The organism is Capnocytophaga sputigena, from assembly GCF_900446695.1.
GTDB classification, from domain to species: Bacteria; Bacteroidota; Bacteroidia; order Flavobacteriales; family Flavobacteriaceae; genus Capnocytophaga; species Capnocytophaga sputigena.
The window spans coordinates 285,446-343,116 of the sequence record NZ_UAVP01000008.1; the positions used below are offsets into that span (position 1 = coordinate 285,446).

Consider the following 57,671-nt stretch of genomic DNA (forward strand, 5'->3'; position numbering starts at 1 on the left):
TCGGTGTATTTTAGTGCTTTCAAACAGCCTAATCTGTACAAATTCAACTTTGATACACTTGCGTTCTCAGCCGTACCTACTGATAAAAAAATACGTATATTTGATTGTAAAGTAGCTTGCGACAACAAAGGTTACTACTATTTAGGCAGTAATATCTTGCAGTAATATCTTAGTGTATATGAACAATGAGGACGAGGAAGTTTGGCGCATCAATTTTAAAGAAAAAGAAAAACTTAGTGGCAAAACACTCTTTTCAATATGTCTTTCTGATAATCCTGATTACATAGCGGTCTATTTGTTAGATGGCAATTGGTTGTTCATCGTCAATCGCAATGATTTTTCATATAAGAAATATAAATTAGGAAGAGTAGGGTTTAGTGAGTTTTTCAACAATTCATTGCTATTTATATATAAAAATGACAACTTTAGCACACTCAATTTAGAAACATTAGAAGAGAAGCCTTTTTTACCCACCGTTGGCGCGAGCATATAACTTGTACCAAACAAATTAATCACCATTGCATCACTCCAAGTTCCTCAAAAAAGTTTAAACACGTTTTGATAACAATAATAATGATCATACAAAAATTCCTTTATAGATATGTTATATACCTAGTTTCAGTATTTTTTATATCTTGCAATAGCCAAAATAAGAATACTCACACAAATAATCAAAATAATTCTTTACAAAAGCTGAAAGATACTATCATATTAGATGGCTCAACAGAAGGAGAACAAATCTATTTATATATCAATAAAATCACTCTTGATTCTATTATAGAGAGTGAAATTTTAGGTGAAACAGGAAAGGAGAGGTATTCATTTACCTTCAACAATCAACTAAAAAAAGCTAATCATATTCTTTATTCTTATGAAAAACCTATATATCTTTCAAAGAATATAAAACTTAAGGTGAGTAAAGAAGAAGATTTATATTCTTCTAAAGAAGTAAAACAAAATTTAAATAAAAAATTTATGTTATATCATAATATCCTTTTCCGAAAAAAGATAGATTGTAAATGGTTTGGAAAATACACTTTAACACTCAATCAAAATAATGATGATTGGAGAGAAATTTATGATATTAAGATTGATATCTCAAAAGATTCTATAGTTTATGAAGCAAAAGGATACCAATTATATCAGAGATTTCTATTATCTGGAATCTCGAAAAAAGATACTTTATTTTTGTATATTAGCAATATAGAGGACAATATAGGAGGTGTTAATTTTGACGAAGAATCCAAAATTATAATGAAAGGAGAACAATTCTTTATAAAAAATGCGTATATTAATTCCTTATCAAAAAAAACTAATTCATCTTATAAATTAGAAAAAGAGAGACATAAGTAATTCACTGCTGACGCGAACTTGTAGCTCGTGCCTAACAAATTAATAAATCAGTAAATTAAAAAACACAATGAAAAAAATCCATTTTTTATTAAAATTAACCTTGCTGTTGTGTGGCTTTACGGGGTTGGCACAACCTAAATACTTTATCTTTGAAGAAAAGGGTAAGTTAGGATTGGTAGATTTGCAGGGAAAAACAGTGTTAGCCCCTACTTTTAATTCTATAGAAGAAAAACAACCATACTTCTTTGCTTGTAGTAAAACAAAAGGCTGTTCGGTGTATAACGAAAATTTACAACTCGTTCTTAAAGGGGGTTATAACTCTATAGAACTTGGCTGTGAAGGTCAATTTATTGTTAAGAAGAATGGAAAGTATGGGGTGGTTTCTGAAAAAGGTGCCGTAATCTTGCCCTTAAAATACAACAAAATAAACTCTAATAAAAATGGCTATACCGTAAAACTTAATGAAAAAGCAGGTCTTTTTAACTCTGAAGGAAAAGAAATTATCCCTATAAGCTATCACTGGGTTTACACCAGTAAGATAGATGACAATATTCCTATTGTAGCAGAATTGAACGACAACAACGCAGGATATATCAATACTAAAAATGAATGGGTGATACCTCCTACTTATCAATATGCATTTGATTTTCAACAAGGTGTAGCTAGAGTAAAAAAAGGTAGAAATTATATGTATATCAACCTTAAAGGAGAACCTGTTATTCAAGATTTTGATAATTATGTGATTCAAAATTATGTGATTGAACCTTCTGACAACACTTACATAGTAGGTGTGCGTAAGGAATGTAAGTATATGGTCTATGATTTGAATGGTAATTTATTAGACACCTATGATGGTTTTATAAACAATTGGAGTGGTAATGCTATTTTTGGGGTTAAAAAAGGGGGTAAATGGGGCTATATAGATGGCTATGGCAAGGTAATAGTTCCCTTTGAATATGAAGAAGTTAATAATTTTAGCGAAGGTTTGGCTTCGGTACGCAAAGATGGTAAATGGGGGTATATCAATCCAAAAAATGAGGTAGTGATTCCGATTGAGTTTACTAATAAGGAGGTCGGCTCCTTTAAAAATGGGGGGGCTGAATACTATACTGATAGAGGTGTAGGACTTATCAATCTGAAAGGAGAAATAATAGCTGAACCTAAATATGATAGTATAGAATACGTAAATGGAAATATTGCTATAGTATCTTTTAATGGTTATAACTATCTATATGATTTTGTAAAAGAAAAGAAACTCAAACGCCTTAGAAAGGTGAAAATACATAAAGGCTTTATAGCTGTTGAACCAATATGTAACTAATTGACAAATGACAAGAAAACTTCACCTCATATTTTCCCTGATAGCAGGGGTATTCATATTGCTGGGGGCTCTCACGGGGGCTATCTTAGCAGGTGAATCGGTGTATAACCAAACGTTACCTTACAAAAGTGCAGCGTTTGAAAGCACTACCCTTGCCCAAACCATTGCTGTTTTAAAGGAAAAGAATATAGATGCGCTCAAACTCACTATCGACCGCAATCACTTTGTGCAGGTGGAGACGACTGAGGGCGAAAAACTCTTTATCCATCCGCAATCGGGGGAGGTAATCCAAGGGGATTATAAGCCCTAGAAGTTTATACAGTTCGTCAAAACGCTACACCGCTCGCTCTATATGGGCAAAACGGGACGGGTGATTATGGGAGTTACAGCTTTGTGTTTGTGTGTAGTAGCCTTGTCGGGTATATGGCTCATCGCTCGCAAACAGCAACGTTGGAGCAGGTTCTTCCACAAACTTCCGCAAGAAAAATTCTACAATCATTACCACAGTGCGCTGGGGCGCTGGGCGCTCGTGCCTATCTTTATCATTGCCCTCACGGGGGTGTATATGACGCTCGAAACAGTGGGAGTGTTTCCTAAGTTCAAAGCCGAACACAATTACGATGTTAGCACACTACAAGAAACACCCGCAAAACCCGCTAAAGACTTCCCCGTTTTCCAAGTGCCTCTCGCCGAAGTGCGCCAAGTGGAATTTCCTGCTTTTGAAGATGTAGAAGAGGTTTATAAAGTAGATTTCATCGATAAAAATATAGTAGTCAATCAGTTTACGGGCGAGGTAATTAGCACTTCCACCTCTCCTTACAAAGGTTTGGCGTATTTGGTGCGCACCCTGCACATCGGCAAAGGGCATTATCTCTGGGCGACTGTCTTGTTGCTCTCGTGTGTAGCGCTGTTGTTCTTCCTCTACTCTGGCTTTGCGATGACCCTCAGAAAACGAAAGAAAGGCATCAATAATCCGTTTGATAAAAGCGAATGTGAATATATCGTGTTAGTAGGCACTGAAGGAGGTACTACCCGCAAATTTGCCGTTCTTTTCCATAACGAACTCCTCCGTTTGGGCAAGCGTTCCTACCTCACCGATATGAATGCCTACACTCGTTTTGCTAAAGCAGAGCAACTCATTGTGTTTACTTGCACTTATGGCGATGGCGAGGCGCCTATCAATGCGACTCACTTTGCGCATTTATGGGCAAAATATCCCCCCTCACAACCTTTGGCGTATAGCGTACTCGGCTTTGGCTCTGACACTTACCCCGATTTCTGCAAATATGCCAAAGAAGTAGACCAAATACTATCGGCTACTGCACAAGCTGAATGTGCGCTGCCTTTGCATACCGTAAACGACCAAGATTTCAGTCAGTTTAAAGCGTGGGCAACGGCTTGGGGTATGGCGCAAAAGCTCTCTTTGGCTTTGCCTGATGATTTCAGCGTACAACCTCAGCACAAACCGCTCACTTTCACCGTAACAGAGAAAACCCCCGTAATGGACGACGATATTTTCCTAATAGCGCTACGCCCTTCCAAAAAAAGTAGTTTTGTCTCCGGCGACCTCTTGGGCATTACTCCTGAAGATGGGCGCGAACGACTCTATTCGGTTGCCAAATACCAAGGAGATGTGTGGTTGAGCGTAAAGCTACATTCACAAGGGGTGGTGTCTAACCTGCTGAACAATTTGCAAATAGGCGATACATTGCAAGCTGCTTTGGTAGCCAACAAACACTTCCATTTTCCTAAAAAAGCATCTCAAGTGGTGTGTATTGCCAATGGTTCGGGGATGGCGCCCTTTATAGGAATGATAGCCGAAAACACTAAAAAGAAACCTATCACCCTGATATGGGGTTGCCGTCGTGAAGCCTCTTTGGAAATCTACCGCCCTTATATAGAACAATTTACTCGAGAAGGAAAGATAGCCAACTATTGGCAAGCCCTCTCGCGTGAAGGGGACAAATTCTATGTGCAGGACATCTTGCGAAGAGAAGCTCCTTTCTTTGCAGAACTCCTTAAAAACAAAGGAATTATAATGATATGCGGGTCGGTTGCAATGGAGAAAGCAGTTACTGAAGTTTTGGAAGCTATTAGTAGAGAACATTTAGAAAAACCGCTGAGTTACTACCAAAACAAAGGACAAATCAAAACGGATTGTTATTGATTAGATAAGAGATAAGAGGTAAGAATATGACAACACATTTTTTATATATAGACCCCAATACTTCGATAGAGGAAGTGAATTTGCTTTTTGAAGCCCACTCGCTTTCGGCTTTGCCCGTGTGCGAAAACAATTCTTTTATAGGGGTACTCCGCAAAGAAGCCGTGGAAGAAGCTGCTAAAGAGGCGTTAGTAAGTGATTATGAGTATGCGCTTGAACACTATTTTATACCTTCAACGGCTACGTGGGATGCTGTGGTAGAGGCTTTTGCGCTCTATCAAACCGATATGTTACCGGTAATCAATGAGGGAGGAGATTTTATAGGCTACTATCATTTAGATGAGTTTGTATTACAATTCATCGAAACTCCTTTTATACAAGAAGCTGGCTATGTGCTTATCTTGCAGAAAGATACTCTTAACTATTCACTTGCTGAAGTTAGCAAAATCGTAGAGGAAAATGGAGGAAAACTTTTAGGGCTTTATCTCTCTAATCGCACAGAAAACAACGTGCTTATCACCCTAAAAATCACCACCAACCGACTCTCGGAAATACTACAACACTTCCGCCGTTATGGTTATGGTATCCTCACCGAAAAAGAAGATGACCACTACCGGAAAGAACTGAAAGACATCGCTGATTACTTTGAAAAATACTTAGACTTAGGTAACAGATAAGAGATAAGAATAATTTTTAACTAAATATATAGTATGAAACGTTTTTTAATTACCGTTGCTTTTTTGAGTGTTACTACATTCAGTTTTGCGCAAACCGCAATAGGGGTGAAAGTAAATACACCATTACATACTTTTAATTTTTTCAACGATCTCACCTCTAACGAAAGTTATGATATTGAGATTTATCCGCGAATTGCTGCTTTTAATTCAGGTGTATTTGCGCATTTCCAACTCGCCAAACGTTGGGCATTACAAACAGAAGTGCTTTATCGCCGAGAAACATTGTCATTCCGTCCTAAAAATAGCACTTGGGATACCGAAGAACGCCCTTATTATGAGTTTGACTACTTAGAAATCCCTCTTATGATGCAGTTTGAGGGCAAAAAATCCGTTAGAGGATTTACACAGTTAGGTTTTTCACCCAAAATCAGTACAAGAGCTGCTTTTAGAGATAAAGGAAGTAAAGAAGAGGTGCAAGATATGAAATACTATTTTGGCACAGGACAACTACACATCAATTTCAATATAGGAGGAGGGTTGATCGTAGAACGCCCCAGATGGTTGTTGTTCGCCGAAGCACGTTATTCAGTTAATCTCACCAAAATGGCAACGAATAGCAGTTCGCCTTATTTAAATTTCATAGAAGCGAGAAATCATACCTTTACATTTTCGTTAGGCGCAGGCTATAAATTCTCTAAAAAGAAAAACGATACTCCTCCTACTGAAGAAATCGTAACTCCTACTGAAGAAGTAAACCAAGAACCCATAACCGAATAATCTTTCACTAAATATATTATGAAACGCTTTTTAACTACAATTTTATGGTTTTGCACTGCTTACTTTGGCTTTGCGCAAACTGCGATAGGGGTAAAAGTAACTGACCCACTATCGGCTGTTAGCTTAGCAGCTCCTCTATATACAGCAACCAATGTTGATCTAAAAAACTACAATGCCTTTGTTAGCCTTGGAGGCTTTGTTCGTATTCCTCTAAAAGAACATTGGGTTTTACAAAGTGAATTGCTTTTTAAGCACGAAGCTGTGCGTTTTAGAATAGAGAATAGCAGCAAAGATTCTTATTATAGGTTTGAATATTTGGACGTGCCTTTCTTAGTACAATACGAAGGCAAGAAAGCTATTAGAGGCTTTGGTTTTGTAGGTTTTTCACCTAAAATTCTCATCACTTCTTCTTTTTATGATGACTCTAAGAGTGTTACTTACGGAGGGAGTTCGCAATTCAACACAGTGATGATGATGGGACATATAGGAGGAGGTGTGCTATTTGAGCGCCCTAAATGGATTTACACAGTTGATGCTCGTTTTTCTACCAGCATAACAAACTTAGCTTCGGGAAGCCGTACAGAATATATCAATTTTGATAAAGCGAGAACATTTGTGTTTGGCATTTCGTTAGGTGCAGGCTATAAATTCTCTAAAAAGAAAAACAATACTCCTCCTACTGAAGAAATCGTAGCTCCTACTGAAGAGGTAGTAACTCCTACTGAAGAAGTAGTAACTCCTACTGAAGAAGTAAATAAGGAACCTATAACCGAATAATCTCTAACTAAATATATTATGAAACGCTTTTTAACTACAATTTTATGGCTTTGCGCTGCTTATTTGGGCTTTGCGCAAACCGCGATAGGGGTGAAAATCAATAGCCCTGCAAGTACTTTTACGATTATTACTCCTATACAATCAATGGAGGGGTATAATGTGGAGTATTTTGGAAAGACAGGCGTAGTGAACTCTGGGTTATTTTTGCGAATGCCTATCAAAACTCACTTTGCTTCACAAATAGAATTGATGTACAAGCGCGAGGCAATTCCGTATCGCCCTGAAGGCTCTGATTTAAAATTGCAAGACCGCCGTCACATTCGTTTTGATTACCTAGAAATGCCTTTCTTATTGCAATTTGAGGGTAAGAAATGGTTTAGAGGATTTGGACAAATAGGATTAGCTCCTAAAGTTTTGCTTTTGGCATCGTATTCTGAAAAACAAAACAGTGAAAAGTTCAATATGACACAATATTTCAATAAAATATTGTTTACTTTTCACGTAGGTGGAGGAGTGATGTGGGAGATACCTAAATGGATATTCACTGTTGATGCTCGTTTTTCTACGAACCTTACCCCTATCACCGATCAAGAACACGTTCCTCATCTCTATTTTAAAGATGCTAAAAGTTACTACTTCGCTATTTCTATAGGCGCAGGCTTAAAACTTCCTAAAAACAAAAATGAAGAACCAGCTATTCAAGAGCCGGTATATCCTTCAAATGAAGAGCCCGTATACCAAGAAGTGAAAGAAGAGCCTATACCTCAAGAAGCGAAAGAAGAGGCTGCTCCTCAAGAAGTAAAAGAGGCTGAATAACACTTATTATCTTCCTAAAATCAGGATTTCATCATCATCTAAAAGGGTATCATTGCGGAATCGCAGAAGAATTTGCGCAACCGTAATGGTATCTTTTTCGCAATAAGTAGCTATACGCTCAATATCACCTTCGTTGTAGAAGACATTGCGCACTTCGCTGCCATCAATATCGTCTTTAGGGGAAGGAATGCCCAAAATATGAGCTAAGAGTTTCAGTGAAGTATAGTGTTTGTAATCGCCGAACTTCCACATTTCCATCGTATCGAGATGAGGGATTTCCCAAGGCTTTTTGCCAAAGAGTTGTAGTTTTTGCGGAATTTCTATCCCGTTGATAATCATACGGCGGGAGATATATGGAAAATCGAATTCCTTGCCGTTATGAGCGCAAAACAATTTATTAGGGCGTGAAAAATGTTCGTTTACTAATCTGCCGAAATCTTCTAACAGATTCTTTTCTTCTCCTGTGAACGAGGTAACCCTAAAGGTGCGTTGCTGATGCCGGAATGAAAAATACCCTACTGATATGCACACAATTTTTCCAAACTCAGCCCAAATACCTGCGCGGTCGTAGAACTCTTCGGCAGAGAACTCTTCCTTGCGTTGGTAACGCGTTTTTTCTTCCCAAAGCATTTGAGTTTCAGCCGACAATTCGCTGTACTGCTGGTGTAACGGTACAGTTTCTATATCCAAAAAAAGTATGTCGTCTAAGTTGAGTTTGTGGAGCATTACTGTTTTTTTATCTGAAAACGAATATAGGTAATGGGTTTACCTTGTTCTAAATAGAACTGTTCATAGAAGGTTTTAATTTCGGTTACTTCTGTAGGCACGCCATCGCTGTTGTAGATATTGTGATTCGCATAGAGCACTTTATGTCCTGCTCCATGTAACAAGCCTAAGGTATAACCGTGCATAAACTCGCTATCGGTTTTGAGGTGCACATAGCCATCAGGGGCGAGGATATGCTCGTAACGCGCGAGAAAATCGGCGTTTGTGAGGCGGTGTTTGGTGCGTTTGTATTTTATTTGCGGATCGGGGAAAGTAATCCATATCTCACTCACTTCACCAGTGGCAAAGCATTTTTCGATGAGTTCTATTTGAGTGCGGAGGAAAGCTACATTGGCAATATTTTCTTCTATAGCAGTTTTAGCTCCTCGCCAAAAGCGCGCTCCTTTGATGTCTATTCCTATGAAATTCTTCTCAGGATGGCGTTTGGCTAACCCTACTGAATACTCGCCTTTGCCACAGCCCAATTCTAAAACTATAGGGTGATTGTTCTTGAAATAGAGTTCATTCCAACGTCCTTTATAAGGAAAAGCATCGGTGAGGACTTCCTCACGTGAGGGCTGAATTACATTGGCAAAGGTTTTATTTTCTTCGAATCGTTTGAGTTTATTTTTGCTTCCCATAGGTAAGTGAAAAGTGAATAGTGTTAGGGCGGCAAAGATAGCAATATTTTTTTAATTACAGTTTTCTTCTTTGCAATGGCAATTTTCGGTATCTATTTCAAAGGTGCTGTGGGTAATACCTTCGTGAGAAAGGGTGTGTTTCAGTTCTGCTTTGATGGTCATAAATTCTTTTAGCGTAATGCATTCTTTGAGTACCAAATGTGCTGTTAAAGCATTTTGCGCACTACTGAGCGCCCATATATGCAGGTGATGTACGCTCTCCACCATAGGGTGTTGTTCTATCAATTGCTGAATGTGAGCTTGGTTTATATTCTGAGGAACACCGTCTAAAATGAGTTTTACACTTTCCTTTAAAAGTCCCCAAGTAGAGAAGAGAATGACAATTCCCACCATAAAACTACTGATAGGATCGGCGATATACCAACCTGTGAAGTACATAATTGCTCCTGAGACAATCACCCCTACTGACACTAAAGCATCGAGTAGCAGGTGCAGAAAAGCCCCTTTAATATTGATATCGGTTTGCTGACCTTTATAGAAAAGAAAAGCCGATACCCCATTGATAATCACCCCTATGAAAGCTGTAATCATAATAGCAGTTCCTGCCATTTCGGGTGGATTGGAGAGACGTTCAAAAGCTTCGATAAAGATTTTTATCACAATGTATATCAACAGTACTGCATTGATAAGTGAGGCGAGGATGGAAGCCTTTTTGTAACCATAAGTGTATAGCTGGGTAGCAGCACGGTGAGTGAGCTTCAGTCCAATGAGAGAAATCACCAAACTGGCGACATCGCTTAAATTATGACTGGCATCAGAAATAAGTGCCAGCGAATCAACTCTAAAACCTACTATAAATTCGATAAGGGTATAGAGCAAATTCAAGCCTATACCTATATAGAAGGCGCGATTCAACGCACTTAAATCGGTTATTGTATGATGGTGGTGGTGATCGTGATGATGATCGTGATCGTGGTGATGATCGTGATCGTGGTTGTGTGAATGTTCCATAATAGTAATTTTAGGTAAGAGATAAGAGGTAAGAATTGGGGCAAAGTTACAAAATTATTTAGAAACAATCTCTGTTTAGAGGTGTTTTTTCATAGCCTAACCTCCGCTGGAGATGTTTTGGAGAATCTCAGAGAATCTTAGAGAATCTCAGAGAATCTTGGAAAATCTCGGAGGTGGGAAGGGTGGTGTAAATAGTTTTTTGTGTGTAGGTATGGGCGTTTGCAAAACGCCCATACAATGTAACTAAAAATGATTGATTATTTAGGTAATCAACTGATGATTTAGGAGTTTTTGGAGAATCTCAGAGAATCTTGGATAATCTCGGAGGTGGGAGGGGGGTGTAAATAGTTTTTTCTATTTCTTTAGAATATATTTTTTGTATTGGTAATAGGCGATAGCTACTAAAATAAGTGCGATTAGCCAATAAGTTTTTGGGGTTAGCCCGAAATTGTGTTCTTTTTGTTTGAGTGATTGATGTTGGTGGAAATTCAGTACTTTTTGACGAGCTTGGTGCATTTCTTTCTGTTGCAGGCTGTCGGTGCGCTCACGCAAGTGTTTTACGTGGGTAGTGCTGTGGAGTTGCACTTGGGTATGCCCTGTGCTGTCCTTAAACGCCTCAAGTGTGAGATGTACTTCTTGTAGGCCACTGAGCCATTCTACGGTGTGCAAGACTGCTGTTTGTTGGCGGTAGAGACTATCTATTTGCTCACGTATTTGGAGGGTTTCAGTTTGTTTTAGCTTATGTGTTTTGCAGGAGAATAGTAATAAAAAAGGCAATAAAAAGAGAATTTGTTTCATTTTGAGAGTTGTTTTATGATTTTTTTGAGTTGGGTTGCATAATCGGGGGCAGTGGCGTAGCCTGCACGAGCAATGGCTTCGGCGAATAAGTATGGGTCGGTTTTGACTTTTAGAGCCTCGGCATAGCGTTTGTTGTTCAAGAACAAAAGAGCGTGATCGGTAAAGCAGGCTTCGGGAGTGGAGTATTTTTTGAACCAATCCTTTACCTTATATGTATATTTGCCATCAGTGCGCTTGGTAACGCTTAGCACTTCGGGGAATTTTTGTAATGCAGGGGTGCGCTGATAAGTTTCCCAATCACAAGAGAGCACTTCAGTAGTTACCAATAATTGTCGGTCAGAAGCGGGGATATTGGGTTTAGCTTTTACGCCAAAGAACATATTACCAGGGGCGCGTGTTCCCCAAGCACTTTCCAAGGCTGCTTGTGCCAAAATAAAGAGGTGTGAGATACCTGTTTTGCGTTCAGTTTCGATTGCATAGGGCTTGTAGGTAGCTACAAAAAGTGCGATTTGTTGTTCGTTGTTTGTCATTTTCTAAGTTGTTTTAAAAGGTTTTCGATAGAAGTTTCGAGTTCTTTGATACGTAGGTTAGCCTCTTTAAGGTCGGCAATGGCTTTGGCGTATTTTTCGCCTAAGTCATCAATCATTTCGCGATAGATGTGTATCGCTTTATCTACATTGTCTAATTCGCTGGCTTGTAGTTCCACGCGTTGTTTAGGGCGACCGAAGAGCCAGCCTGCCCATCCTGAGAGCAAAAGCCCTACAAAAGTGATGAATTGTTCTTTGAGAAGTTCCATTTTCTTTTTGATTTATGATGCAAAATTGAGGAGTTTTGAAGAAGTGCACAAATAGTTGTAACGAGTGGTTACAAGATTGTAACAAGGGAGAAGTAGGGAATAAAAAAGCGCGAGCTATGAGCTCGCGCCTTTAATCATTAGGTATTCTTTAATGAGTTATCCTTTCTTAATCGTTGTAATTCCGCCACTTAGAGCAAATTCCATCGCTTTTTGGGCAGTAAAGCCTTCGGCGGGTTTTACATTCTCGGCAGAAGTAACAATCACCCAACCCGAAATAGCATACGAATGGGGCAAATATACGCTCACCATTCCCTCGAGATTGACAAAATCCATTGATGGCTGGGTAAGAAAACCTATGCGCCATACTTCGGGGGTTTCGTTTACACGTACCCACACTGGATTGGAGAACTTGCGTTTATCGCCTACAAATGACGCTAAGACATCTTTGATAGATGAATAGATGATTTTTACCCCAGGGATATGTGCCACCAAATAATCTAACAAACCTACCAATAGTTTCCCTAAAATGAGTCGGCTACCTATAAATCCGATGATGGCTGTGCCTAATAGGACTAATGCGAACACTAACCCTGGGTAATCTTTAGAGAGGTCGGGGACGAGGTTATCAACACTTTTGAATATCGACCAAATAATCCAAATAGTAGCACTGAGAGGTCCTATGATAAGTATCCCTTGAAAAAAGTATTTGATAAAAGTACTAAAATAGTGTTTTTTCATTGTTGTAATTTGCTGATTTTGCTAATTTAATCATTGGCTGTAATGCAAAAATAGCACTATTTTCCTAAATAGGAAAATTTTTCTTGCAAGGGAGAGTTTTTGGAGTTCTCGGAGTTTTCAGAGGTCTCTGGAGCGATTGAAGTTTTTGTAGTTGCATAAAATTAGATTGTGGATAGAATAGATTAAATTGTTTTATACAAAAAAAGCTGCTAAGTGGGGTACTTAACAGCTTTTATTATTTATCCAGAATAGGTATGTACACTCATTTGTGCCGTTGGCAAGTAGTTTACACCAAACCAGCAAACAAGGAGTAGTATAAAGGCAATTCCTACGATAAGGAAACTCTGAAAAGGTTTCTTTTCTTTGTGATTGTACTTATGGTGGAGATATACCAAATAACCAAGCCAAGTGATAAATGCCCAAGTTTCTTTAGGGTCCCACGTCCAATAGTGCCCCCACGCTTCTTTTGCCCAAAGGGCTCCAAAGAGCAATCCAAAAGTGAGAAATACATAACCTATTTTTACAAGTTGGTCGATGACAGTAAAGATTGATTGTACTTCTTGTCCTTTTTTATAGCGATAAATGCCATAGAAAGCGGTGAGTGAAGCCATCCCTAACATTGCATAAGCAAAGATATACACGATTACGTGTGGAATGAACCACACGCTCTGCAAGGCAGGCATTAAGGCTTTGTTCATTGTATCGGGGTGGGTATAGGTAAGTACTATAAATACAATCCCCATTACAGCTGAATAGCTGAGCATCCACTTTTGGCGATAGAGCCAATAGATGGCACAGCCTATGAGTCCCATAAAGAATGCGTACCAAATACGTGTTTCGGCAAGGGTGCGCAAGGGCGGACGATCTAAGTTTTGCCACAAGGCAACAATAAAGACTCCAATGGTTAGGGTAGCTACTAAATGAGCTGTAATACTGAGGTTTCTAAGAGCTTTACTTTTACTATAGATAAGCGTTCCGGAAAGTAACCATAGGGCTACTGAAATATATGTTATAAGATTGAAATAATGCCACATAGTTTAGAAAATAGGAATTAGGAGTTAGGAATTAGATGTTTGTTTTTTAGTTTTTACTTCAAAGAGGAGGGCAATACCTCCGGCAAGTAGTAAGAAAATTCCTACATAAACGACAGGTAACCAAGGGTCGGAGATGAGTTCGACGACACTGAGTTCTGACCAGCGCCCCATACGTTCATCGTAACTCAATTGGTAAATGCGCCAACCACCTACGCTGATAGGGTGGTTTACTTCTATTTTTTCTTCGAGTACTTCGTTTATATGATCTTTTTGATATATCAATACATCGGATTGGAATTTGCGTGCTTCGGCAGGTGCCATTACCAAGGTATGTTCATCATCTAAATGAATGGCACGAGGTGAGAATTGGAAGTTACCGGCTGAAATCCAATCGGTTTTCTTTTTGTGAGTACGAAGGTCTTCTACGGTTACTTTGGCTGCATTGGTCGCACCCCACATCGTGTGATTGACATAAGTACTATCGGTATCGGGGATTGCCTTTTCGAGGTATTGGTGAAGAGTAATTTTCCAATTCAGCAGGGTCATACTCTCACCTTGTTTTTCGAGCATAAAGCCTATAGGTTTTTCGTGAGGCAGTGCCGAGCCTGTACTATCGATAACAAATAGTTTATTAGGATAAATATCTATACTAAACTCTTTGAGTTCCATAGCGATAGGCAGTTGTACTACGCGATTATCATCGGTAGTTGCACGCCATTCGAGTTTATCCTTATAAAGGTTCATTTTCAAGCGAATGATGTCGCCTTGCCCTAATACCCCAGCAAACATTGTAAGCCATAAGCCAAAGTGATTGAGGAGGAAAGGAATGTTTTTGCGTTGATAAACCATTGAGCGTTTGAGGATAGAAAACCAGAGGTTCATCAGTGCTAATACGAAAACGATACCAAAGTACCAAGTTTTGGTAAGGTCGTCTAATCCTAATTTGCCTAGAAAGCTATTTGCTACTTCTTGAGGATTCACATTGATACTCCCCAAGCCGATGGTGAGTATTCCAAGAGTTGCAACTGTAACAATTGCAAAAGGCGCCGAAGAAAAGCGCACGATGAAGTTTGTTTTTCTAAAGATAAAATATACAGCTGTAGTGATTACTACGAAGGCAAAGCCTTCTATCACATTGTAAGGAAAACTAAACCAACTTTTGCTGATACTTCCTAAGGTAAGTTGCAGTATCAACCCTATGATAAGGGACACACACGCAACCAAAATAGCGAAAGGATATTGTTTCATTAGTTAGGTAAGAGATAAGAGGTAAGAAATAGGGGCGAATTGCCATTCGCCCCTACATCGTTATTTATTATTGGTGATTTGTTATTATTTTTGGGTTACTAAGCGTCCTTTTTCTTTGGCTTCTTTAATCCATTTAGGAACGATAGTTTCTAAGAATTTTTTCTTAGCAGCTTCTTCTTTAGGGATATCTAGACCAATTTCTTTTTGAGCTTTAGCTTTAGTGCTGATATCAGGCATTACGAAAGCTGTTTTGATGTTTAGTTTTTCTTTAAGCACATCTAAATTATTTTCAGCTTGATAAGCATAGATAAGACCATCGCTAAGGAGGCGTTCAGATTCGATAGGAGCGTGGAAAGCGGCACCGTGTGAAGAGTGTACCATATCCCAACGCCATTGTGATTTGCGGATAAGTGCCAAAGTAGGTTTCATTTGTTCTTCAGTAGCACCGTTATCCCACAAGAATTTAGCTTTGAAGTGTACTTTAGCCAATTGTTTTTCGAGTTTCATACGCATACCATATACAGCATCTTGGCGATCATATACGTTTTTCACCAATTCTTCTTCACTTTGGCGGTGACAAGTTTGGCAACTTGCAGACACGTTACGCAATGGACTGCTGATTTGGTGATCAGAGAATTTTACAGCACCATCAGTTTTGTAAGGCATGTGGCAATCGGCACAAGAAACGCCACGTTGTCCGTGGATACCGAGTTGAGAAAGTTCATAATCAGGGTGTTGTGCTTTGAGGATAGGAGTACGGCTAAGAGAGTGAACATAGTCAGTCCAACCTTCTTTATCGTAATATTCTTCCATTTTTTCAACAGTCATTCCTTCATCCCAAGGGAAAGTAAGATATTTTTTATCACCTTTGAAGTAGTACTCTACGTGGCATTGAGCACACACGAGAGAGCGCATTTCTTGGTGAGTAGCTTTATTGATGTCACGACCTTGACGTTTGAAAGCTTCTTGTAAAGCCAATTGTTTTACTTGTAATTTCATAGTTTTGGTATCGTGGCAAGTAGCACAACCGATAGGGTTTACGATTTGGCTACCCCATTGATCCCAAGGAGCACTATAGTAAGTTTCAGCACCTACTTCTTTCATAAGGCGAGGCACATCAGGGCTTTTACAAGTCCAGCAAGTACCTGGTTGAGGAGAGTGGGTAGAATCGGTAGGCGCACCAGTACGGAGAATTTTGGTAACATCCTCAATAGCGTGCATGTGTCCGCGAGGAGCGTTGTATTCCTTAGAGAAAGCATAACCAGCCCAAAGGATTACCATTTCGGGGCGCAAAGCGAGCAAATCATCATCTTGACTGCTCATATACCTAGAGCGGAATGTAGTGTCGGCAGTTGCTGCCCACGAAGCGTATTCACGAGGATAGAACGGTTCAAAGAGCTCGTTTTTGCATTCCTGATCGGGGAGGTTATTACCGCCTCTTGCGATAAACTGAGCTTCTGTAGATCTATTCATTATTGAATTAGCCAATAGTCCTAATAAAAAGGTAACTACTGCTAATAAACCTGCAATTAACCAATGTTTCTTTTTCATCGCTGTATAAATTATATTTCGTTTTTTAATTTGTTGATTTTTCTTTATTTTTAACCATATTATCAAGCCATTCAGGGGTATTGTTTGGCATATTACTAATAATAGGTACGGGTGAATGAGGAGCTGCATTAAGTCCGCGTACACGGCTGTGAGGTACTTCGCGGTGGCAGTCCCAGCAGAGTCGCCCGTTATCGGCGTGAGCCATTTCGGCAGTTACCTTTCCTGCTTGTACTTCACTTACCAAAGTACTATGGCAGCGGATACAGTTTTCTTGTACTACCTTTTGCCCTGGAGAGTGCATTTTAATCACTTGAGGTTCCAAGCGGAAAGTGAACATCGTGGCGTGGCGTAGACCGTCGTTCGCTTTGAAATAGTATTTGCGAAAAACGTTGTCGTGAGGCACGTGGCAATCGTTACACACGGTATTGCGACCGTGAGAGGAGTGCATCCACGTAGCGTACTCAGGCTCCATAATATGGCAGTTCACACACGCCTTGGGGTCGTCAGACAGATAGGAGTGCGCTTTGGATATATAAAATATGTATCCGCCAAGCCCTATCAATATCCCTACTAACGACGGAATCAAGAATCGAAACCATCGTCCTTTTTTAGTAGATTGGGTGTTGTTATTTGTTGTCGCCATTATATAAAAAATAAATTTTCGTTGTTTTTCGTTGCAAATATAAAATAGTTTCCTTACATTTGCAAATGAAAACGAAAGAATCTATATACTTTATTGTAAGTCTAAATAAGGGAAGTTTGTTTTTTATTCATTTTCAATATATTAACATCTTTTAAATGTAAATAATTCAAAAAAATATACCGATGAAAAAACATTTATTATCAATTTTTGCTTTAGGTACAGCTTTCGTTTTGTACCCTACTTTGGCAACTGCTCAAGAAGAGTTACCACCACCTCCACCAATGGAAGAAATGGCTCCACCACCACCTCCAAACGAATTTACACTATCAGCACAATTGCGTCCGCGTTTTGAGTACCGCAACGGAGCTTACAAACCTATCCAAGATGGTGAAGCACCTGCCATCCTTACTAACAATCGCGTTCGCTTGAATTTTGACTACAAGCACACCGACCGCCTACACCTATATATATCACTACAAAATGTGAATGTATGGGGACAAGCACCTCAAATACAATCATTCGATAGAACTGGTGGTATGTCGGTTTTCGAGGCTTATGCCGAATTCCCTCTTGTTAATACCCTCAGTGCAAAAGTAGGTAGACAAGTGATTGCGCTGGACGACGACCGTATTTTCGGGTCTCTTGATTGGCACCCTGCAGGTCGTAGTCACGATGCTGTGAGCTTGAATTGGAACGCTTGTGACCAATGGACACTCCGCAGCTTCTTTGCTTACAACCAAGGAATTGCTTCAGGAACAATGGATGTAAACACTCCTAATGGAGTACATTTCCAAGGAGGACAAGCCTACCAACACCTTGAAGCAGTTCACTCTCACCACAAATTTAGCGAAGACCAAAAATTATCTCTCTTGTTTGCTAACTTAGGTTACCGCGTTAATAATGGTACAAACTATAATATACAAACATTTGGAGCACACTACACTGGCAAAAGTGACGATTTGAACTATAGCGCTTCTGCTTATTTACAAACTGGTAAAAATGCAAAAGGACAAGACAAGAGCGCTTATATGTTTGCAGTGAATGCAGGCTACAAGTTCTCTCCTATTTTCAGTTTAGCAGCTGGAGTAGACTACCTCAGTGGCACAGCTACTCCTTCCTCTAACACAACGGATAAAACTTTTGATCCATTCAGTGGTACCAACCATAAGTTCTATGACTTTATGGATTATTACTATGTAGGTTTTACTCCTTCTGCAGGTTTGCTTAATCCTTACCTTACTGCTAATGTACGCACTGGTGAGAAGAGCAACCTCAGCGCTACTTTCCACTATTTTGCACCTGCTGCTAAGTTTGAAACTGACAAAAAACACAGCAGCTATGGCAGTGAAATCGATTTGGTGTATAACCTAAAAGTACAACCTTTTATCGGACTACAATTAGGTTACTCTACTTACTTTGCTAATGATGGCACTAAAGCCCTTAAATTTGGTAATACTTCTACTAAAACACGTGGTTACCAAGATTGGTTTTGGTGCAGCTTGAACATCAATCCTAAATCATTCTCAGTGATGTTCTAAAAACAACTAATATTTATATAAAAAGGATAGCTTTCTGTGGAGAGCTATCCTTTTTATTTTTCACTCTATCTATTATGATAAATATTGAATGAGCAAATAAATTTTGTATTTACTTCTTATTTGCGATTGCTTGTTCAAAAGGGGTGATTGTAATGTTTTGTGCGAGCGACAAACAAGTACTGAACATCAAAGCACCCAAAAAACCATAAACTTTGAACCCTCCTACAATCAGTGAGGCAATAAGTACCATTATAGTGTTGTTCAAAAACATTGTAAGCCCAAAAGTGAGTTCGGCGATAGGCATCAACACATAGTCTAACAGCGGACGCAGATAGGCGTTCAAGCAGGAAAGCACAAAGGCTGCAAGTATGGCTGTGGAATACCCCTCGATGGTAGCACCTACATTCAAAATACACAATAGGAATATAAGCGTTGCCGAAATCATTAGGTATAGAAAATATTTTAGGAATTGCATAAAAATTGTATCGTTTTATCGTAAAATTCAGTAGGATTTTGGGCGTGAAGCCAATGTCCTGCCTTGCTTACTACATCTATTGTAGCGTGAGGAAAATGAGTATAGATAAGCGGCTCATCTTCAGGCATTACATATTCAGAATACTCACCTTTGAGAAAGAGTGTTTTACCATTGTACACATTGCTATCTGGCAATTCAGCTCCTATCTCACTCTCGTTGGCAATAAGCGCTGGAAGGTTCAGGCGTAAGCCTAAATGCCCAGGGGTTTCCCAATAGAGATTTTTGAGCAAGAACTGACGGGTGCCTATATCACTCACATAGGCAGCAAGTGCTTTATCAGCCTCTACACGCGAGGTTATTTTGTTAAAATCAAGAGATGCTAATCCTCGTAATATTTGTTCGTGATGAGGTGGAAAATATTTAGGTGCCATATCGGCAACAATGAGTGAGAGTACTTTTTCGGGATATTCAGTAGCAAAGAGCATTGCTGTTTTGCCTCCCATAGAATGCCCCATTAAGTGAAAAGTATCTAACTGATGCGCTTCGGCATATTGCAATAAATCTTGTACCATTAGCGGATAACTAAAATCATCGCTGTGGAAGCTGCGACCGTGATTGCGTTGGTCTAACAAATGCAGTTGAAAACCTGCTTCGGCATATTTAAGTGCTAAGGAACGCCAATTGTCGGACATTCCTAAGAAGCCGTGCAAAATAACAAAGGGAATACCTTCACCTATAATTTGAGAGTGTAATATCATAAATTCAATTAACAATTAACAATTAATAACGGCTAATTTGTTAGTTTCAGTCCGATAATGGAGCTGATAAGGGTAAACAGAAAGACTACGCGCCAGAGAGTTACAGGTTCTTTGAAAAAGATCATTCCCATTACTACAGAGCCTGCTGCCCCTATACCTGTCCATACAGCATAAGCTGTACCTAACGGGAGTGATTTGGTAGCTTTCATCATCAGCCACATACTCAGTGAAAATGCAATCACAAAAAGTGCATACCACAAGAAACTCTGTCTGCCAATAGTCTCACGTGCTTTACCCATACTAAACACAAAAAGAACTTCAAAAAGTCCTGCTAACACAAGATATATCCAAGCCATATTAGGGGGTTAGGGATTAGAAGTTAGTTTATAGGAACGCCATTTTTCGATACACGCCTGCATATCATCGGGGAGTTCGCTATCAAAACTCATAAATTCGTGAGTTAGGGGGTGTTCAAAACCTAACGTTTTGGCGTGCAGGGCTTGCCGGGGTAATACAGCAAAACAATTCTCCACAAATTGTTTATATTTAGCAAAAGTAGTGCCTTTCAGTATTTTGTCGCCACCATAACGCTCGTCGTTGAAGAGCGTATGCCCTATGTGTTTTAAATGTACCCTGATTTGGTGAGTGCGCCCTGTTTCTAATCGGCAGGACACAAGGGTTACATAGCCAAAACGCTCTAAGACTTTGTAATGTGTTACTGCCTCTTTGCCGTGAGAACCATCGGGAAAAACATCCATTTGCAAACGATCTTTCAAGTGTCGCCCTATATGCCCTCGCACAGTTCCCTCATCTTCTTCTATATTGCCCCACACTAGGGCGATGTACTCACGTTGGGTAGTTTTATAAAAAAACTGTTGGGTGAGATGCAACATAGCCTCTTCAGTTTTGGCGATTACCAATAGTCCGCTAGTATCTTTATCAATGCGATGCACCAGCCCTGGGCGATTGCTGCTGTTGTTAGGTAAATGCTCAAAGTGATATACGAGCGCATTGATGAGCGTTCCGCTATAGTTGCCGTGCCCTGGGTGTACTACCATACCCGCAGGTTTATTCACTACGAGCAACGCATCATCTTCATATACAATATTTAAAGGGATATTCTCGGGCACTAACAAATCCTCGTGTGGAGGGTGAGAGAGGAGAACTTTTACCACATCATTAGCTTTCACACGGTGATTGGCTTTCACTGGTTCGCCATTTACGAAGATATTCCCCTGTTTAGCTGCTTGTTGTACCTTGTTGCGAGTTGCATTCTCTACAAAATTCATCAAAAACTTATCCACACGCAAAGGTTCTTGCCCCTTGCCTGCTGTAAATGAATAATGTTCGTAGAGTTCGGGAGCTCCCTCGTCGTCTGGTTCTAAATCGTCTACTAAATCTTCTTCGTACAAAGTCATAGAATTTTTAGAGATTGTTTTGGATTAATTTGTTGTAATTAAGGATTGAAACTTAGGTGAAATGCTAATCACCCATCAGTTCCTCTATTGGTATCTCGTTGGGAATTGTATCACGCGTTTCAAAACCATTACCGCAAATTAAGTCTATACGTGAAGTTTTTACTAACTTATCACCCGGTTGCACTGGCTTGCCATTGTATTGCATCTCAAGCACCATATCCTTACCGATATTATCCACATAAGTTACTTGCCCAATGGTAAGTCCTACCGATTGTAAGGTAGCTTCAGCATTCCGGCGTGTTACTTGTATCACCTTGGGAACAGTTACTTTGTGGTAACCCTTAGGATTGAGCGTGAGATATATTTTGCGATTGTACTTCACTCGCTCATTAGGCTCAGGACTCTGACTGATAACCGATAACGGTGGAAATGAAGGATTGTACTCGGTAGAATCGATTACCTCACAGCGTAAATCTTGTTCTTCGAGGAGGATTTGCACTTCGGTAAGGCTTTTATTAGTAAGATCGGGGACTACCACAAACTTACCGTGAGCCGTATAGAGTTGCAAAAATTTGAGTGATATCCACACCAATAACACCACTGCTATTGTGGCAAAAAGCAGTTGCCAAGCGAGTTGTTTTCCTGATTTTTTAAAAAATTCTTTGAAGTTCATAACTTTGCAAAGTATTGTTACAGACGGCAAAGATATAAAATAATTGACAATTAACAATTGATAATTAACAAATTATTCTTACTTTTGCAATCTAAAAACTTATCCATAAAATGAATACATGCTTTATAACAATGTCTATCTTAGGGCTCGCTCTTACTGCTTGCCAAAATACTCCTCAAGAAATACCCGTCGCCGAAGATGCTCTTGCTAATACTGAATTAGCTGAAGCACAACGCAATAAATCAAAAGAAGACAATCCTTTTGAGCAGATGAACAACAACACTACGCAGGCTACTCTACCTTCTACCCCTACAGGAGTAACCCTTAATCCTCCTCACGGACAGCCAGGACACCGTTGTGACATTGCAGTAGGCGCTCCACTGCCCAACGACGGCAATGTAGTTGCTCAAGCACAATCTCAAGCTCACCCTGTATCGCAAGGAGACGCGATGCCCGTAGTTTCAGGCGGTATGCCTCAACAAGTGGTGCAAGTGCAACAACCTCAAGCCCAACAGAGTTATGTAGGACCTAAGGGCGAAAAACTCAATCCTCCTCACGGACAGCCAGGACACCGCTGTGATATACCTGTAGGAGCACCCCTCAATAGCAAACCTGCTGCCCAGCCAGCTGCCGCTCAACCACAAGTAACCCAACAGCAAATTGTAATCGACCCTCAACAAGCACAACAACACACGGGCACTACCGAGCCTGGTTTTTCGGGCAAACCTAATCCACCACACGGACAACCAGGACACCGTTGCGATATTGCTGTAGGAGCGACTTTACCTTAATTAAAAATTAACAATTATTAATTAACAAGCTGCAATGTAAAATTGAGAAGAGGTTACTTAAACTTTCATATCAATTTTACCCATAAACTTTGTCGAAATCTATAACACAACTAGTGTTGAGATTTCGACAAAGTTTTTTATTTAGTTTATTTCAAAATAGCTTGCACACTTCAATTCTATTTAGTACTTTTGCCGCCATTAAAAAAACAATCTCATTTTTTATACTACTACCCCACTAATAACTAATATTTATGAAAAAATATCTAATCGCGTGCGCGCTCTTGCCTTGTGGTATGGCAATGGGGCAGGCGCCTGTCACTCCTAAGGACAGTATCATACAACTGTCATCGGTTGATGTAGTAGCTACTGGCTACCAAAATCTTCACAAAGAGCAAACTACTTCGGCTTATACCGAAATTAAGCCTTCACAAATCAATCGGCAAATCAATGCTACTCTCAAAGATGTGATAGAAGGGCAAGTTGCAGGTTTGCGTTTCACAAAAGACCCTTCTACGGGTAAAGAAGTTCCTATCTTGCGCGGTGTAGGCACTTTCTCGGGCAATGTAGGGTATACCCCTCTCGTTGTAATAGACAATATCCCTACTGACATTCCGTTAGAGAACATCAACCCACAAGACATAGAATCAGTAACTGTACTAAAAGATGCTGCTGCTACCGCTATCTACGGGGTGCGCGCTGCCAATGGCGTAATTGTAATTGTTACCAAAAAAGGATTGCATAACGGGTTGCGTATCAACGTGAATACCGATCTTTCTTATACATTCAAACCCAATGTAGACCGTATGCACTACGCTTCTACTTCGGACCTTATCGACCTTGAAACCGCTTTCTACCAAAGTAAATTAGCGGACAGCAATGGCAATGTGGATAACGTTTTTGACTCTTATGGCGTTATTGGAGGCAGGCAATTCACACGATACTACTCACCTCTTCTTCAGCTCTACCGCGACCAAGCCAAGGGAAAGCTCAGCACTCAACAGGTAAATAGCACCCTCAATGAGTGGCGCAAGCGCGATTATATACACGACTTCAAGCGCTATGTGTGGCAACCTATCATCAGCAAACGCTACAATATAAACGTAGAAAGTGGCAACAACCGCAGTCAGAACTACGCTTCCTTGCAATATGAAGATACCGATGAGCGCATCGTTACCGAAAAGACTCGTGCCCTCAATCTCTATTTAAAAAACACCTACCAACTCACTTCTTGGCTAAAAAGCACTATAGGAGTAAACGGCAGATACACTGCTATTGATGCTGTAGCCGAACCAATGCGCAGTAATTATACCAATCCGCTAGGGCAACCACGCTACACTTCGTTATTAGGCACTAATCCGTATGCAGGTTTTAATCTGGCAGCTCCTATCAATCCCTATATTTTAGAACAGATTGCTGGCAACGATGCTTTCCGCTCGTATAGCTTCAATTTATTGGAATCAATCGCGCAAGAACACCAAAAGCAACACACACTCAACTTGCGTCCGTTTGTAAATCTGCAAGTATCTATACTCAAAGGGTTGCAATACCAAAGTTATTTTCAGTACGAACTGAACACTTACGACAGCGAAACTTTCTTAGGCAAAGACACTTACTATATGCGTTTACGCCATAACCAATTGGTAAAACAAGACGCTACTACTCAAAAATTCTCTTCAGAACTGCCTGAAGGTGGTTATTACGAGCAACTAAAAAAACAAACACAGCATTATACCTTTCGTCAGCAGTTAGATTTCAACCGCACTTTTGCCCAAGCGCACAATGTAACAGCTTTGGTAGGTTTTGAAATGCGTCAACACTACACCCCGCGCAATATTGCTGAAGCTCATTACGGCTATGATGAGCAAACCCTCTCCTTCCCTACTCTCAATTGGAAAGACCTCTACAACCCTGGGGTAACTTCTTATCTCTATGGCAGGCAATCACTATCGCTAAATCGCAATCAGCAAAGTGAAACCAAACACCGCTTTATTTCTTTTTATAGCACATTAGGCTATTCGTACCGCCAAAAATACAACCTCACAGGGAGTTTGCGTGTAGATCAAGCTGATATGTTTGGCGCAGACCCTAAGTATAAATACCGTCCGCTTTGGTCGGTAGGTGGTAGCTGGAATTTGCATCGCGAAGATTTCTTCAACATCAATGATATTAACTTGCTAAAATTGCGCCTTACCTATGGTATCAGCGGGAATGTAGATCAAACCACTACCCCTTTCTTGCGCGGGCGCTTACTTACTGATGTGCGTGGTGCTTACCCTTCTCTACAGTATTTGCATTTCAACGATACCGATTTGCCTAACCCTAAATTGCGTTGGGAAAAGACTGAAACTGCTAATATAGGTATTGACTTTGGTATGTGGCATTGGCTCTCAGGAAGTATTGACCTCTACCATCGTTATAGTTCTGACTTATTGGTTCTTACCGAACTCGACCCTACCGTAGGGGCTCAACGACGCCTGATCAACAACGGAGCTTTGCTAAACAAAGGTATAGAAGTGAGTTTGAACGCTACACGCAAATTGACTGATGATTTGCAACTTAGCGTAGGAACTACCTTTGCCTACAACAAAAATACGATTGAAAAAGTGAGCAGTAAGCCTACCAATGCTGTGGAATATGCTCGCAATCCTTTGCTATACTACCGCGAAGGTGATGATTTCAACTCGCTATACGCTTACCGATACAAGGAAACCACCAATGGCTACCCTGTTTATTTAGATGAAAATGGCAATCCTAACACTACTTTCGATGCCAATGGCGTACCTACTATCAAAGATATTAAAAATGAAGATGCCCTTGTACGATTAGGAACGATGAATCCCACTTTCAATGGGGCGCTCAACTTGCAACTGCGCTACAAAGTTTTTGAAGTCTCTACTATGTTTGTTTACGCTGGCGGACATAAACTTCGCAAAGATACCTATTCCATCAACCAAGAAAACGAAACCCACCGCGATATCAACCAGCGTTGGACAGCAACTAACCCTACTGATATGCCGCGTATGTCGTTTGACTATCCAGCCGCTTTGAGACGCACCGCCAACACGGTGAATACGCTTTGGCAACTCGGCGATAACCACGTGGTAAATGCCGATTACCTCAAATGGCGCAACATAGCTTTTGCTTGCTATATCCCTAAAGATATTTGTGAGAAATTAGGCTTGCAAAATGCTAAAGTTACCGCTCAGCTGAACAACCTACTCACTTGGAGTGCTGCTGGCAACGACATAGACCCCGAAGCTTATAATCTGAACACAGGAACACGCTCTTTGCCTATAGCAACCACTGCCCTCTTTGGCATCTCATTTAGCTTTTAGTCGTAGCAGCCGTAGCACGGCAGGCAGTTTTTTATATCTTAATAATTTTACAATGAAAAGAATCATAATCACAATAATATTCAGCGCATTGTTTTTCAGTGCTTGCGAAAAATATACCGACCTTACCCCTAAAGGTGAAAAGATTATCAACACTGCTGAGGAATACTACGATTTGGTAGTATTTCCCACTAAAAACTACCCACCTTTCAACTTCCGCACTTTGGTAGACGACAATTGGGTGAAAGAGAGTAGCATCGTAGGGAAAAGTCCCGATCTAAACAGCATCAACTTCTATTATGAAGAAAATGCCCCACGTGCCGATTACATCGAGTCATCAGCCTTTTATAACAATGTATATAGTTATATCAACAGATGGAATATGATTATCACTACCGTTGATTATGCCAAAGGCGATGCTTCACTAAAAGCACGTGCCAAAGCTGAAGCCCGCTTGCTAAGAGCCTTTGACTACTTTATGCTGATAAACGTCTATGCCAAAAGCTATAACCCAGCTACAGCAGCTACTGATGGCGGGGTGTGTCTAATGCGTGAATTTGATTTAGAAGCCCATCCTACTAAAGCTAGCGTAAAAGAAGTGTACGACTTTATTCAGGAAGACATCGAGGCAGCCTTGCCCCTTTTGCAAGCACAGCCCGTGAATATATATCACCCCTCTTTAGCTTTCGGTTATGCACTGAAAGCCAGAGTACATCTCTTCCGAAGAGAATACCAGCAAGCATTGGCAGCCGCCCAAAAGAGTCTGTCGTACAACAACCAACTGATAGATATGGTAGCTTATGAGGCTAACCCAACCAATATTACGATAGACAAAAACCCCGAAGTGCTCAACTTAGCCTATATGAACGGATATACCGAGATGAACATTTGGTACATCTACCCCGTGAGTCCTGAGTTTTGCAATCTTTTTGATGCGACAAACGATATGCGTTTTAAGCTATTTTTCAAGAAAAACCACCGCTATGCTGATGTAGGTTCAGGTGCAGCCAACTGGGATATGCCCGCCACTAAATTCTTCTACCCTACAGTAGGGATGAAAACAGGCGAAATGTATCTTACTATGGCTGAATGCCAAGCGCGTTTAGGCGACCTCAACGGGGCAATGCAAACCGTAAATACCCTCCGCAGCAAGCGTGTGAAAGGCAGTGGTGCAGCCCTTGCAACCCCTGCTACCACCGAGGAAACTGTAAAACTCATCATCGATGAGCGCCGCCGAGAGCTTGCGATGGGCTTTAACCGTTTTTTTGATTTAAAACGATTGAACACCGAGCCTGCTTACGCTAAAACCTTGCAACGCACTTTCCCTTTGGTGAATACCACTGTACCCCAACGCACTTATACCCTACCTCCTAACTCCCCTATGTATATCGTTCCTTTTCCTAAAGATGTAATGGACAAAAATCCATCACTCACACAGAATTATTAGAATGGTAGTTAGTTATTTAATGAAAATCATTACCTTTGTATTCTAAAAATCATACAAATTAAATAATAAAATGGAAAACGGAAAACTTTTTACTATTTTAGGTTGGGTAGCTACCGCTACTGCCATAGGAATGTATGTATCATATATTCCACAGATTAGTGACAATCTTGCTGGACACAAAGGCAACCCTATACAGCCTTTGGTGGCAGCGATTAACTGCTCACTTTGGGTAGCTTATGGTTTACTAAAGAAACCCAAACGCGATTATCCTGTTGCCATTGCCAATGCTCCTGGGATTATATTTGGGCTTTTAGCTTTTGCGACAGCATTGTAACATTTTCAGTTACACAGTTTTCAAAATATCACTTGGCGTGAGCTTTATAGTTCGCGCCAATTTATTTTATATCCTTATAAAGATATATTATAGGCACAATTATTGTGCATTTATTAAAAATGATTACCTTTGCATTTTCTTTCAATAAGATGTAAAAGATAATAAAGAAGTTAGCACACTAACTCCTCCCTGTAACACCCTAACGACTAAACATAACATCTAAACAATGGAACTGATTAAAATAAACGATAAGACCTTTGAGCCTTACGTATCTGCCGAAGAACTCAACCAAATTGCCGAACGAATGGCAAGTGAGGTATATCAAGATTTACAAGAGTCCCGACCTATATTTATTGCAGTGCTCAACGGCTCTTTTATGTTTGCTGCCGACTTCCTAAGGCACTACAAAGGCGAATGTGAAATATCTTTCGTGAAAATGGCATCCTACCAAGGCACCCAGTCCACCGGAAAAGTACACCAACTCATTGGTCTTTCTACCCCAGTGGAAGGACGCGATGTGGTAATCTTGGAAGATATTATCGACACTGGTAATACCTTAGAAGAAATTTACCGACTATTTGAAAACCAAAAGGTAAAATCTTTCCGCATCGCTACCCTATTCTTCAAACCCGATGCTTACAAAAAAGACCTCAAAATAGACTATGTAGGCAAACCTATCCCTAATCGCTTTATCGTAGGCTACGGTTTAGATTTCGATGAGATAGCGCGCAACCTACCCCAAGTATATCAATTAAACACTTCATTAACTATGACAAATTTAGTACTTTTCGGCAAACCAGGGGCTGGCAAAGGCACCCAAGCCGCATTTTTGAAAGACAAATACAACTTAGTACACATCTCTACCGGCGATCTACTCAGAGCAGAGAAAGAAAAAGGTACAGAATTAGGAAAAATTGCAGAATCATACTCTAAAAGAGGTATGTTAGCTCCAGATGAAATAACTATTAAAATTCTTGAAAAAGAAGTAGAGAGTCACCCTGAAGCTGAAGGATTCCTCTTTGATGGTTTTCCACGTACCTTAGCACAAGCTGAAGTTCTTGATGCTTTCTTAGAAAGTAAAGGTATGCGCATTCACGGTACCCTTGGACTAGAAGCTGATGAAGAAGCTCTTATTCCTCGTATAATAGAAAGAGGTAAAGTGAGCGGTCGCGCTGATGATCAAGATGAAGAAAAAATCCGAAAACGTTTCAGCGAATACAACGAAAAAACTGCCCCTCTTATCGCTTTCTATCAAGCACAAGGCAAATACCACCCTATCAATGGTATTGGTACTATCGAAGAAATTACTACTCGCCTCTCTGAAACTATCGACAAAATTAAAGCTGAATAATCCCCAATGACCGAAGGCAATTTCACCGACTACGTAAAGATATACGCCGCCTCTGGCAAAGGAGGCGCAGGGTCTATGCACCTACACCGCGAAAAATTCGTACCAAAAGGAGGTCCTGATGGAGGCGATGGCGGTCGTGGAGGGCATATCATCTTGCGTGGCAATAAACACCTCTGGACACTTATACACTTCAAGTTCCAAAAACACTTCCAAGCCGAACACGGTGAAGCAGGAGGTGCCAATCGCAGTTTCGGTGCCGACGGTAAAGATATCACTTTAGAAGTCCCCTTAGGAACCATTGTTAAAGATGCTGAAACCGAAGAAGTACTCTTTGAAATCACTGAAGACGGACAAGAAATCATCGCACTCCGCGGAGGCAAAGGTGGCTTAGGTAACTGGCATTTCCGCACAGCTACTAACCAAACCCCACGCTATGCCCAACCAGGTCTCCCTGGTGAAGAACGCGAGTTGCTTTTAGAGTTAAAAGTATTAGCCGATGTAGGTTTTGTAGGCTTCCCCAATGCGGGCAAATCTACACTGCTATCAGTAATTACTTCTGCTAAGCCTAAAATAGGCGATTATCCATTCACAACCCTCAAACCGAACTTGGGCATTGTGCAAAACCGCGATTACCAATCGTTTGTAGTAGCCGATATTCCTGGGATTATAGAGGGAGCTGCCGAGGGCAAAGGTTTAGGGCATTACTTCTTGCGACATATAGAGCGCAACTCGGTATTGCTATTCCTCATTCCTGCCGACAGCAAGGATATCATAGCTGAATACCACATCTTGCTCAACGAACTCAAAGAATACAACCCTGAACTATTGGATAAAGATCGCCTCATAGCCATTTCAAAAGCAGATATGCTCGACGACGAACTCATCGAAGCCATTCGTCAAGAAGTAGCCACAGGATTGGGCGACACACCTTTCTTGTTCATCTCATCGGTAGCAGGCAAAGGCATCCAGCAACTCAAAGACAAACTCTGGGAAATGATACAATAAATAAAAAAGTCAGCTTAAAAGCTGACTTTTTTATTATAACATTTTTCATAAAGTTAATAAGCGCGTTCTTTATTACCTTCGTAGAAATTGATAAAGGCGCGATTTACAACGCGGTTACCGCCATCGGTGGGGTAATCACCGGTGAAATACCAATCTCCGAGGTTTTCGGGGCAGGCTTTATGCAAACTGTCTACTGTTTGGAATATCACTTCTACTTCTGAGGTAAAGTCATTAGGCAAGAGCAAATCTCTTATTTTATCCGAAATTTCTTCATCGGTGAAAGGATCATACACTTCTTTTACATAATTCACTACTTTGTCATCACTTAGTGTTACTTGGGTAAGACACTTTTCATATACTTCTTTTATGATATGATACGTACCGCGTTCTTTATGCAAAGCTAAAGCCGCTTGAAAGGCTACCAAATCTTCTAAACGCGCCATATCAATACCATAACAATCGGGATAGCGGATTTGAGGTGCTGAAGACACTATTATTATCTTCTTGGGCTCTAAACGCCCTAATATACTCAAAATACTCTTCTTGAGGGTTGTTCCGCGCACGATACTATCGTCTATAATCACCAAATTATCACCTTTTTGTACTGAGCCATAGGTAATATCGTATACGTGTGCCACAAGGTCGTCACGACTGCTGTCTTCAGTGATAAAAGTACGCAGTTTCACATCTTTGATAGCTACTTTTTCGGTACGTACTTTTTGAGAGAGAATTGCGGGAATTTCAGATTTTTCGGCTACTGCCAACTGTGTGGCTTTCTTCTCATTGAGATACTGTTCAGCTTCTTCTATAAGTCCTAAGTAAGAAGTTTCGGCAGTATTAGGGATATAGGCAAAAACCGTATCTTTTAGATTGTGATCTATGGCTTGAGCGACACGAGGGAAGAGCAATTTACCCAACATTTTGCGTTCGCGGTAGATATCGCGATCGCTACCGCGAGAAAAGTAGATACGTTCAAACGAACAGGCTTTGCGTACCTTGGGAGTGAGAATTTCCTTGATAGCTGTCTCTCCGCTTTTTTTAATGATAATCGCATTACCAGGGGGAAGTTCGCGTATATTCTCGTATTTTACATTGAAAACGGTTTGTATAGCAGGGCGTTCGGAGGCTACTACCACCACTTCTTCATCTTGATAGTAGAAAGCAGGACGTATACCTGCAGGGTCGCGCAGCACAAAAGTATCTCCGTTGCCTATCATTCCTTCCATTGCATAGCCTCCGTCCCAATATTTAGAGGCGCGTTTAAGGATGCGCTCTATGTTTAGTCGTTCGGCGATGAAAGGGGAGGCTTCTTGTTTGGTATAACCTTCTTCTTTGAGTTTGCGATAGAGTTCTTCTACTTCATCGTCTAAAAAATGACCAATACCCTCCATTACAATCACAGTATCGGTTTTGTCTTTAGGGTGTTGCCCGAGGCGTACGAGGTTTTGGAAGAGCTCGTTTACATTGGTCATATTGAAGTTGCCCGCCATAATGAGATTGCGGTACATCCAATTGTTTTCACGCAAGAAAGGGTGCACGTTCTCGATGCTATTTTTGCCAAAAGTGCCATAGCGCACGTGTCCCATAATCACTTCGCCTATGTAAGGGAGTTCTCGTTTTTGGAGGGTTACATCGTCTTTCAAAGAAGGATTAGCTTTGAACCCCTCGTTGATGCGCTGGTTGATGCGAGTGAAGATGTCTTGCACGGGTTGCGCCTCGTTAGAGCGTATCCTACTGATGTAGCGTTCACCAGGTTGCATATCGAGTTTGATACTCGCAAGTCCAGCTCCATCTTGTCCGCGGTTGTGTTGTTTTTCGAGCATCAGGTACATTTTGTTGATGCCGTAGAAGGCTGTACCGTATTTTTCTTTGTAAAAATCAAGAGGTTTGAGCAGGCGGATTAGAGCAATCCCGCACTCGTGTTTGATTGTATCGCTCATTATTAAAATTGATATACTACTTCTAATTTATGGTTGCCGAGAGCGCGTTTGGCTTTCTCTAAGTCTTCAGTAAATCCTAAGATATAACCTCCGCCCCCCGATCCGCAGAGTTTTAGGAAATAATCGCCCGTATCAATACCTTGTTTCCAAAGAGTGTGGAACTCTTTAGGTATCATCGGTTTGAAGTGATTGAGCACAATACCCGATAGGCTTTTGATATTGGCAAAAAGCGATTTGAAACGCCCTTTGAGAAAATCGTCAATACAAGCATCGGTATATTTGATAAACTCTTCTTTGAGCATTTTTTGGAAGGCTTCATTCTTCATATTCTCCATAAAGATACGCACCATAGGGGCAGTTTCGCCTATCACACCACTATCGAGCAAAAAAACAGCGCCTTTGCCATTAGGGATTTGGGAGGGAATGCCAGTAGGCTCGATATGGTCGTGTGAATTGATGAGTATGGGCAAACTGAGATAACTATTGAGGGGGTCTAAACCTGAGGAAGTGCCGTGGAAGAAGGATTCCATACGTCCGAAAATTGTTTTGAGTTGCAGTAGTTTTTCACGGGTAAGATCGTCCATCGCACTGATAGGGTCGATAGCGTATTCGCTGTAAATAGCCGCTACCAAAGCCCCGCTACTCCCTACTCCATAGCCTTGCGGAATACTGCTATCAAAGTACATACCGGCAGCGATATCGGCGTTGAGTTTTTCTATATTAAAGCGGACGATAGGATTTTCTTCTTCGGTAAGCGTTTGTAGATAAGAAGCAAATTCGCGAAGTGCCTCGTTTGATTTTTTGGCAGTAGCTTCTTTACCATCCTGCACATCGGATAGCATTTTTAGAGTCCCTTTATAGAAGTTATAAGGGATAGCGAGTCCTTTAGAATTTTTGATAATGCCATACTCACCAAAGAGGAGTATTTTAGAATAGAAAGGTTTCATTTTTCAGGGGTTAGTAAGGGGTGAGAATCCTACTTTAGCTAATTTTTCATTAACACGTGCCAATTTTTCAGCAAAATAAGGTGCTTTAGCATATTTATCAATTGTAGGATCTACTTCTATAATTGTATAATAAGGAGTTACTTCTAAAGGTTTTTGAACTTTAGGTTTCTTCTGTATTTGTTTTCTATTTGTGCTCATAAGATATTCATTTTTCGTCTTACAACAAAAGCATCATAATTAACATTAGGACGAAATTCTTCCCATTCTCCATTTAAAAGACATAATAATTGAAAGTTTCTCTTGAGTTCATCAAAATGTTTTACAATGTTTATTTGGTATAATCTTGTTCTTGCAGAGGTACTACCTTCAGCATAAACCCAAACATTTGGAAAATTTTGCGTGAAAGCAAAAACAATACCGACTATTGTTGATAAAACTTTTTCTGTATCACCATTATTGGTTACTATCGTGTCATTTATTTCTCCTGTAATGGGATCTTTATCACCGAAGCCTAAGTTGTATAGGTTTTCTATATTTGTTTCTTGGAAAGAAACCATTTTATCTATTTTACCTTTTATTCCTATACTAGTAAACTCATAACTACGTTTTGTTTCACCTATTCTTATATCATATCTTGGTAGGTTACTCATAATATTTTAGTTGTTAGCGGTTAAAGAGAATAAATCCTACTTTTTGTTATTATTACTACATTCTACAAAAGAATCTTTGCAGTTGTTTGTTATAATATTGAGGCGACAAAAATACAACATAATTTACTAATTTCCAAATTTGCTAATTTGCTAATTTCCTCCTATCTTTGCCGTGATTTTAGAGAATTTCTTTAAAGTTGTTTATCTTTCTCACTGATTATGAATGTAAAAGAACGTATCAAAAAATTTATAGACCACGAGGGACTCTCTATTTCGGCTTTTGAAAAGACGATAGAGGTCTCTAACGGCTATGTGAATAGTATTTCCAAAAATATAGGGATTGACAAGCTGAATGTGATTGTAGAGAAATATCCTCAGCTGAGTTTGGAATGGCTGATTACGGGCAAAGGTGAGATGCTAAAACCAACACTACCAACAACTAAAACCAACAAACTACTGATGCCCAAAGTGGTGGTGGTAGATGATAAAGACAACGAGCGGATTCCGTTAGTGCCTATACGCGCACAAGCGGGTTACCTCACTGGTTACGACGATATTACCTTTATTGAATCACTACCTACTTACAGTTTGCCAAATATGACTAACGGCACTTATAGGATGTTTCAGGTAAAAGGACTCTCGATGTACCCTACCCTGCAAGATAGCAGCTATGTGGTGGGGCGCTTTGTAGATGATTGGCTCGCACTGAGCAGCAATAGGGTGTGCGTGGTGGTAACACAAAACGATGGGATTATCGTAAAACGCATTACTAATACCCTTGAAAAATACGGGACGCTCTATTGTAGATCCGACAATCGGGATTTTCCACATCTATCGGTAGCGGCAGAGGATATCAAAGAGATTTGGGAATGCAAGATGCACCTCTCGTTTGAGTTTCTCGACCCTGTTACTAACTATCAGAAAATAGCCTCATTAGAAGCCGATGTAGCGCACCTGAAAGAAGAAGTACAACAACTGCGGATTATTGATATTTAAGGTGACAGATAACAGATAACAAGTAACAAGTAAAGCCTGCGAGTTGGTGTAGCTGGGTATGTGAGTAACAATTTGGGTGGGCGTTTGCAAAACGCCCCTACATAAAATGATTACAGTTTTATCTCTTTGGTTTTTCCTTGGAAAATCACTTTAAAGGAAAGACTTTTCCAATGTTTTGGCAGGCGGGGAGTAAAGTGTAGTTCACCATTCTTTACACGCATACCAGCAAACCCTTTGACGATGCTGAGCCAAGTCCCTGCCATTGAGGTGATGTGTAAGCCTTCGTGAACTTCTTTATTGTAGTCGTCTAAATCGAGGCGGGCGGTGCGGAGGTAGAGGGTGTAAGCCTCATCAATCTTGCCTAAGGCAGAAGCTAATACACTGTGTACACAAGGTGATAAAGAGGACTCGTGTACTGTGAAAGGTTCGTAAAACTCGTAGTGTTTTTGGAGTTCTTCTTTGGTAAAATGGTCTTCAAAGAAATAAAAACCTTGCAGCGTGTCGGCTTGTTTGATGTAAGGCGAACGGAGGATTCTATCCCACGACCAATGTTGGTTGAGCGGGCGCTCCTCGGCAGGAATGGCAGTCACCGGTTTGAGGTCTTTATCGAGGAAACCGTCTTGTTGCAAATATACTCCATACTTTTCGCTATAAGGGAAATAGATATTTTGGGCTATATGTAGCCATTGTTGTGTTTCTTCTTTTGTAATATCTTCTTTTTGCAATGTTGTTACCTGCTCGGCAGCATAACACAAACACCAAGAGGCAAGGTAATTTGTATAGAAATTGTTGTTTATATTATTTTCGTACTCATTAGGTCCTGTCACACCTAAGATTACATACTTTTGTTTTTCTGCCGAAAAAGAGATTCTCTGCGCCCAAAAACGCGCAATAGCAATAAGCACTTCTATTCCATAGTCTTTGATATAGGACTCATCGCCAGTATAGCGGGTATAGTTGTAGATCGCAAAAGCAATTGCCCCATTGCGGTGGATTTCTTCAAAGGTGATTTCCCACTCGTTATGGCATTCTTCGCCGTTCATCGTTACCATAGGATAGAGCGCTGCCCCTCCTGTAAAACCAAGTTTTTGGGCGTTTTCAATCGCTTTATCCAACTGGTTGTAGCGGTACATCAGTAGGTTGCGAGCTACTTCAGCACCTTTGGTAGCCATATAAAAAGGCAGGCAATAGGCTTCAGTATCCCAATAGGTGCTGCCGCCATACTTTTCGCCCGTAAAGCCCTTAGGTCCTATATTGAGGTGAGCGTATTTGCCAGAATAGGTTTGGTTGAGTTGGAAGATATTAAAGCGGATACCTTGTTGAGCTTTTTCATCACCTTCAATCACAATATCCGAGGTTTCCCAAATAGTAGCCCAATCTTCTCGTTGATTTTCTAAAAGGCTATCAAAAAGAGCAATAGACTTTGACAAAGTTGAGCAATCATTACTTCTACTATAGCCTCCGTATTTTTCAATGCAGAAAGTTTGGTTTTGCTTCACTTTTACTTCATATTGCAACCCTATATAATTCTCTTTCTTATTTTCTTTAGGAGAAATATTTAGTGCTTTATTATCTATAAAAAGTTGATTTTGCATAAAAGTATGCACTTTAAACCCTGTTTTTTTAGTTTCGGCAAGTATCGTTGCAAAGTTATCTTCTGAAGAAATTTCTAAAGTATTCCAAAAACGCTCATCCCAATTAGCATCACTATTTTTGATACCGCTATCTAAGTAACTTTCTATTTCTATAGTAGCCTCGGTGGTGAGAGGAGTGATTTCGTAACGCAGAGCACCGAGTTCATCGTAGCGCAAGGAGAGGAAACGCAAGACTTTCACTTGTATTTCTTGCTGATTGGGGAGCATAGCAGTGAATGAACGCTCATACCAACCTTCTTTCATATTGAGTTGGCGACGGAAGTTTTTCACTTCGAGGCAGGTGTTCAAATCTAATAATTCCCCATTGATTTTGATGTGTAACCCTATCCAACTCGGGGCGTTGAGCACTTTGGCAAAGTACTCGGGATAGCCGTTTTTCCACCAGCCTACTCGGGTTTTATCGGGGTAATAGACCCCACCGATGTAACTGCCTTGCAGGGTGTCGCCCGTGTAATCTTCTTCAAAATTAGCACGCATTCCCATAGCCCCATTGCCGAGGCTAAAAATACTTTCGTGTTTGGTAATATCAGCTTTATTAAAGCCCTCGATGATGATGTTCCAAGTGTTCATTTTTTTATTTAGATTTCAGGGGTTAGGGGGTAGGTTTTAGGGTTTTTGGAGAATTGAAATTGTAAAAAACAAATGTGTCAATTAGCTTATTGACTAATTGACACATTGATTATTTTTCTAATTATCCTATTATCATTCCAGCGATGGTGGCTGACATTAGAGAAGCTAACGAACCGCCAAGTACTGCTTTGAGTCCGAATTCTGAAAGGGTTTTGCGTTGGTTAGGAGCTAAAGCGCCTATACCGCCTATCTGGATACCTATAGAGGCAAAATTGGCAAAACCACAAAGCATATAGGTAGCTATCATTATTGATTTGTTGTACATCAAGTGAGGCTGACTCGCCATATCTTTGAGGATACCTAATTGAGTGTAGGCTACGAACTCTGAAGAAGCGAGTTTTACCCCGAGCAATTGCCCCATTAGCATCACATCTTCTTTGGCAATCCCGATGAGCCACATCACAGGGGAGAAAATTGTACCGAGAATCATCTCAAGCGAAAGTCCTTCTTTATAAGGCGTATTAGCTGCAATAAAACCATTGAGGTTGCCCATATAGCCCATCCAGTGGAGAATATAGTTGATCATCGCAATCATCGCAACGAATACGAGGAGCATAGCAGCTACGTTGGCAGCAAGTTTGAGTCCTTCGGTAGTACCATTGGCGATAGCATCAAGTACATTTGAGCCTACATTTTCCATTGATACGTGAGAATCGTTAGAGAATTGTTCGGTTTGTGGACAGAGGATTTTGGAAACTACAATAGCTCCAGGAGCAGCCATTACTGAGGCGGCTAACAAGTGACGAGCGAAGAGCAAGCGCATTTCGGGGTCATCACCGCCGAGATATTGTATATAAGCCGCCATTACCCCACCGGCTACAGTAGCCATACCACCTATCATCACGAGGAGGATTTCGGAGCGGGTCATTTTAGAGAGGTAAGCCTTAATCATCAAAGGGGCTTCGGTTTGACCGAGGAAGATATTACCTGTAACCGAAAGACTTTCGGCTCCTGAAATATTGAGAAGTTTAGAGAGTGCCCACGCCATTCCGCGTACTACTATTTGGATAACTCCCAAGTAAAACAAGAGAGAGGTGAGCGCTGAAAAGAAGATAATAGTAGGTAGTACTTGGAATACGAATATATACCCAAAAGTATTGGTATCAAGCAGGTTACCCAATAGAAACTGGCTACCAGCTTTGGTGAAATCTAATATCAACACGAACACACTACCAGCGAAATCAAAAGCTTTTTGAATGAAGCCTACTTTGAGGATACCTATAGCGAGCAGTAGTTGTATACTTAAGCCAATACCTACAGTGCGCCAATTGATAGCACGGCGGTTGCTGCTAAAGAGAAATGCTATGAGGAGAATCACTACCATACCTAACACTCCACGTCCAAAGCTCTCCATTGTAAATCCTTCACTGGGGATTACTTTCATAATTGTTTCTTCCATCTATTATTGTTTTTAAAAGGTATTATCACGTTTTGAAATTTCGTCTCTCACTTGAGCAGCCATTTCGTAATCCTCATTTTCCACACATTCACCGAGCATTTTCTTAAGTTCGCTAAGCGAATATTTGGAGTAACGGTTACGAGTAGCATCATCAGTAACATCATCTAAGGAGGGACTCACAGGTTGTTTTTTGCTATCTTCATTAGGCAAAGGGATGTAGATGCCAGCGCGTTCTACAATTTCCTTATAGGTGTAAATAGGTGCGTTGAAACGCAATGCGATAGCAATAGCATCGCTGGTACGGGCATCGATAGTGCGTTCTTTGCCGTTTTGCACACAGAGCATATTAGAATAAAAAATGCCCTCCTCTAATTTGTAAATCACTACTCGTCGCACTTGGATACTGAAGGTATCGGCTAAGTTTTTGAAGAGGTCGTGTGTGAGGGGGCGTGGTGGAATGATGTTTCTCTCTAACTCTAAAGCAATAGCTTGCGCCTCGAAGGTACCTATGACGATAGGCAACTTCAAATCAGACTCTAATTCGTGCATTATCAGCACAAAAGCGTCGTTTTGAGAATGGTTATATGATATTCTTTTGACAAAGAGGCGTACTAAATCCATCAGTAGGTTAGCGTAAAAACTTTTTAATTGGGGGTAAAGGTAAGATAAAAAAAGTGAACTGCAAAAGTTTTGTTAAAATATTTTTTGGAATGACACGAAAAAGGCTATGCAAAGTATCGCATAGCCTCTGTTTTAGTGTAATCTTGTTTTACATTTGTTTGGTAAGGGTGTAATCTTTCACCATTTGAGGTTCTTTACCATCTTCGCCAACTTGTACGATATTATCGCCTTTGGTAATATAGAAAGATTTGTGGTTATCTGCTTTAGAAACGAGTGTAAAACCTTTATCAGTGCGTTCTACTTTACCTTCTTCTTTAGATTCAAAGTTTTTGCTTGCGCAATTTTCTTGTTTTACATAGGTGTCATCGGCATAAAGGTGGATAACAGTAGCCATTCCGCCGCAATCGGCAGCTGGAAGCGTACCTACATAAGTAGCTAACAATTGAGGAGTTACCATTTCTTCTACTTTTTCAGCAGTATTCTCCATCATAGTAGCGGTTTCACTTACTACAGTGTTAGCTGTTTGTGAAGGATTGTTTTGGCAGGAGGCGAGCAAAAGGACAGCAGCTCCTAGTGTAAAGATGTGTTTTTTCATAAAAATATAATGTTTAATACGTTACTTATTCAAAAAATGTACCAATGTTATAACAAATTCACTGCCTTTGCCTACTTGAGAGGTAAAAGAAATACTACCATTGTACGAGAGCACGATATTCTTTACCATTGCCAAACCTAAGCCACTACCGCTGGTTTTTGTAGTGAATTTGGGTTCAAAAATCTTTTCTTTATCGGCATTGGCAATGCCTATACCGTTATCTTTGACAGTGAGAGTTATATCTTTCTCACTTTTAGTAAGTTTTACTTCTATTGCGGGGAAAGGTTCATTTTCAGTAGCTTGGAGAGCGTTTTTCACCAAATTGGTAACCACACGCCCTAATTGGTCTTTATCAAACACCGCAACAATCTCATCGTGAGAGTGCGTGAAGTGAATTTCATCGGTGTTGAAAATATCCAAAGTACGCTTGACAACAGACACAAAGTCAAATTCCTCATCGTTTTTAGCCGGCATATTCGTAAGAGCGGAGAAAGCCGTTGAAATATTGCTGAGGATATCGATTTGCTGGATAAGTGATTCGCAAAACTCATTAGTTTGTTCGGTTGTTTGGGGTTCGCGGCTCGCTTTACGCTGGTAACTCTGCACCGAAAGGCGCATAGGAGTTAGCGGGTTTTTGATTTCGTGCGCTACTTGTTTTGCCATATCGCGCCACGCTTGTTCGCGTTCCGATTGTGCCAAGAGCGCTTTGCTATTCTCAATCTCGTCAATCATTCCGTTATAGGCATTTACCAATTCGGTAATTTCGGCAGGTGCCGATTTGAGGAGGATTTTTTCATTCTGCGATAGCAAGCGTGTTTTCTCCAATCGGTTTTCGATAGTTTTAAGCGATTTGGTGATATACTTAGAAATAAAGTAAGCTACCGTGAGCGCTACCACCAAGAGTGAGAAATAGACAATTGCCAAATTGTAGAGTGAGCCTTCTAAAGCGCGCTCGTTGAAGGTATCGTTCTCAAAATAAGGGATATTGAGGATAGCGATAGGCTTGAACTGCAAATCGGTAATGTAGCTATAGGAGGTTTGATAGCCACGCCCTGCAAACTCGTGATGTTCTACCAAGCGTTTGTTGAGGGTAGCCGAAAGCTGATGCAGTACTGCAGGCGGAATGAAAAACGCATCTTGATCGGGAGAGAGAGAGGCTTTGGAACTTTTGAGCAGCACTCCATCGAGGTCATAGAGGGCAAAATTCAGGTTTTGGATATTGGCAATACTATAGATATCCTCACGGAAAATAAGGGGAATATAAGGAGTTTCGACAGGGAAAGTGGTTTGCGAAAACACATATTGTATTTGCATTTTTATTTGGTTTTCCTTATCGACAAGACGTTCGTCGTGATATTCCAACGCTTGTTTTTTGTACTGGCTAACCATCACTAAGGCTAAGATAGCAAAAGACACCAGTACGAGGAGGGTCATACTGAGGAATATCTGAAAGCGAAGGCTGTTTTTCTTAAACATAGCGTTCCCCTATTAGAGATTATTTTAAGCCAACTACGAAAGCAGCAGGATAGGATTTTTTAATCTCTATCAAGTTTTTTTCGGCTTCTAAACGTGTGCGGAAACTACCGATGCGCACTTTGTAATTAGGAGACTCGAAAGTGAGCAAGGCGGGATATTGTTTGTATTTATTTTTAGCATCGAGTAAGGCTTTGTTAGCCTCGGTGATGTTACCGTTGTAGATTTGCACTTGGAAAGCACTTTCGCTGCGGGCTACTTCTTTTTTGTACTCCATAGCATCGGCGATATTGCTCTCTTGGTTGATCGTTACTTGTGCATAAGTAGCTCCAGTGAGCAATAAAGCAGCGGTGATAAATATATTTTTCATCTTTGTTTAAAAAAAGTTTTACTTATTAATTACTTGAACGGAATTGTTGTTCCAATTCACGATTACACGTTCGTTGTTGATAGCATCTACCTGCTTGCCGCTGTAATCGGGCTGGATAGGCAGTTGACGGCTAAAGCGTCTATCGATAAGCACTAAGAGTTCTATTTCGGAAGGGCGACCAAAACTTTGTATGGCACTAAGAGCCGCACGGATGCTCCTACCGGTATAGAGCACATCGTCAATGAATACCACTCGCTTGTTTTCCACAATGAAATCGATAGCGGTAGAGTTAGCCTCTAAAGGTTTGCCCGTACGGCGGAAATCGTCACGGAAGAAAGTAATATCCAACAGTCCTAAAGAAATATTAGGCACGTGGTATTCCTCGGTAAGGAGCTTTACCAAACGCTGGGCTAAGTGAGTGCCGCGAGGCTGTATACCGATGAAAACTGTATCGGAAAAATCGTTGTGGTTTTCAATCAGTTCACAAGCAAGGCGATGGAGCATCACTTGGAGTTCCTTATCACTGATAATTTGCTTAGTATAAGTGTTGTCGACAGTCATTATACGTGTTTAAAAGGTAAGTGTATTCAAATTTTTCTGTGCATCGGCATTACCTTCGGCGGCAGCCTTTTGGAAAAAGGCTTTGGCGTTAGCTCTGTCACCCAACATATAGTAACAAGAGGCGCGATAGTTGTTTAACACAGGATCTATTGGAATACCAAGTTGTTCCATTTGGGCAATATCGTTGATAGCACGTTGATACTGCTGAGTGTTGTAGTAACTAATAGCACGGTATTTAAGTCCATCGATATGAGCGGGTACTTTTTCCAAGAATTTAGTAAATACAGGGATAGCCTCGGCATATCGTTGTTGCAAATAGAGTTGCATAGCCTCGCTGTAGAGGGGAGCAAATTGTTCTACTTGCATACGCGAAATAATTTTGTTGCGATTGTTGATGATTTCCTGATTGGTAGGTAAATACACAAAAGCGGTATCTAACACGGCACGCGCTTCGGCAATTTGGTTATTTTTCTCCAATAGGTATGCCAAAGAGTTCCACGCTTGTACTTCACCGCGATTCGCCAAGCGACCATCTCTATCCACATCAACGTGGAAGATGCTTTTCAAACGTTTTCTCCACTTAGGTTCTTCTTTTTGTACGCTATCTTTTTCTAAACTCAAATACTGTTTGAGGAGTTTGATAGACTCTTGTTCTTTACCGAGATTGTTCAGTGCAAAAGTTTCCAAATTCAAACTACCGTAGAAATTAGGTTTGATCATTCGGGCTTTGTGAGCGTATTTGTAGATACTATCTAATTTCTTTTCAGGTTCCATAAAGTAGGAAACAGCCATAAAATACTCAGGGCGAGCATCGTAAGGATGATAGTGAATAGAGGAAAGGATTTTGCGAGCTTCATCAAATTTTTGTTCATCGATGAGGTAGCGCGCTTTTTCCACATCTACAGGTTCGGCAACAGCGGTGAGGTTAGGGATACGAGGGTAGTTGCGTATGAGGTAATCGGCAGGAGATTTAGGAGAGCGTACCCCTTGTTGTTCTTCTTTTACCATACGTTGGATTTTAGAAGAATCGAAGTACATTCTTTCAACAATCACTCCTAATACCATAGCCACTACAGCTACAGCTCCTATAAAACCTATAGCAAGCATAGGAAGTTTGCGTTCTTTGCTGTTTTTTCCAAAGTACAATACAGCTAAACCAACCGCTATCCCTACATAGATACCAAAGAGCGCTTGAATTTCGGGGCGGTCTTGAGGGAAGTTGAAGAAAGCATCGAACGAATAGGCAAAAAGCCCAAAGAGCGGCAAGAAAAACCACTGTTCTTGTTCAGAATTTTTATTTTTATATGTGCCTTTGATAAAATAGAAAGCCGCTAATAGGAAGATAGCCACAAACGCCAAACCTCCTAAAATACCCACTTCGGCAGTGAGTTCTAAGAAGTCGTTGTGGTTTTTATACATATAGATATAATGCGGGCTATAAGAGTTTTCATACTGCAAGAAGCGCACTTTCCAGTTACCAATACCCACACCGAGTAGAGGGTCGTTAGGAATCATATCGGTAGCAGTGATTACCCAAGCGGTTTTACGCAAGTTGTTACTAGCATTTTCTTGGTTAGCCACCTCAGCCAAACGCGCACCGAAACTAGTGCTTTGTCGTACTTCTTGAGGATATAGATAATTCTGTACAAAAGAGAAAATACCGAAAGCAATAACTACTAATCCTACGTGTATCAGTACTTTTACTCCTGTTTCGCGACGTTTGAGGATGAAAAAATCGATTGCCCCATAGATCACAAAAATCACCACAGTGAGGATTGTAGCCAAATAGAAGGTACGGGTACTCATAAAGAAGACCGCCAAAGTACCTAAAGTAAGTCCGACAGCTCCAATGAGACGCAAATAGTTTTCTCGGCGGAAGTAGAACAGCCATACTGCAAAAGGAATCTTGATAAATATAGCAGAAGCTAAGATGTTTTTATTAGAATATGAACCTTTGATAGCCAAATCGGTAGCGGTACCTCTGATGACCCCTTTGATACCGTCCATTGCTACTAAGAAGTCATAGCAAAGCAAAATTGTCATTGCTAAGGCTAAGACAACAATTCCTTCTTTGTAGTAAATCACCAAAGCGGAGACCATCCAAGCAGCAGAGAAAGCGGTGAATATTTTGAAGAAATGGAGGATAGCTTCTTCAGTATTGATAGCCTTGGAAAAAGAGAGCAGTGCCATTACCATTATGAGGCTATAGGCAATCCCCATTTTATTGGTAAAGAAGCCAAAGAGCACCTGAGTGCGTTCTCTAAATTCTTTGATAAAAAACACGAGAGCAACCACCACTAAGTTGAGGATTGCAAAGGTGTAGAATTTGGTAGCGTTAGAATCAAACGCCATCCAGTTAGGGGTGATTACCGTTACATAGCCATAGGCTATGAGCAAGAAAGTTGCTAACCATTTGATAGAGGTGTCTTGGGGTTGTGCTGCAACGGCAGCAGTAGAGGTTTTCTTGTTATTGGGTTTCATATTCAATTAACAATTAACGATTTATAATTAACAATTGTGATATTTCTTATATTAAGTTTATTTGTTAGAGAGCGTTTGCAAAACGCCTCTACTTTTAGGTTACTTGAATCAGTTCGTAGGCTAAACCGGTGCTTTTTACCACTGCTTCAGTGCGTTGCGAGTGGGTATCGGTAATGAATAGCTGTCCGAAATGTTTTTGAGTTACTAATTGCACTAATTGGGTTACCCGAGTATCGTCTAATTTATCGAATATATCGTCTAAAAGCACTATGGGGGTAATCCCTAATTCTTGTTGCAAAATTTTGAACTGTGAGAGCTTTAGGGCTATCAAAAACGACTTTTGCTGTCCTTGACTACCGTATTTTTTCATCGGGAAACCTTCAATTTCAAAGAGCAAGTCGTCTTTATGAATACCGCTTGTGGTGTATTGCGCACTGCGATCACGCTCGGCATTTTCGCGAAGTAGTGTTGCTAAATCGCTTTGGTGTAACTGACTTTCGTACTGCAAATTCACGCGTTCCTTCCCTCCTGATATATAGGCGTATTGCTCGCTAAAAACAGGCAAAAACTCTTCCATAAAAGCGCGTCGTTTTTCGTAGAGATGTTGCCCTAAGGGGGCTAATTGCTCGTCGTAAATACTGAGCGTTTCTACAGAAAATACTCCGTTTTCAGCCATTTGCTTTAGCAGGGTGTTGCGTTGCAAGAGGATGCGATTGTAACGCAAGAGCAGTTCTAAGTAAGCTCTATCGGTTTGTGAGATGACACTATCTAAAAACTTACGGCGGGTTTCACTACCTTCTACTATCAAGTCGCGATCGGAGGGGGAGATGATCACCATAGGGTATTTACCTATATGGTCGGCAAGGCGTTCGTAAGCTTTACCGTTGTGTTTCATCACTTTTTTTTGTCCTTTTTTGAGGCTACAGACAATCTGTTCTTCGCGGGTTTCGTTTTGAAACTGCCCCTCAATGAGGTAGAACTCCTCACCATGACGCACGTTCTGCACGGCACTTGTGGTGAAGTAGCTTTTTGCCATTCCTAAGTGATAAATAGCATCGAGGAGATTGGTTTTCCCTACGCCGTTATCACCTACAAAACAGTTGATAGTAGGGCTAAAGGCATACGTTTGTGAGGGTATGTTCTTGTAATTGACGACGGATATTTGTTTTAAAAACATCATTTGCAACGGCAAAGATACAAAACAATTGATAATTAACAATTAATCACTAACAAAAAACTTTGCCAAAGGTGCGAGCCACACGGGCTATCATCTTTGGCAAAGTGTATTTTCTAATTGAGGTTTAGATGTTTTTAGTAGGTGTATTCAGTAGTTTGGACAAGTGTTTCACCAGCAGTTTTGTCTTCAGGAACTGAATAAACTTTGATTTGGATAGGATAATCACCATCATACTGAATGTCGTAACGATGTACAGTTTTAGTAACTTTTGTTGAATTAGCAAGTTCAGTAGCTGTTACTGTTTTTTTGGTGATATTGTTAGGAGTAAGGAGTGATACAAAATGGTCTGGAGTAGTTTGTACTCTAAAGCTAACGTATTCAGGATTAATTTTAGTATCATACTCATAAACTATTTCATAGCTATGTGTAGCATCTCTGTACTCATCTTTCACTACATTACCATTAGCTCCTAAAGTATAAACATGCCATTCGTTTACATCATCTCCTTTTTTAGCTTTATCTACTGAATAAGAAGTTTTAGTAACTCTCACCACATTAGCGCTAGGATACTCAAAAGAAGTAGTAATATAATTCCCATCACCATTACTAGCAGGTTTTTCTACTTTTTTACTCAATTTACCATTGGCATACTCGTAATTCTTAATTGTATAAGGAAGTGTAACAAAAACCCTTTCTTCTTTTTCTAACTTTCCATTAGCATTGTACGAAAAGTTACTAAGATACCAAAGACTTGGCTCATCAGTAGGGTCTACTTTAGAAATCAAGCGGTTGTTACTGTCATAATTATACTCGTGGGTTTCTACTCTTCCATTAGTAGAAGAACCTTGATAAGTAGTAATTGTTTCTTTTTTGGGGCGAGTCGCATCTTGTAGTTCAAAGGTGCGCTCTACGCGAGTAGTACCTGTAATCTGAGTGATTTTTTTAGGGAATTTACCACTTGTGTGGTCATCTTCCTTGTCATCACTTTTGCTGCAAGCTACAATAGCTGCTGTTGCCATTAAGGCTAAGATTGTCTTTTTCATTGTACAATTGGTTTTTAATTAATGCGGCAAATATACAAAACAATTCGTAATCAGCAATTTTTTTAACATTTTAATTCAGGGAAATCTCAAAAAATCTTGGAGAGGCTCAGAGAGCATCAGAGAAAAAAATCTTTATTTATAGAGATTGTTATCAACTTTGGCAAAGGTGCGAGTTGCTAATTCCCTAATTTGCTAAATCCTGCAATCTTTTTAGTTCATCACGGTATTGAGCAGCTTTTACAAAATCCAGCTCTTTGGCAGCGGTTTCCATCAATTTACGGGTTTCTTTGATTTTCTTTTCCAACTCCTTAGCCGATAAATAGACTGATTGCGCTTCGGCTGCTGTGCGCTCTTTAAACGAAGGATCATAGTGAAATTCGGTTATAGGACTCTTGCTGAGGCTGTTCTCTATTTTCTTGTGCAAGGGCTGAGGCGTGATGTTGTGCGCTTTGTTGTAGTTCATTTGCTTTTCGCGGCGGTAATTGGTATCATCAATGGTGCGCTGCATACTATCGGTAATCTTATCGGCGTACATTATCGCCTTGCCATTTACGTTGCGGGCAGCCCGTCCTACGGTTTGAGTGAGTGAACGTGTGGAACGCAAAAAGCCTTCTTTATCGGCATCGAGGATAGCGACGAGCGACACTTCGGGCAAGTCTAAGCCTTCACGGAGGAGGTTTACCCCTATGAGCACATCAAAGAGTCCTTTGCGAAGGTCTTGCATAATCTCCACACGCTCTAATGTATCCACATCGCTGTGAATGTAACGACATCTAATACCAATGCGGGTGAGGTATTTGGTAAGCTCTTCCGCCATTCGCTTGGTGAGGGTGGTTACCAATATACGCTCGTCTTTCTCGGTGCGCAGTTGTATTTCTTCTACTAAATCATCTATCTGGTTGGCACTGGGGCGTACTTCTATTTCGGGGTCGAGCAAGCCAGTGGGGCGTATCACCTGCTCTACGTACACGCCTTGTGTTTGCTGGAGTTCATAGTCGGCAGGGGTAGCACTCACGTAAATCACTTGGTTTTGTAGCGCTTCAAACTCCTCGAATTTCAGTGGACGGTTGTCCATTGCAGCGGGTAAGCGGAAACCATATTCCACCAAATTTTCCTTACGACTGCGGTCGCCACCATACATCGCGTGCACTTGTGAGACGGTTACGTGACTCTCGTCAATCACCATCAAGAAATCATCGGGGAAGTAATCTATAAGGCAAAACGGACGTGTACCTGGCTCTCTACCGTCCAAATAGCGGGAGTAGTTCTCAATACCCGAACAATAGCCCAATTCGCGTATCATCTCAAGGTCGAACTCAGTGCGTTCTTTCAGCCGTTTGGCTTCTAAGGCTTTACCTGATGCCTCAAAAAACTCTACTTGTTTCATCAAATCTTGCTGGATGTTCCATATCGCTTTTTGGAGAATATCGGGGGAGGTAACGAACATATTCGCAGGGTAGATATTGAGGCTCTCGTAGCGGTCTAACACCTGATTAGTAGTAGGGTCAAACTGTTCTATTTCTTCAATTTCATCGCCAAAGAAGTGGATGCGGAAGGCATTGTCGTCATAGCCAGGGAAAACATCGAGCACATCGCCTTTGATGCGGAAGTTGCCGTGTCTAAATTCGGCAGTTGTGCGAGCATAAAGACTTTGTACCAATCGGTGCATTAGCTTGGTACGAGGGAGTATATCGCCTTGTTTGATTGTAATCACATTCTTTTGGAATTCCACAGGGTTACCGATACCATACAAACACGACACCGATGCCACGACCAGCACATCGCGTCTTCCTGACAGGAGCGCAGAAGTTGTACTAAGGCGCAGTTTTTCGATTTCATCGTTGATAGAGAGGTCTTTTTCTATATAAGTACCCGTAGTAGGGATATAGGCTTCCGGCTGATAGTAATCGTAGTAAGAAACGAAGTATTCCACCGCGTTATTGGGGAAGAAGGCTTTAAATTCAGAATACAACTGAGCCGCCAGCGTTTTGTTATGTGCCAGCACAAGGGTAGGACGCTGAATGCGTTCTACCACATTAGCGATAGTAAAAGTCTTTCCAGAGCCCGTAACGCCTAATAACACTTGGTACTTATCGTCGCGCTCTATACCTTTTACTAACTGGTCGATAGCCTGAGGTTGGTCGCCCGTAGGGGCAAAATCGGAAACTATATTGAATTTCATTATTTTAGATGTTATAAAGTAGGTTTAAAAAGGGGTACAAAAGTACTATTTTTTACTGAGATTGCCAAAAAGAGGAAAGTGAGTACTATATAAGCACACAAGCTATGAACTCGCAGTTTGAGACCTTACTTGAAAACAAACTTCGTTTGATGTGGTACTTTATAGCATTCGTACCTACTGCAATGGGTGCTAATAAATTCTATAATGCGTTCTATTTCATCATTGACATTCTCTTTGAAAAACGCAGTATCAATCTCTATAAAATGTTTATCAAAAGGCGTTGATGAAAACTTATTAAACTTAACCGTAGCTTTATTTTTCAAAACTATCACCATACTACTGTATTTTTTAGAAGGCTTTCGCATCATAACTCTCTTTCCAAATTTAATATGAGCAACCTCTTCCCACTTCACCATTCCCTGAATATATTCATCAAAAAGAATACCTTCATCAGTGAAAGTCATTTTGGGATTTTTTAATCGAAGAAAAAAGAACTCTCCTCTCAACGCCTTAAAAAATATAAACGCTATAAAAAACATTAGTAAGCCTATTGCTATATTTTTTCTTTCAAAAAAATATTCTGACCTATAGGACGTAATAATATAGAAAATCAAAGGCATTACTGAAAGTAACAAAAATACGATTGTATGAAAAATACTTTGCTTTTTACTCAAATGTATTGTAAGTGTTCCCATCGTTCATTAATTTATCTAACCCGTCGCGATAAGACGGCTCGTTTTGAGGTACAAAAATAGCACTTTTTATCAATATATCCAAAACTTGTAATCCATTAAAAATCAGATTAAAAAACCTCTCCCCAAAAAAAAGATATCAAAAAATTGCTGCTATCTCAAAAATTATTCCTAATATTGACGGCTCAAATCAATTACGAATGACGAGTTACGAATGACGAAATATACCTTACAAGTTACAAATGACGTATTACGAATGAGGAAATATACCTTACATAAGAACTTATATGGGCGCAAGGCTTTGTACTTTTGCGCACTTTTGCTTATCTGTTACTTATTACCTCTGTGTTTAAATGCTCAAACGCTTCAAGAGATTTGGACTAAGGGCACCTTCTACCCTGAACGTATGTTCAACCTCAAAGCACTGAAACACACCCCTCAATACACTGTATTAGAGTACAACCGCGAGAAACGCGCTCAGGAAATCAACCTCTACGATTTTGCAACGCTCACCAAAGTACAAACTCTGTTTCAAGCTAATGATAGAGTGAGTAGGATTGAAGGTTATGAATTTTCAGCCGATGAAAAAAAACTGCTTATCGCCACTCGTAAAGAGGATATCTACCGCCATTCGTTTATAGCCGATTATTTCCTATACGACCTCGCTACCGGCGACCTTAAAAAAGTGAGCGACAAGCGCATACAAGTCCCCACTTTTTCACCTAACGGCAAACAATTGGCTTTTGTATACGAAAACAATCTCTACTTATACGACCTCGCTACTGGCGAAGAAACCCAAATCACTACCGATGGACAAAAGAATGCTATCATCAATGGTACTGCCGATTGGGTGTATGAAGAAGAGTTCGGGATTGTGAAACTCTTTGCTTGGAATGCCGATGGCAGTCAGTTAGCTTTTATACGTTCGGATGAACGCAAAGTCCCTGAATTTTCAATGGATATCTATGGTTACGACCTCTACCCTACCCCTTATAAATTTAAGTATCCTAAAGCAGGAGAAGCCAACTCGGCAGTGAGTTTGCACATCTACACTTTAGCTAACCAATCGGTTGCCGATATACCCCTCAACGCCTATTATATCCCGCGTTTGCAATGGACAAACGACCCTCACAAACTCACAGTGCAAACCCTCAACCGCCACCAAAACGATTGGCAGTTAGTGCAAGTGAACAGTCTCACTAAAGAGGCTACTACTTTGGCAAAGGAAACAAGCGCTACTTATGTGAGTATCAATAGCGATATACTATTTTTGCCCGATAATAGCTTTATTTACCAATCGGAGAAAGACGGGCATAACCATTTTTACTATTGCAACGCCAAAGGAAAATTGGTACGCCAACTCACACGCGGCAATTGGGAAGTAACTGATTGTTATGGTTATGACCCTAAAACCCAACAGTTGTTCTACCAATCTACCCAAATAGGTTCTACCCGCCGAGGACTCTACGCAGTGAGCCTCAAAGGCAAAGCCCCTCGCGCACTCTCTACTGAGGCAGGCACGAACAAAGGCACCTTTAGCGGGGATTTCACTATGTATATCCACGCTTTTGCGAATGCCACTACCCCTCCACGTTATACGCTAAACGATACCAAAAGCGGCAAACAACTGAAAGAAATCGTTACCAATACGGAATACGCCCAGCGACTCAAAACCTATAATTTGCCCGAAAAAGAGTTTATGGAACTGAAAACTGCCAAAGGTACTTTCAACGCTTATATGCTCAAACCTAAGGATTTTGACCCTAAAAAGCAATACCCCCTCTTGATGTACCAATACTCAGGACCAGGTTCACAAGAAGTAGCCGACCAGTGGTGGGATATGAACGACTTTTGGCACGCATCGCTCACCCAAAAAGGCTATATAGTGCTATGTGTAGACGGTCGTGGCACGGGCTATAAAGGAGCAGATTTTAAGAAATGTACCTATCAACAATTGGGTAAATACGAAGTTGAAGACCAAGCAGAAGTCGCCCAGCTCGTAGGAGCTTATCCTTATATAGATAAGAACAGAATAGGCATTTGGGGTTGGAGTTTCGGTGGTTTTATGTCGTCTAACTGTCTGTTTCAAAAAGGCGATATATTTAAAATGGCGATAGCGGTAGCCCCTGTTACCAATTGGCGTTTTTACGACACTATTTACACCGAGCGTTTTATGCGCACCCCCCAAGAGAATGCCAAGGGTTACGACGAAAATTCACCGTTGTTTCACGCTGCCAAACTCAAAGGAAAATACCTGCTTATTCACGGTAGTGCCGACGACAATGTACACGTACAGAACGCAATGGTGCTGATAGAAACTTTAGTGAGTTTGCAAAAAGATTTCGATTGGCTCATCTATCCCGATAAGAACCACGGAATTTACGACAACACCGGCAGCACACGCTTTCAGTTATACACAAAAATGACGAACTTTATTGAACAAAATTTATAAACTGTAGAATTTTAATTTATAAACAAACCTTAATTTATTAATAAATGAATACAAACGTAGAAAATGAGAAGAAAAAGCACCCTAAGGGGCTTTATTTGGTGTTCCTAACAGGGATGTGGGAGCGTTTCAGCTACTATGGAATGCGCGGTATTTTGATGTTATACCTCACCAAAACGTGGCTTGAAGGCGGTTTGGCTTTCGATCCTTCCACCGCAAGTTTGATTTATGGTTTTGCAACCGGTCTTACCTATTTCACCCCACTGATTGGCGGATGGATAGCCGATAACTTCTTAGGACAACGCAGAGCGGTGTTGTTAGGAGGATTTATAATGTTCTTGGGTGAGGCAGCCCTCTTCGCTTGGACGAGCCACGCAGGACTTTATTTAGGACTCTTCCTACTCATCATCGGTAATGGATTCTTCAAACCAAATATTTCAGCCTTAGTAGGAGGACTCTATGAATCAGGAGATAAACGCCTTGACTCAGCTTTCTCTATTTTCTATATGGGTATCAACTTAGGGGCTTTCTTAGCGCCTCTTATCACTGGACTCCTCACCGACAATATTTTTGCCAAAACCGCTATTGATGCCAATACAGGTGAAGTAGCAATGTCGTTCGGGTACAAATTTGGTTTTGGAGCAGCGGCTATAGGGATGCTCATCGGTGAATTGATATTTATTTTCTTTGCACAGAAATATTTAGGCGACCTCGGTTTGAAAGCCAAAGGCTCTAGCAAAAAAGTAGTGGAACTTTCAGAAGCTGAAGCTCATAAACCACTTACTAAAGAAGAAAAAGAACGCATTACAGTAATCTTTGTTTATTTCTTCTTTGCTATCTTCTTCTTTGCAGGCTTTGAACAAGCAGGTTCATCACTTACCCTCTACACCGATAGTTATATCAACCGTGTGGTAGGTAGTTTTGAAATTCCTACCGCTTGGTTCCAATCGGTAAACCCATTGTTTATCGTGTTGTTAGCGCCAGTATTTGCAACATTCTGGGGTACTAAAATGGGACAACGCCTCACTACGCCTTTCAAAATGGGATTAGGTATGATCCTCCTTGGGGTAGGGTTCTTCTTTATGCTTGGTGCTGTGTACGAACGCGGTGGCGCTATAGGGGTAGACCCTAAAGATGTAGCTGTGAAAGCGAGCTTGGCTTGGTTGATACTCACTTACCTCACTCACACTATCGGTGAGTTGTGCTTATCGCCTGTAGGACTTTCTACTGTTACTAAACTTTCTCCTCCACGCTTAGCAGGACTTATGATGGGAGTTTGGATGATGGCTGCATTCTTTGCCAACTCTATAGGAGGGGTGATTGCTTCTTATGTAGAAAAACTCGGTGCGAGTGTAGTATTTGCTGCCGTATCAGGATTTGTAATCCTCTGCGGTTTAGGAATGATACTCCTCAACAAGAAACTTCAAGCGATGATGCACGGAGTAAAATAACAATTAACAGTTAACAATTAATAATTAACAATTAACGGTTAATAGATAACAATTAAAAAATCCCCTTGCGGTTACTACTGCAAGGGGATTTTTTTTGAATTATCTTTTTAAAATTTACTACTGGTGCAATTAATTTTATTCTCCCACGGAGTTCACTACAAAAGCAACTGAAAAATAGTTTTTTATCACTTCAAAATAAAAATAGTGAATGTTGTTTGTGATTTATCGGACGAGGCGGACGAGGCGGACGAGTCAGACGAGGCTGAAACCTGACACCTAAAACCTGACACCTGACACCTATTTTACTTTGGTAAAGTGCATTACTATACGTCCGTTATCTATAGCAAAGGTCATATAGCGGTTATTGTTGGAGAAATTGATATCCCAAAGTGTTTTTTCCGCTGGGTTGCTCACATTGTAGTACTTGCCCCCTTCCTTTATCCACTCATAGCTGTTTATCGTTTTATTACATTGCCCATTTTCTGGATAATTAAGGTATAGGGTAGCTCCCAAAGAGCTGGCTACTACAGCACCTTGCAAACATTTGCCATCTTGTACTATAAATTCTTGTTGTCCCACTACATATTTGGTCATTATCCAATATCCTACAAAAGGATCGAGGTAACTATAGTCTACCCCTTTTTTGCGAAGGATTTCTATTACTTCCTGTTGTTGATTATTTTTTAAATATATAAAAAGCTCTTTCCCTTTCATTTCGTATTTTATAGAGGTTTTAGCCCCTTTTCTTACGTTAGGTGAATCATTGGCAACCGTCATATTAAAAACGCCATTAGTAGCCGTATAATCGTAATATATAGGATAGTATTTACACTCAGAACCTTCTAAATAATAGTATTCGTGCTTTATTTTTTTATCCGAAATAGAATAATAAGTTTTTTCAGCACAATCGTTAGAACTTGTCCAGTTCCGTCCATTTCCATCGGGGTCGCTAAAAATGCTGTAAAGATACCAATCTCCGTTGAGCGAAGTGCTACCTCCGCCGTTGTCGTCGTCTTTCCCGCAAGAGGAAACGAATAATGCTGTGGCAACCAGTGCCGAAAAAATTAGTTTTTTCATATAATATTTGTATTATCCTCTCTCCCGTTCCCTCTCTCCCAAGGAGAGAGAGACAATCTGGTTAAGAGGGGTTAAAAAATAATGTTTAATGTTGTTTGTGATTTATCGGACGAGGCGGACGAGTCAGACGAGGCTGAAACCTGACACCTAAAACCTGACACCTGACACCTATTTTTCTTTGGTAAAGTGCATTACTGTGCGTCCGTTATCTATAGCAAAGGTCATATAGCGGTTATTGTTGGAGAAATTGATGTCCCAAAGTGTTTTTTTCGCTGGGTTGCTCACATTGTAGTACTTGCCCCCTTCCTTTACCCACTCGTAGGTGTTTATCGTTTTATTACATTGCCCATTCTCTGGATAATCAAGGTATAGAGTAGCTCCCAAAGGGTTGGCTACTATACTTCCGTACAAACATTTGCCATCTTGTACTATAAATTCTTGTTGCCCCACTACGTATTTGGTCATTCTCCAATACCCTATAAAAGGATCGAGGTAACTATAGTCTACCCCTTTTTTGTGAAGGACTTGTATTTCGTCCTGTTGTTGGATATTTCTAAAGCGAAGAATAAGTTCCTTGTCCTTTATTTCGTATTTTATAGAGCCTGTAGACCCTTTGTTTCCATAAGGTGAATCATCGGCAACCGTCATATTAAAAACGCCATTGGTAGCCGTATAATCGTAATATCTTGGAGTGTGTTTGCACTCAGAACCCTCTGAGTGATACCATTCGTGCTTTATTTTTTTATCGGAAATAGACCAATAAGTTTTTTCAGCACAATTATCAGGACTTGTCCATCGATATCCATAACCATTGATATCGTTATAAATGGTATGTACATACCAATCTCCGTTGAGGGAGGTGCTACCTCCGCCGTTGTCGTCGTCTTTCCCGCAAGAGGAAACGCATAATGCTGTGGCAACGAGTGCCAAAAAAATCAGTTTTTTCATATAATATTTGTATTATCCTCTCTCCCGTTCCCTCTCTTGCAAGGAGAGAGGGCAATCTGGTTAAGAGGGGTTAAAAAATAATGTTTAATATTGTTTGTGATTTATCGGACGAGGCAGAGGCGTCAGATAGGTCTGACGATCCTGAAAGCTGTCCCCTATCCCCTGACACCTATCATCGGGGCAAAGATAATAAAAAATAGTTTAATATCCTAATTTAAGTGTGTGGCAATAGATTTTCATTACCAAAAGTTTATACTTCTTTTTCTTTTTTATATCAGAAATCTTTCGTAATTTTACCGCGATTTTTTCTAATTCCTATTTCCTAATTTCTAACGACTAACAATAATAATTATGACAAAATTTAGAACAGAATCAGACCTTATCGGCGATTTGCAAGTGCCCGCCGATGCTTATTACGGTGTGCAAACTCAGCGTGCTATCGAGAATTTCCGCATTACCGGTACTAAAATGGGTGACTATCCTGCTTTTGTAAAAGCTATCGGCTATGTGAAACTCGCTGCGGCTCAAACTAATCACGCTTTGGGGCTATTACCCGATACACTCCTCAAACCTATTAGTGAGGCTTGTAAAGAAGTTATCGACGGTAAGTTCGACAGTCAGTTTCCTGTGGATATGATTCAAGGGGGAGCAGGTACTTCGGTGAATATGAATGCCAATGAAGTGATTGCTAACCGCGCTTTAGAGCTTATGGGCTACGAGAAAGGTGATTATTCGCACTGCTCACCTAACGACCACGTAAACCAATCGCAATCTACTAATGATGCTTATCCTACCACCGTAAAATTAGCGGTGATTATGATGAACAAATCACTCATCAAGAAATTGCAATCACTCATCGAGGCTTTCCGCAAAAAAGGACAAGAGTTCGCCGATGTAATTAAAATGGGACGTACTCAATTACAAGATGCAGTACCTATGACTCTCGGGCAAGAGTTTGAGGCTTTTGCAGCCAACTTAGAAGAGGAAATCGCTCGCTTGCAAAGCAATGCCAACCTTTTCTTGGAAATCAATATGGGAGGAACGGCTATCGGTACAGGACTCAATGCGCCTAAAGGCTATGCCAAACTATGCGCTGAGAACTTAGCCAAACTCACTGGCGATGCTTTTGTAACTGCTGCCAACCTCGTAGAGGCTACTCCTGATACTGGTTCTTACGTGATTTACTCATCGGCATTGAAACGTATGGCGGTGAAACTCTCTAAAATTTGTAACGACTTGCGTTTGCTCTCTTCAGGACCTCGTGCAGGACTCAATGAAATCAATCTTCCTGCTATGCAACCAGGTTCGTCTATTATGCCAGGAAAAGTAAATCCTGTAATCCCCGAAGTGGTGAACCAAGTGTGCTACAAGGTGATAGGCAACGACCTTACTGTTACTTTTGCTGCCGAGGCTGGTCAGTTGCAATTGAATGTAATGGAGCCTGTGTTGTGCCAAAGCATTATAGAATCAATCGTATTCTTAGAACGCGCTATCGATACTTTGCGCACTAAATGTGTGGAAGGCATCACTGCCAACCGCGAGGTGTGTCTCAATATGGTGAAAAATAGCATTGGTATTGTAACAGCTCTCAACCCACATATCGGTTATAAGAACAGTACCAAAATAGCCAAAGAAGCCTTACAAACAGGTAAATCAGTTTATGATTTGGTGTTAGCACACGGATTGCTCTCTAAAGAGAAATTAGATGAAGTGTTAGACCCTAAAAATATGCTACACAATTAGGTAATTAGCAAATTTGGAATTTAAAAGAGGCTGCCCATTGTTTGGGCAGCCTCTTTATTTTAATTGGTAAACAGCCTATGCGGCTCGCTCTAAATCTATTCGATATACAAATACAACTGCAAGCGGGCAATCCGTTCTTTATCAAACCCTTCGATTTGCAAAAGGTCATCAAAAGATTTGAGAGCGCCGAGTTCTGAGCGCAATCCTACAATCTTTTTGCCTTCGCCGTATTTCACATAGGGTATTTTGCTCAGTTCGTACATATTGAGCGCATTGATATTCTTTTTCTCAATCACAGGAGCGGTTTGTACCTCAAAACGTTCGGCTACACGCTGGTAGACCTCTTTGTCAAGTCCGTA

At 40.6% G+C, this 57,671-nt stretch carries 54 protein-coding genes and 1 pseudogene (2 of these 55 running past the window's edge); 20 read left to right on the forward strand and 35 right to left on the reverse strand.

Translation table 11 applies throughout. The annotated features are described in order from the left end of the window. The 9 genes and pseudogenes from DR017_RS14340 to DR017_RS07805 all read left to right on the forward strand — a co-directional run. On the forward strand, positions 1-165 hold the final stretch of the coding sequence (locus DR017_RS14340; RefSeq protein ID WP_232501543.1) for a hypothetical protein. The gene continues 444 nt to the left of window position 1, outside the view; the window shows 165 of its 609 coding nt (coding positions 445-609); the start codon falls outside the window, past its left edge; it ends in the stop codon at positions 163-165. Between the two features lie 13 nt (positions 166-178). After that, complete coding sequence (locus DR017_RS14345) at positions 179-493, forward strand: hypothetical protein (protein WP_002677704.1); 315 nt, start codon at positions 179-181, stop codon at positions 491-493. 80 nt (positions 494-573) lie between these two features. Further along, positions 574-1,353: a hypothetical protein gene (locus DR017_RS07775; RefSeq protein ID WP_002677862.1), complete on the forward strand. Its 780-nt coding sequence runs from the start codon at positions 574-576 to the stop codon at positions 1,351-1,353. 67 nt (positions 1,354-1,420) lie between these two features. Further along, complete coding sequence (locus DR017_RS07780; RefSeq protein WP_002677719.1) at positions 1,421-2,674, forward strand: WG repeat-containing protein; 1,254 nt, start codon at positions 1,421-1,423, stop codon at positions 2,672-2,674. 7 nt (positions 2,675-2,681) lie between these two features. Next, a pseudogene (locus tag DR017_RS07785) lies at positions 2,682-4,841 on the forward strand (PepSY domain-containing protein). Positions 4,842-4,867: 26 nt separating this feature from the next. Further along, positions 4,868-5,515, forward strand: coding sequence for a CBS domain-containing protein (locus DR017_RS07790; RefSeq protein ID WP_002677700.1), 648 nt, complete (start codon positions 4,868-4,870; stop codon positions 5,513-5,515). Positions 5,516-5,548: 33 nt separating this feature from the next. Further along, complete coding sequence (locus DR017_RS07795; protein ID WP_002677873.1) at positions 5,549-6,292, forward strand: porin family protein; 744 nt, start codon at positions 5,549-5,551, stop codon at positions 6,290-6,292. Between the two features lie 18 nt (positions 6,293-6,310). Beyond that, positions 6,311-7,069: a porin family protein gene (locus DR017_RS07800; protein WP_002677655.1), complete on the forward strand. Its 759-nt coding sequence runs from the start codon at positions 6,311-6,313 to the stop codon at positions 7,067-7,069. An 18-nt stretch (positions 7,070-7,087) separates the two neighbouring features. Then, positions 7,088-7,885, forward strand: coding sequence for a porin family protein (locus tag DR017_RS07805; protein ID WP_002677945.1), 798 nt, complete (start codon positions 7,088-7,090; stop codon positions 7,883-7,885). 6 nt (positions 7,886-7,891) lie between these two features. Here DR017_RS07805 and DR017_RS07810 read toward each other — a convergent pair whose 3' ends face one another. The 11 genes from DR017_RS07810 to nrfH form a co-directional block, all read right to left on the reverse strand. Further along, on the reverse strand, positions 7,892-8,611 hold the full coding sequence (locus tag DR017_RS07810) for a 3'-5' exonuclease (RefSeq protein ID WP_002677746.1): 720 nt from the start codon (positions 8,609-8,611) through the stop codon (positions 7,892-7,894). Beyond that, positions 8,611-9,291, reverse strand: a complete 681-nt coding sequence (trmB, locus tag DR017_RS07815; RefSeq protein ID WP_002677913.1) for a tRNA (guanosine(46)-N7)-methyltransferase TrmB — start codon at positions 9,289-9,291, stop codon at positions 8,611-8,613. The genes DR017_RS07810 and trmB overlap by 1 nt, the downstream gene beginning before the upstream one ends. 51 nt (positions 9,292-9,342) lie before the next feature. Then, complete coding sequence (locus DR017_RS07820; RefSeq protein ID WP_002677740.1) at positions 9,343-10,302, reverse strand: cation diffusion facilitator family transporter; 960 nt, start codon at positions 10,300-10,302, stop codon at positions 9,343-9,345. Between the two features lie 354 nt (positions 10,303-10,656). Continuing rightward, on the reverse strand, positions 10,657-11,100 hold the full coding sequence (locus DR017_RS07825) for a hypothetical protein (protein ID WP_002677920.1): 444 nt from the start codon (positions 11,098-11,100) through the stop codon (positions 10,657-10,659). Beyond that, the gene (locus DR017_RS07830; protein ID WP_002677912.1) at positions 11,097-11,630 is read right to left on the reverse strand and encodes a glycoside hydrolase family 73 protein; all 534 of its coding nucleotides are present in this window, start codon (positions 11,628-11,630) and stop codon (positions 11,097-11,099) included. The genes DR017_RS07825 and DR017_RS07830 overlap by 4 nt, the downstream gene beginning before the upstream one ends. Then, positions 11,627-11,896, reverse strand: coding sequence for a hypothetical protein (locus DR017_RS07835; RefSeq protein WP_002677681.1), 270 nt, complete (start codon positions 11,894-11,896; stop codon positions 11,627-11,629). The genes DR017_RS07830 and DR017_RS07835 overlap by 4 nt, the downstream gene beginning before the upstream one ends. A gap of 156 nt (positions 11,897-12,052) precedes the next feature. Beyond that, on the reverse strand, positions 12,053-12,634 hold the full coding sequence (locus DR017_RS07840; RefSeq protein WP_002677888.1) for a DUF502 domain-containing protein: 582 nt from the start codon (positions 12,632-12,634) through the stop codon (positions 12,053-12,055). A gap of 239 nt (positions 12,635-12,873) precedes the next feature. After that, the gene (gene ccsA, locus DR017_RS07845) at positions 12,874-13,668 is read right to left on the reverse strand and encodes a cytochrome c biogenesis protein CcsA (protein ID WP_002677844.1); all 795 of its coding nucleotides are present in this window, start codon (positions 13,666-13,668) and stop codon (positions 12,874-12,876) included. Between the two features lie 24 nt (positions 13,669-13,692). Further along, entirely contained in the window at positions 13,693-14,916 is a 1,224-nt protein-coding gene (locus tag DR017_RS07850; protein WP_002677692.1) for a cytochrome c biogenesis ResB family protein, read from the reverse strand. Between the two features lie 84 nt (positions 14,917-15,000). Next, positions 15,001-16,467: an ammonia-forming cytochrome c nitrite reductase gene (gene nrfA, locus DR017_RS07855; protein ID WP_002677854.1), complete on the reverse strand. Its 1,467-nt coding sequence runs from the start codon at positions 16,465-16,467 to the stop codon at positions 15,001-15,003. A 25-nt stretch (positions 16,468-16,492) separates the two neighbouring features. Beyond that, positions 16,493-17,110, reverse strand: a complete 618-nt coding sequence (gene nrfH / locus DR017_RS07860) for a cytochrome c nitrite reductase small subunit (RefSeq protein WP_002677702.1) — start codon at positions 17,108-17,110, stop codon at positions 16,493-16,495. Between the two features lie 182 nt (positions 17,111-17,292). Between nrfH and DR017_RS07865 the strand changes: the two genes are divergently transcribed. Beyond that, positions 17,293-18,648 (forward strand): alginate export family protein, encoded by a 1,356-nt coding sequence (locus tag DR017_RS07865; protein ID WP_002677810.1) that lies wholly within the window; start codon positions 17,293-17,295, stop codon positions 18,646-18,648. 109 nt (positions 18,649-18,757) lie between these two features. On the opposite strand, the gene DR017_RS07870 is transcribed toward DR017_RS07865, so the two are convergent. From DR017_RS07870 to DR017_RS07890, 5 genes are all read right to left on the reverse strand, one after another. Further along, positions 18,758-19,123, reverse strand: a complete 366-nt coding sequence (locus tag DR017_RS07870; protein ID WP_002677769.1) for a phage holin family protein — start codon at positions 19,121-19,123, stop codon at positions 18,758-18,760. Further along, a complete protein-coding gene (locus DR017_RS07875) occupies positions 19,111-19,878 on the reverse strand; it encodes an alpha/beta fold hydrolase (RefSeq protein WP_172458405.1) in 768 nt (255 codons plus the stop codon). Before DR017_RS07875 ends, DR017_RS07870 begins: the two co-directional genes overlap by 13 nt. Before the next feature lie 35 nt (positions 19,879-19,913). Beyond that, complete coding sequence (locus tag DR017_RS07880; protein WP_002677644.1) at positions 19,914-20,237, reverse strand: DMT family transporter; 324 nt, start codon at positions 20,235-20,237, stop codon at positions 19,914-19,916. A 9-nt stretch (positions 20,238-20,246) separates the two neighbouring features. Continuing rightward, a complete protein-coding gene (locus tag DR017_RS07885; protein ID WP_002677748.1) occupies positions 20,247-21,299 on the reverse strand; it encodes an RluA family pseudouridine synthase in 1,053 nt (350 codons plus the stop codon). 64 nt (positions 21,300-21,363) lie between these two features. Further along, positions 21,364-21,972 (reverse strand): PASTA domain-containing protein, encoded by a 609-nt coding sequence (locus tag DR017_RS07890; RefSeq protein WP_002677981.1) that lies wholly within the window; start codon positions 21,970-21,972, stop codon positions 21,364-21,366. 110 nt (positions 21,973-22,082) lie between these two features. Between DR017_RS07890 and DR017_RS07895 the strand changes: the two genes are divergently transcribed. The 6 genes from DR017_RS07895 to obgE all read left to right on the forward strand — a co-directional run bounded on the left by DR017_RS07895 (position 22,083) and on the right by obgE (position 30,232). After that, positions 22,083-22,763 (forward strand): hypothetical protein, encoded by a 681-nt coding sequence (locus tag DR017_RS07895; protein WP_002677754.1) that lies wholly within the window; start codon positions 22,083-22,085, stop codon positions 22,761-22,763. Positions 22,764-23,056: 293 nt separating this feature from the next. After that, complete coding sequence (locus tag DR017_RS07900; protein WP_316909757.1) at positions 23,057-26,098, forward strand: SusC/RagA family TonB-linked outer membrane protein; 3,042 nt, start codon at positions 23,057-23,059, stop codon at positions 26,096-26,098. Between the two features lie 52 nt (positions 26,099-26,150). Continuing rightward, a complete protein-coding gene (locus tag DR017_RS07905; RefSeq protein WP_002677872.1) occupies positions 26,151-27,542 on the forward strand; it encodes a RagB/SusD family nutrient uptake outer membrane protein in 1,392 nt (463 codons plus the stop codon). A 70-nt stretch (positions 27,543-27,612) separates the two neighbouring features. Continuing rightward, positions 27,613-27,876, forward strand: a complete 264-nt coding sequence (locus tag DR017_RS07910) for a SemiSWEET family transporter (RefSeq protein ID WP_002677774.1) — start codon at positions 27,613-27,615, stop codon at positions 27,874-27,876. Positions 27,877-28,102: 226 nt separating this feature from the next. Next, complete coding sequence (locus tag DR017_RS07915) at positions 28,103-29,227, forward strand: adenylate kinase (RefSeq protein ID WP_002677919.1); 1,125 nt, start codon at positions 28,103-28,105, stop codon at positions 29,225-29,227. Between the two features lie 6 nt (positions 29,228-29,233). Next, positions 29,234-30,232 (forward strand): GTPase ObgE, encoded by a 999-nt coding sequence (gene obgE, locus DR017_RS07920; RefSeq protein WP_002677882.1) that lies wholly within the window; start codon positions 29,234-29,236, stop codon positions 30,230-30,232. Between the two features lie 53 nt (positions 30,233-30,285). Here obgE and DR017_RS07925 read toward each other — a convergent pair whose 3' ends face one another. The 4 genes from DR017_RS07925 to DR017_RS07940 are packed head-to-tail and all read right to left on the reverse strand — an operon-like array spanning position 30,286 to position 33,769. Further along, on the reverse strand, positions 30,286-32,172 hold the full coding sequence (locus DR017_RS07925; RefSeq protein ID WP_002677696.1) for an amidophosphoribosyltransferase: 1,887 nt from the start codon (positions 32,170-32,172) through the stop codon (positions 30,286-30,288). A gap of 2 nt (positions 32,173-32,174) precedes the next feature. Beyond that, the gene (locus DR017_RS07930) at positions 32,175-33,119 is read right to left on the reverse strand and encodes a mevalonate kinase family protein (protein ID WP_002677910.1); all 945 of its coding nucleotides are present in this window, start codon (positions 33,117-33,119) and stop codon (positions 32,175-32,177) included. Between the two features lie 3 nt (positions 33,120-33,122). Further along, positions 33,123-33,317 carry a hypothetical protein gene (locus DR017_RS07935; protein WP_002677922.1) on the reverse strand — a complete coding sequence of 65 codons (195 nt, stop codon included), beginning with the start codon at positions 33,315-33,317 and terminating at the stop codon, positions 33,123-33,125. Next, positions 33,314-33,769 carry a DUF6934 family protein gene (locus DR017_RS07940; RefSeq protein WP_002677759.1) on the reverse strand — a complete coding sequence of 152 codons (456 nt, stop codon included), beginning with the start codon at positions 33,767-33,769 and terminating at the stop codon, positions 33,314-33,316. Before DR017_RS07940 ends, DR017_RS07935 begins: the two co-directional genes overlap by 4 nt. Positions 33,770-33,988: 219 nt before the next feature. On the opposite strand from DR017_RS07940, the gene DR017_RS07945 reads away from it, so the two are divergent. Next, a complete protein-coding gene (locus DR017_RS07945; RefSeq protein WP_002677651.1) occupies positions 33,989-34,765 on the forward strand; it encodes a S24 family peptidase in 777 nt (258 codons plus the stop codon). Between the two features lie 110 nt (positions 34,766-34,875). On the opposite strand, the gene DR017_RS07950 is transcribed toward DR017_RS07945, so the two are convergent. From DR017_RS07950 to DR017_RS14060, 12 genes are all read right to left on the reverse strand, one after another. Then, positions 34,876-36,990 carry a family 65 glycosyl hydrolase domain-containing protein gene (locus DR017_RS07950; protein WP_002677707.1) on the reverse strand — a complete coding sequence of 705 codons (2,115 nt, stop codon included), beginning with the start codon at positions 36,988-36,990 and terminating at the stop codon, positions 34,876-34,878. A gap of 121 nt (positions 36,991-37,111) precedes the next feature. Beyond that, positions 37,112-38,449: a NupC/NupG family nucleoside CNT transporter gene (locus DR017_RS07955; RefSeq protein ID WP_002677876.1), complete on the reverse strand. Its 1,338-nt coding sequence runs from the start codon at positions 38,447-38,449 to the stop codon at positions 37,112-37,114. A gap of 12 nt (positions 38,450-38,461) precedes the next feature. Further along, a complete protein-coding gene (locus DR017_RS07960; protein ID WP_002677940.1) occupies positions 38,462-39,070 on the reverse strand; it encodes a bifunctional nuclease family protein in 609 nt (202 codons plus the stop codon). A 148-nt stretch (positions 39,071-39,218) separates the two neighbouring features. After that, positions 39,219-39,665, reverse strand: coding sequence for a copper resistance protein NlpE (locus DR017_RS07965; RefSeq protein ID WP_002677895.1), 447 nt, complete (start codon positions 39,663-39,665; stop codon positions 39,219-39,221). 21 nt (positions 39,666-39,686) lie between these two features. After that, complete coding sequence (locus DR017_RS07970) at positions 39,687-41,141, reverse strand: sensor histidine kinase (RefSeq protein ID WP_002677729.1); 1,455 nt, start codon at positions 41,139-41,141, stop codon at positions 39,687-39,689. A 19-nt stretch (positions 41,142-41,160) separates the two neighbouring features. Beyond that, a complete protein-coding gene (locus DR017_RS07975; RefSeq protein WP_002677938.1) occupies positions 41,161-41,508 on the reverse strand; it encodes an SPOR domain-containing protein in 348 nt (115 codons plus the stop codon). An 18-nt stretch (positions 41,509-41,526) separates the two neighbouring features. Then, positions 41,527-42,069, reverse strand: coding sequence for a bifunctional pyr operon transcriptional regulator/uracil phosphoribosyltransferase PyrR (gene pyrR / locus DR017_RS07980; protein ID WP_002677788.1), 543 nt, complete (start codon positions 42,067-42,069; stop codon positions 41,527-41,529). Positions 42,070-42,078: 9 nt separating this feature from the next. Then, positions 42,079-44,550 carry an O-antigen ligase family protein gene (locus tag DR017_RS07985; RefSeq protein WP_002677659.1) on the reverse strand — a complete coding sequence of 824 codons (2,472 nt, stop codon included), beginning with the start codon at positions 44,548-44,550 and terminating at the stop codon, positions 42,079-42,081. 94 nt (positions 44,551-44,644) lie between these two features. Continuing rightward, positions 44,645-45,727 carry a DNA replication/repair protein RecF gene (gene recF, locus DR017_RS07990; RefSeq protein WP_002677741.1) on the reverse strand — a complete coding sequence of 361 codons (1,083 nt, stop codon included), beginning with the start codon at positions 45,725-45,727 and terminating at the stop codon, positions 44,645-44,647. 134 nt (positions 45,728-45,861) lie between these two features. Continuing rightward, positions 45,862-46,770 (reverse strand): hypothetical protein, encoded by a 909-nt coding sequence (locus tag DR017_RS07995; protein WP_002677885.1) that lies wholly within the window; start codon positions 46,768-46,770, stop codon positions 45,862-45,864. A 184-nt stretch (positions 46,771-46,954) separates the two neighbouring features. Continuing rightward, the gene (uvrB, locus tag DR017_RS08000) at positions 46,955-48,952 is read right to left on the reverse strand and encodes an excinuclease ABC subunit UvrB (RefSeq protein ID WP_002677978.1); all 1,998 of its coding nucleotides are present in this window, start codon (positions 48,950-48,952) and stop codon (positions 46,955-46,957) included. Positions 48,953-49,077: 125 nt separating this feature from the next. Next, the gene (locus DR017_RS14060) at positions 49,078-49,416 is read right to left on the reverse strand and encodes a hypothetical protein (RefSeq protein ID WP_002677772.1); all 339 of its coding nucleotides are present in this window, start codon (positions 49,414-49,416) and stop codon (positions 49,078-49,080) included. Positions 49,417-49,900: 484 nt separating this feature from the next. On the opposite strand from DR017_RS14060, the gene DR017_RS08010 reads away from it, so the two are divergent. Next, positions 49,901-52,096: a S9 family peptidase gene (locus tag DR017_RS08010; protein ID WP_002677767.1), complete on the forward strand. Its 2,196-nt coding sequence runs from the start codon at positions 49,901-49,903 to the stop codon at positions 52,094-52,096. Positions 52,097-52,140: 44 nt separating this feature from the next. Continuing rightward, positions 52,141-53,544, forward strand: a complete 1,404-nt coding sequence (locus tag DR017_RS08015) for a peptide MFS transporter (RefSeq protein WP_002677997.1) — start codon at positions 52,141-52,143, stop codon at positions 53,542-53,544. Positions 53,545-53,841: 297 nt separating this feature from the next. Here DR017_RS08015 and DR017_RS08020 read toward each other — a convergent pair whose 3' ends face one another. Then, positions 53,842-54,621, reverse strand: coding sequence for a lipocalin family protein (locus DR017_RS08020; protein WP_002677803.1), 780 nt, complete (start codon positions 54,619-54,621; stop codon positions 53,842-53,844). Positions 54,622-54,789: 168 nt separating this feature from the next. Beyond that, on the reverse strand, positions 54,790-55,569 hold the full coding sequence (locus tag DR017_RS08025) for a lipocalin-like domain-containing protein (RefSeq protein ID WP_002677956.1): 780 nt from the start codon (positions 55,567-55,569) through the stop codon (positions 54,790-54,792). A gap of 351 nt (positions 55,570-55,920) precedes the next feature. Here DR017_RS08025 and aspA point away from each other — a divergent pair, with 351 nt between their 5' ends. Continuing rightward, positions 55,921-57,312: an aspartate ammonia-lyase gene (gene aspA / locus DR017_RS08030; RefSeq protein ID WP_002677859.1), complete on the forward strand. Its 1,392-nt coding sequence runs from the start codon at positions 55,921-55,923 to the stop codon at positions 57,310-57,312. 95 nt (positions 57,313-57,407) lie between these two features. Here aspA and DR017_RS08035 read toward each other — a convergent pair whose 3' ends face one another. Continuing rightward, positions 57,408-57,671, reverse strand: the end of a protein-coding gene (locus DR017_RS08035; RefSeq protein WP_002677907.1) for a helix-hairpin-helix domain-containing protein. Its footprint extends 567 nt past the window's final position; the window shows 264 of its 831 coding nt (coding positions 568-831); the start codon falls outside the window, past its right edge; its stop codon occupies positions 57,408-57,410.

Excerpts from the sequence above, each read along its gene's own strand:
- DR017_RS14345 (WP_002677704.1), top strand. The coding sequence starts at position 179 with ATGAACAATGAGGACGAGGAAGTTTGGCGCATCAATTTTAAAGAAAAA.
- DR017_RS07775 (WP_002677862.1), top strand. The coding sequence starts at position 574 with ATGATCATACAAAAATTCCTTTATAGATATGTTATATACCTAGTTTCA.
- DR017_RS07780 (WP_002677719.1), top strand. The coding sequence starts at position 1,421 with ATGAAAAAAATCCATTTTTTATTAAAATTAACCTTGCTGTTGTGTGGC.
- DR017_RS07790 (WP_002677700.1), top strand. The coding sequence starts at position 4,868 with ATGACAACACATTTTTTATATATAGACCCCAATACTTCGATAGAGGAA.
- DR017_RS07795 (WP_002677873.1), top strand. The coding sequence starts at position 5,549 with ATGAAACGTTTTTTAATTACCGTTGCTTTTTTGAGTGTTACTACATTC.
- DR017_RS07800 (WP_002677655.1), top strand. The coding sequence starts at position 6,311 with ATGAAACGCTTTTTAACTACAATTTTATGGTTTTGCACTGCTTACTTT.
- DR017_RS07805 (WP_002677945.1), top strand. The coding sequence starts at position 7,088 with ATGAAACGCTTTTTAACTACAATTTTATGGCTTTGCGCTGCTTATTTG.
- DR017_RS07810 (WP_002677746.1), bottom strand. The coding sequence starts at position 8,611 with ATGCTCCACAAACTCAACTTAGACGACATACTTTTTTTGGATATAGAA.
- trmB (WP_002677913.1), bottom strand. The coding sequence starts at position 9,291 with ATGGGAAGCAAAAATAAACTCAAACGATTCGAAGAAAATAAAACCTTT.
- DR017_RS07820 (WP_002677740.1), bottom strand. The coding sequence starts at position 10,302 with ATGGAACATTCACACAACCACGATCACGATCATCACCACGATCACGAT.
- DR017_RS07825 (WP_002677920.1), bottom strand. The coding sequence starts at position 11,100 with ATGAAACAAATTCTCTTTTTATTGCCTTTTTTATTACTATTCTCCTGC.
- DR017_RS07830 (WP_002677912.1), bottom strand. The coding sequence starts at position 11,630 with ATGACAAACAACGAACAACAAATCGCACTTTTTGTAGCTACCTACAAG.
- DR017_RS07835 (WP_002677681.1), bottom strand. The coding sequence starts at position 11,896 with ATGGAACTTCTCAAAGAACAATTCATCACTTTTGTAGGGCTTTTGCTC.
- DR017_RS07840 (WP_002677888.1), bottom strand. The coding sequence starts at position 12,634 with ATGAAAAAACACTATTTTAGTACTTTTATCAAATACTTTTTTCAAGGG.
- ccsA (WP_002677844.1), bottom strand. The coding sequence starts at position 13,668 with ATGTGGCATTATTTCAATCTTATAACATATATTTCAGTAGCCCTATGG.
- DR017_RS07850 (WP_002677692.1), bottom strand. The coding sequence starts at position 14,916 with ATGAAACAATATCCTTTCGCTATTTTGGTTGCGTGTGTGTCCCTTATC.
- nrfA (WP_002677854.1), bottom strand. The coding sequence starts at position 16,467 with ATGAAAAAGAAACATTGGTTAATTGCAGGTTTATTAGCAGTAGTTACC.
- nrfH (WP_002677702.1), bottom strand. The coding sequence starts at position 17,110 with ATGGCGACAACAAATAACAACACCCAATCTACTAAAAAAGGACGATGG.
- DR017_RS07865 (WP_002677810.1), top strand. The coding sequence starts at position 17,293 with ATGAAAAAACATTTATTATCAATTTTTGCTTTAGGTACAGCTTTCGTT.
- DR017_RS07870 (WP_002677769.1), bottom strand. The coding sequence starts at position 19,123 with ATGCAATTCCTAAAATATTTTCTATACCTAATGATTTCGGCAACGCTT.
- DR017_RS07880 (WP_002677644.1), bottom strand. The coding sequence starts at position 20,237 with ATGGCTTGGATATATCTTGTGTTAGCAGGACTTTTTGAAGTTCTTTTT.
- DR017_RS07885 (WP_002677748.1), bottom strand. The coding sequence starts at position 21,299 with ATGACTTTGTACGAAGAAGATTTAGTAGACGATTTAGAACCAGACGAC.
- DR017_RS07890 (WP_002677981.1), bottom strand. The coding sequence starts at position 21,972 with ATGAACTTCAAAGAATTTTTTAAAAAATCAGGAAAACAACTCGCTTGG.
- DR017_RS07895 (WP_002677754.1), top strand. The coding sequence starts at position 22,083 with ATGAATACATGCTTTATAACAATGTCTATCTTAGGGCTCGCTCTTACT.
- DR017_RS07900 (WP_316909757.1), top strand. The coding sequence starts at position 23,057 with ATGGCAATGGGGCAGGCGCCTGTCACTCCTAAGGACAGTATCATACAA.
- DR017_RS07905 (WP_002677872.1), top strand. The coding sequence starts at position 26,151 with ATGAAAAGAATCATAATCACAATAATATTCAGCGCATTGTTTTTCAGT.
- DR017_RS07910 (WP_002677774.1), top strand. The coding sequence starts at position 27,613 with ATGGAAAACGGAAAACTTTTTACTATTTTAGGTTGGGTAGCTACCGCT.
- DR017_RS07915 (WP_002677919.1), top strand. The coding sequence starts at position 28,103 with ATGGAACTGATTAAAATAAACGATAAGACCTTTGAGCCTTACGTATCT.
- obgE (WP_002677882.1), top strand. The coding sequence starts at position 29,234 with ATGACCGAAGGCAATTTCACCGACTACGTAAAGATATACGCCGCCTCT.
- DR017_RS07925 (WP_002677696.1), bottom strand. The coding sequence starts at position 32,172 with ATGAGCGATACAATCAAACACGAGTGCGGGATTGCTCTAATCCGCCTG.
- DR017_RS07930 (WP_002677910.1), bottom strand. The coding sequence starts at position 33,119 with ATGAAACCTTTCTATTCTAAAATACTCCTCTTTGGTGAGTATGGCATT.
- DR017_RS07935 (WP_002677922.1), bottom strand. The coding sequence starts at position 33,317 with ATGAGCACAAATAGAAAACAAATACAGAAGAAACCTAAAGTTCAAAAA.
- DR017_RS07940 (WP_002677759.1), bottom strand. The coding sequence starts at position 33,769 with ATGAGTAACCTACCAAGATATGATATAAGAATAGGTGAAACAAAACGT.
- DR017_RS07945 (WP_002677651.1), top strand. The coding sequence starts at position 33,989 with ATGAATGTAAAAGAACGTATCAAAAAATTTATAGACCACGAGGGACTC.
- DR017_RS07950 (WP_002677707.1), bottom strand. The coding sequence starts at position 36,990 with ATGAACACTTGGAACATCATCATCGAGGGCTTTAATAAAGCTGATATT.
- DR017_RS07955 (WP_002677876.1), bottom strand. The coding sequence starts at position 38,449 with ATGGAAGAAACAATTATGAAAGTAATCCCCAGTGAAGGATTTACAATG.
- DR017_RS07960 (WP_002677940.1), bottom strand. The coding sequence starts at position 39,070 with ATGGATTTAGTACGCCTCTTTGTCAAAAGAATATCATATAACCATTCT.
- DR017_RS07965 (WP_002677895.1), bottom strand. The coding sequence starts at position 39,665 with ATGAAAAAACACATCTTTACACTAGGAGCTGCTGTCCTTTTGCTCGCC.
- DR017_RS07970 (WP_002677729.1), bottom strand. The coding sequence starts at position 41,141 with ATGTTTAAGAAAAACAGCCTTCGCTTTCAGATATTCCTCAGTATGACC.
- DR017_RS07975 (WP_002677938.1), bottom strand. The coding sequence starts at position 41,508 with ATGAAAAATATATTTATCACCGCTGCTTTATTGCTCACTGGAGCTACT.
- pyrR (WP_002677788.1), bottom strand. The coding sequence starts at position 42,069 with ATGACTGTCGACAACACTTATACTAAGCAAATTATCAGTGATAAGGAA.
- DR017_RS07985 (WP_002677659.1), bottom strand. The coding sequence starts at position 44,550 with ATGAAACCCAATAACAAGAAAACCTCTACTGCTGCCGTTGCAGCACAA.
- recF (WP_002677741.1), bottom strand. The coding sequence starts at position 45,727 with ATGTTTTTAAAACAAATATCCGTCGTCAATTACAAGAACATACCCTCA.
- DR017_RS07995 (WP_002677885.1), bottom strand. The coding sequence starts at position 46,770 with ATGAAAAAGACAATCTTAGCCTTAATGGCAACAGCAGCTATTGTAGCT.
- uvrB (WP_002677978.1), bottom strand. The coding sequence starts at position 48,952 with ATGAAATTCAATATAGTTTCCGATTTTGCCCCTACGGGCGACCAACCT.
- DR017_RS14060 (WP_002677772.1), bottom strand. The coding sequence starts at position 49,416 with ATGACTTTCACTGATGAAGGTATTCTTTTTGATGAATATATTCAGGGA.
- DR017_RS08010 (WP_002677767.1), top strand. The coding sequence starts at position 49,901 with ATGAGGAAATATACCTTACATAAGAACTTATATGGGCGCAAGGCTTTG.
- DR017_RS08015 (WP_002677997.1), top strand. The coding sequence starts at position 52,141 with ATGAATACAAACGTAGAAAATGAGAAGAAAAAGCACCCTAAGGGGCTT.
- DR017_RS08020 (WP_002677803.1), bottom strand. The coding sequence starts at position 54,621 with ATGAAAAAACTAATTTTTTCGGCACTGGTTGCCACAGCATTATTCGTT.
- DR017_RS08025 (WP_002677956.1), bottom strand. The coding sequence starts at position 55,569 with ATGAAAAAACTGATTTTTTTGGCACTCGTTGCCACAGCATTATGCGTT.
- aspA (WP_002677859.1), top strand. The coding sequence starts at position 55,921 with ATGACAAAATTTAGAACAGAATCAGACCTTATCGGCGATTTGCAAGTG.